Source organism: Tildeniella sp. (genome assembly GCF_059505325.1).
This window is the reverse complement of sequence record NZ_JCACKI010000031.1, coordinates 1-56,844: the sequence shown is the minus strand read 5'-3', so window position 1 is coordinate 56,844 and position 56,844 is coordinate 1. Positions and strand designations below refer to the sequence as shown.

Annotated in this window: 56 protein-coding genes and 1 pseudogene (1 of these 57 only partly in view); 27 read left to right on the top strand and 30 right to left on the bottom strand. The window is 50.9% G+C overall.

Annotated features, from left to right (window positions below; genetic code table 11):
* Window positions 1-171, top strand: the end of a protein-coding gene (locus AC5JO6_RS12670; protein ID WP_496081424.1) for a phosphoketolase family protein. Its footprint begins 2,046 nt before the window's first position; the window shows 171 of its 2,217 coding nt (coding positions 2,047-2,217); its start codon lies beyond the left edge, outside the window; its stop codon occupies window positions 169-171.
* A 250-nt stretch (window positions 172-421) separates the two neighbouring features.
* Window positions 422-820 (top strand): hypothetical protein, encoded by a 399-nt coding sequence (locus AC5JO6_RS12665; RefSeq protein WP_496081423.1) that lies wholly within the window; start codon window positions 422-424, stop codon window positions 818-820.
* A 190-nt stretch (window positions 821-1,010) separates the two neighbouring features.
* Here the strand turns inward: AC5JO6_RS12665 and AC5JO6_RS12660 are convergent, their stop codons facing one another.
* The 4 genes from AC5JO6_RS12660 to AC5JO6_RS12645 form a co-directional block, all read right to left on the bottom strand.
* On the bottom strand, window positions 1,011-1,454 hold the full coding sequence (locus AC5JO6_RS12660) for a toll/interleukin-1 receptor domain-containing protein (RefSeq protein WP_496081422.1): 444 nt from the start codon (window positions 1,452-1,454) through the stop codon (window positions 1,011-1,013).
* Window positions 1,455-1,709: 255 nt separating this feature from the next.
* Window positions 1,710-1,958, bottom strand: coding sequence for a hypothetical protein (locus AC5JO6_RS12655; protein ID WP_496081421.1), 249 nt, complete (start codon window positions 1,956-1,958; stop codon window positions 1,710-1,712).
* A 227-nt stretch (window positions 1,959-2,185) separates the two neighbouring features.
* Entirely contained in the window at window positions 2,186-3,454 is a 1,269-nt protein-coding gene (locus tag AC5JO6_RS12650) for a glycosyltransferase (protein WP_496081432.1), read from the bottom strand.
* 12 nt (window positions 3,455-3,466) lie between these two features.
* Window positions 3,467-3,631: a hypothetical protein gene (locus AC5JO6_RS12645; protein ID WP_496081420.1), complete on the bottom strand. Its 165-nt coding sequence runs from the start codon at window positions 3,629-3,631 to the stop codon at window positions 3,467-3,469.
* A 334-nt stretch (window positions 3,632-3,965) separates the two neighbouring features.
* On the opposite strand from AC5JO6_RS12645, the gene AC5JO6_RS12640 reads away from it, so the two are divergent.
* Window positions 3,966-5,606 carry a mucoidy inhibitor MuiA family protein gene (locus AC5JO6_RS12640; protein WP_496081419.1) on the top strand — a complete coding sequence of 547 codons (1,641 nt, stop codon included), beginning with the start codon at window positions 3,966-3,968 and terminating at the stop codon, window positions 5,604-5,606.
* Between the two features lie 344 nt (window positions 5,607-5,950).
* Entirely contained in the window at window positions 5,951-6,856 is a 906-nt protein-coding gene (locus AC5JO6_RS12635) for a tetratricopeptide repeat protein (protein WP_496081418.1), read from the top strand.
* 202 nt (window positions 6,857-7,058) lie between these two features.
* Here the strand turns inward: AC5JO6_RS12635 and AC5JO6_RS12630 are convergent, their stop codons facing one another.
* The gene (locus tag AC5JO6_RS12630; protein ID WP_496081417.1) at window positions 7,059-10,565 is read right to left on the bottom strand and encodes a response regulator; all 3,507 of its coding nucleotides are present in this window, start codon (window positions 10,563-10,565) and stop codon (window positions 7,059-7,061) included.
* Window positions 10,566-11,714: 1,149 nt separating this feature from the next.
* Between AC5JO6_RS12630 and nrdR the strand changes: the two genes are divergently transcribed.
* The 5 genes from nrdR (at window position 11,715) to AC5JO6_RS12605 (ending at window position 17,710) form a co-directional block, all read left to right on the top strand.
* The gene (nrdR, locus tag AC5JO6_RS12625; protein ID WP_496081416.1) at window positions 11,715-12,236 is read left to right on the top strand and encodes a transcriptional regulator NrdR; all 522 of its coding nucleotides are present in this window, start codon (window positions 11,715-11,717) and stop codon (window positions 12,234-12,236) included.
* A 468-nt stretch (window positions 12,237-12,704) separates the two neighbouring features.
* The gene (locus AC5JO6_RS12620) at window positions 12,705-13,673 is read left to right on the top strand and encodes a 30S ribosomal protein S1 (protein WP_496081431.1); all 969 of its coding nucleotides are present in this window, start codon (window positions 12,705-12,707) and stop codon (window positions 13,671-13,673) included.
* A gap of 125 nt (window positions 13,674-13,798) precedes the next feature.
* Window positions 13,799-14,542: an HAD family hydrolase gene (locus AC5JO6_RS12615; RefSeq protein WP_496081415.1), complete on the top strand. Its 744-nt coding sequence runs from the start codon at window positions 13,799-13,801 to the stop codon at window positions 14,540-14,542.
* 262 nt (window positions 14,543-14,804) lie between these two features.
* The gene (gene metK / locus AC5JO6_RS12610; protein WP_496081414.1) at window positions 14,805-16,064 is read left to right on the top strand and encodes a methionine adenosyltransferase; all 1,260 of its coding nucleotides are present in this window, start codon (window positions 14,805-14,807) and stop codon (window positions 16,062-16,064) included.
* A gap of 410 nt (window positions 16,065-16,474) precedes the next feature.
* On the top strand, window positions 16,475-17,710 hold the full coding sequence (locus tag AC5JO6_RS12605) for a BaiN/RdsA family NAD(P)/FAD-dependent oxidoreductase (protein ID WP_496081413.1): 1,236 nt from the start codon (window positions 16,475-16,477) through the stop codon (window positions 17,708-17,710).
* An 11-nt stretch (window positions 17,711-17,721) separates the two neighbouring features.
* Here AC5JO6_RS12605 and AC5JO6_RS12600 read toward each other — a convergent pair whose 3' ends face one another.
* The 4 genes from AC5JO6_RS12600 to AC5JO6_RS12585 form a co-directional block, all read right to left on the bottom strand.
* Window positions 17,722-17,865: a DUF3096 domain-containing protein gene (locus tag AC5JO6_RS12600; protein WP_496081430.1), complete on the bottom strand. Its 144-nt coding sequence runs from the start codon at window positions 17,863-17,865 to the stop codon at window positions 17,722-17,724.
* A 169-nt stretch (window positions 17,866-18,034) separates the two neighbouring features.
* Window positions 18,035-18,793, bottom strand: coding sequence for a HEAT repeat domain-containing protein (locus AC5JO6_RS12595; RefSeq protein ID WP_496081412.1), 759 nt, complete (start codon window positions 18,791-18,793; stop codon window positions 18,035-18,037).
* Between the two features lie 207 nt (window positions 18,794-19,000).
* Window positions 19,001-21,448 carry a phosphoenolpyruvate synthase gene (ppsA, locus tag AC5JO6_RS12590; RefSeq protein WP_496081411.1) on the bottom strand — a complete coding sequence of 816 codons (2,448 nt, stop codon included), beginning with the start codon at window positions 21,446-21,448 and terminating at the stop codon, window positions 19,001-19,003.
* 279 nt (window positions 21,449-21,727) lie between these two features.
* On the bottom strand, window positions 21,728-23,449 hold the full coding sequence (locus AC5JO6_RS12585) for a putative bifunctional diguanylate cyclase/phosphodiesterase (RefSeq protein WP_496081410.1): 1,722 nt from the start codon (window positions 23,447-23,449) through the stop codon (window positions 21,728-21,730).
* A 57-nt stretch (window positions 23,450-23,506) separates the two neighbouring features.
* Here AC5JO6_RS12585 and AC5JO6_RS12580 point away from each other — a divergent pair, with 57 nt between their 5' ends.
* Window positions 23,507-23,662, top strand: coding sequence for a hypothetical protein (locus AC5JO6_RS12580; protein ID WP_496081409.1), 156 nt, complete (start codon window positions 23,507-23,509; stop codon window positions 23,660-23,662).
* Between the two features lie 630 nt (window positions 23,663-24,292).
* Window positions 24,293-24,760, top strand: coding sequence for a CAAD domain-containing protein (locus tag AC5JO6_RS12575; RefSeq protein WP_496081408.1), 468 nt, complete (start codon window positions 24,293-24,295; stop codon window positions 24,758-24,760).
* Between the two features lie 296 nt (window positions 24,761-25,056).
* On the opposite strand, the gene AC5JO6_RS12570 is transcribed toward AC5JO6_RS12575, so the two are convergent.
* The gene (locus AC5JO6_RS12570; RefSeq protein WP_496081407.1) at window positions 25,057-25,617 is read right to left on the bottom strand and encodes a (2Fe-2S) ferredoxin domain-containing protein; all 561 of its coding nucleotides are present in this window, start codon (window positions 25,615-25,617) and stop codon (window positions 25,057-25,059) included.
* A gap of 189 nt (window positions 25,618-25,806) precedes the next feature.
* Between AC5JO6_RS12570 and AC5JO6_RS12565 the strand changes: the two genes are divergently transcribed.
* Complete coding sequence (locus AC5JO6_RS12565; protein ID WP_496081406.1) at window positions 25,807-26,223, top strand: DUF1824 family protein; 417 nt, start codon at window positions 25,807-25,809, stop codon at window positions 26,221-26,223.
* Between the two features lie 114 nt (window positions 26,224-26,337).
* Window positions 26,338-26,646 (top strand): hypothetical protein, encoded by a 309-nt coding sequence (locus AC5JO6_RS12560; protein WP_496081405.1) that lies wholly within the window; start codon window positions 26,338-26,340, stop codon window positions 26,644-26,646.
* A gap of 18 nt (window positions 26,647-26,664) precedes the next feature.
* Here the strand turns inward: AC5JO6_RS12560 and AC5JO6_RS12555 are convergent, their stop codons facing one another.
* Together AC5JO6_RS12555 and psaK are read right to left on the bottom strand one after the other, a co-directional pair.
* Complete coding sequence (locus tag AC5JO6_RS12555; RefSeq protein ID WP_496081404.1) at window positions 26,665-29,742, bottom strand: hypothetical protein; 3,078 nt, start codon at window positions 29,740-29,742, stop codon at window positions 26,665-26,667.
* Window positions 29,743-29,911: 169 nt separating this feature from the next.
* Window positions 29,912-30,172 (bottom strand): photosystem I reaction center subunit PsaK, encoded by a 261-nt coding sequence (gene psaK, locus AC5JO6_RS12550; protein ID WP_496081403.1) that lies wholly within the window; start codon window positions 30,170-30,172, stop codon window positions 29,912-29,914.
* 135 nt (window positions 30,173-30,307) lie between these two features.
* Here psaK and AC5JO6_RS12545 point away from each other — a divergent pair, with 135 nt between their 5' ends.
* On the top strand, window positions 30,308-31,000 hold the full coding sequence (locus AC5JO6_RS12545; protein ID WP_496081429.1) for a phosphoribosylanthranilate isomerase: 693 nt from the start codon (window positions 30,308-30,310) through the stop codon (window positions 30,998-31,000).
* A 192-nt stretch (window positions 31,001-31,192) separates the two neighbouring features.
* Here the strand turns inward: AC5JO6_RS12545 and AC5JO6_RS12540 are convergent, their stop codons facing one another.
* From AC5JO6_RS12540 to AC5JO6_RS12520, 5 genes are all read right to left on the bottom strand, one after another.
* Complete coding sequence (locus tag AC5JO6_RS12540; protein WP_496081402.1) at window positions 31,193-32,260, bottom strand: glycosyltransferase family 4 protein; 1,068 nt, start codon at window positions 32,258-32,260, stop codon at window positions 31,193-31,195.
* A gap of 17 nt (window positions 32,261-32,277) precedes the next feature.
* Entirely contained in the window at window positions 32,278-32,892 is a 615-nt protein-coding gene (locus AC5JO6_RS12535) for a hypothetical protein (protein ID WP_496081401.1), read from the bottom strand.
* A gap of 51 nt (window positions 32,893-32,943) precedes the next feature.
* Window positions 32,944-33,894, bottom strand: coding sequence for a glycosyltransferase family 2 protein (locus tag AC5JO6_RS12530; protein ID WP_496081400.1), 951 nt, complete (start codon window positions 33,892-33,894; stop codon window positions 32,944-32,946).
* Between the two features lie 4 nt (window positions 33,895-33,898).
* The gene (locus AC5JO6_RS12525) at window positions 33,899-34,840 is read right to left on the bottom strand and encodes a glycosyltransferase family 2 protein (RefSeq protein WP_496081399.1); all 942 of its coding nucleotides are present in this window, start codon (window positions 34,838-34,840) and stop codon (window positions 33,899-33,901) included.
* Window positions 34,841-34,992: 152 nt separating this feature from the next.
* Window positions 34,993-35,271: a DUF2442 domain-containing protein gene (locus AC5JO6_RS12520; RefSeq protein WP_496081398.1), complete on the bottom strand. Its 279-nt coding sequence runs from the start codon at window positions 35,269-35,271 to the stop codon at window positions 34,993-34,995.
* 156 nt (window positions 35,272-35,427) lie between these two features.
* Here AC5JO6_RS12520 and AC5JO6_RS12515 point away from each other — a divergent pair, with 156 nt between their 5' ends.
* A complete protein-coding gene (locus AC5JO6_RS12515; RefSeq protein WP_496081397.1) occupies window positions 35,428-35,709 on the top strand; it encodes a type II toxin-antitoxin system Phd/YefM family antitoxin in 282 nt (93 codons plus the stop codon).
* Window positions 35,710-35,979 (top strand): type II toxin-antitoxin system RelE family toxin, encoded by a 270-nt coding sequence (locus AC5JO6_RS12510; protein WP_496081396.1) that lies wholly within the window; start codon window positions 35,710-35,712, stop codon window positions 35,977-35,979. It abuts the gene before it with no gap.
* A 34-nt stretch (window positions 35,980-36,013) separates the two neighbouring features.
* On the opposite strand, the gene AC5JO6_RS12505 is transcribed toward AC5JO6_RS12510, so the two are convergent.
* From AC5JO6_RS12505 to AC5JO6_RS12465, 9 genes are all read right to left on the bottom strand, one after another.
* Window positions 36,014-38,059 carry a tetratricopeptide repeat protein gene (locus AC5JO6_RS12505; protein ID WP_496081395.1) on the bottom strand — a complete coding sequence of 682 codons (2,046 nt, stop codon included), beginning with the start codon at window positions 38,057-38,059 and terminating at the stop codon, window positions 36,014-36,016.
* Window positions 38,060-38,113: 54 nt separating this feature from the next.
* Window positions 38,114-38,650 carry a TIR domain-containing protein gene (locus tag AC5JO6_RS12500; RefSeq protein WP_496081394.1) on the bottom strand — a complete coding sequence of 179 codons (537 nt, stop codon included), beginning with the start codon at window positions 38,648-38,650 and terminating at the stop codon, window positions 38,114-38,116.
* Between the two features lie 182 nt (window positions 38,651-38,832).
* Window positions 38,833-39,015, bottom strand: a complete 183-nt coding sequence (locus tag AC5JO6_RS12495; RefSeq protein ID WP_496081393.1) for a hypothetical protein — start codon at window positions 39,013-39,015, stop codon at window positions 38,833-38,835.
* 81 nt (window positions 39,016-39,096) lie between these two features.
* Window positions 39,097-39,438 (bottom strand): type II toxin-antitoxin system PemK/MazF family toxin, encoded by a 342-nt coding sequence (locus AC5JO6_RS12490; protein ID WP_496081392.1) that lies wholly within the window; start codon window positions 39,436-39,438, stop codon window positions 39,097-39,099.
* Window positions 39,439-39,675, bottom strand: coding sequence for an Arc family DNA-binding protein (locus tag AC5JO6_RS12485; protein WP_496081391.1), 237 nt, complete (start codon window positions 39,673-39,675; stop codon window positions 39,439-39,441).
* Window positions 39,676-39,740: 65 nt separating this feature from the next.
* A complete protein-coding gene (locus tag AC5JO6_RS12480) occupies window positions 39,741-40,139 on the bottom strand; it encodes a DUF2281 domain-containing protein (RefSeq protein WP_496081390.1) in 399 nt (132 codons plus the stop codon).
* Between the two features lie 2 nt (window positions 40,140-40,141).
* Window positions 40,142-40,477, bottom strand: coding sequence for a DUF6883 domain-containing protein (locus AC5JO6_RS12475; protein ID WP_496081389.1), 336 nt, complete (start codon window positions 40,475-40,477; stop codon window positions 40,142-40,144).
* Window positions 40,474-43,026: an ATP-dependent DNA helicase RecG gene (recG, locus tag AC5JO6_RS12470; RefSeq protein ID WP_496081388.1), complete on the bottom strand. Its 2,553-nt coding sequence runs from the start codon at window positions 43,024-43,026 to the stop codon at window positions 40,474-40,476. The genes AC5JO6_RS12475 and recG overlap by 4 nt, the downstream gene beginning before the upstream one ends.
* Before the next feature lie 65 nt (window positions 43,027-43,091).
* Window positions 43,092-43,967 (bottom strand): hypothetical protein, encoded by an 876-nt coding sequence (locus AC5JO6_RS12465; RefSeq protein WP_496081387.1) that lies wholly within the window; start codon window positions 43,965-43,967, stop codon window positions 43,092-43,094.
* 184 nt (window positions 43,968-44,151) lie between these two features.
* Here AC5JO6_RS12465 and AC5JO6_RS12460 point away from each other — a divergent pair, with 184 nt between their 5' ends.
* The 3 genes from AC5JO6_RS12460 to AC5JO6_RS12450 all read left to right on the top strand — a co-directional run bounded on the left by AC5JO6_RS12460 (window position 44,152) and on the right by AC5JO6_RS12450 (window position 47,328).
* A complete protein-coding gene (locus tag AC5JO6_RS12460; protein ID WP_496081386.1) occupies window positions 44,152-45,387 on the top strand; it encodes an LL-diaminopimelate aminotransferase in 1,236 nt (411 codons plus the stop codon).
* Window positions 45,388-45,482: 95 nt separating this feature from the next.
* Window positions 45,483-46,526 carry a DGQHR domain-containing protein gene (locus AC5JO6_RS12455; protein WP_496081385.1) on the top strand — a complete coding sequence of 348 codons (1,044 nt, stop codon included), beginning with the start codon at window positions 45,483-45,485 and terminating at the stop codon, window positions 46,524-46,526.
* Window positions 46,516-47,328: a hypothetical protein gene (locus tag AC5JO6_RS12450; RefSeq protein WP_496081384.1), complete on the top strand. Its 813-nt coding sequence runs from the start codon at window positions 46,516-46,518 to the stop codon at window positions 47,326-47,328. Before AC5JO6_RS12455 ends, AC5JO6_RS12450 begins: the two co-directional genes overlap by 11 nt.
* Window positions 47,329-47,443: 115 nt before the next feature.
* On the opposite strand, the gene AC5JO6_RS12445 is transcribed toward AC5JO6_RS12450, so the two are convergent.
* Window positions 47,444-47,779, bottom strand: coding sequence for a DUF433 domain-containing protein (locus AC5JO6_RS12445; RefSeq protein ID WP_496081383.1), 336 nt, complete (start codon window positions 47,777-47,779; stop codon window positions 47,444-47,446).
* Window positions 47,780-47,842: 63 nt separating this feature from the next.
* On the opposite strand from AC5JO6_RS12445, the gene AC5JO6_RS12440 reads away from it, so the two are divergent.
* Window positions 47,843-48,187 (top strand): DUF5615 family PIN-like protein, encoded by a 345-nt coding sequence (locus AC5JO6_RS12440; protein ID WP_496081382.1) that lies wholly within the window; start codon window positions 47,843-47,845, stop codon window positions 48,185-48,187.
* Between the two features lie 127 nt (window positions 48,188-48,314).
* Here AC5JO6_RS12440 and AC5JO6_RS12435 read toward each other — a convergent pair whose 3' ends face one another.
* Window positions 48,315-48,995, bottom strand: a complete 681-nt coding sequence (locus AC5JO6_RS12435; protein ID WP_496081381.1) for a GUN4 domain-containing protein — start codon at window positions 48,993-48,995, stop codon at window positions 48,315-48,317.
* A gap of 561 nt (window positions 48,996-49,556) precedes the next feature.
* Here AC5JO6_RS12435 and kdpA point away from each other — a divergent pair.
* The 7 genes from kdpA (at window position 49,557) to AC5JO6_RS12400 (ending at window position 55,374) form a co-directional block, all read left to right on the top strand.
* On the top strand, window positions 49,557-51,305 hold the full coding sequence (gene kdpA / locus AC5JO6_RS12430; RefSeq protein WP_496081380.1) for a potassium-transporting ATPase subunit KdpA: 1,749 nt from the start codon (window positions 49,557-49,559) through the stop codon (window positions 51,303-51,305).
* 107 nt (window positions 51,306-51,412) lie between these two features.
* Entirely contained in the window at window positions 51,413-53,542 is a 2,130-nt protein-coding gene (kdpB, locus tag AC5JO6_RS12425; RefSeq protein ID WP_496081379.1) for a potassium-transporting ATPase subunit KdpB, read from the top strand.
* Window positions 53,543-53,649: 107 nt separating this feature from the next.
* The gene (locus AC5JO6_RS12420; RefSeq protein WP_496081378.1) at window positions 53,650-53,931 is read left to right on the top strand and encodes a potassium-transporting ATPase subunit F; all 282 of its coding nucleotides are present in this window, start codon (window positions 53,650-53,652) and stop codon (window positions 53,929-53,931) included.
* Complete coding sequence (kdpC, locus tag AC5JO6_RS12415; protein ID WP_496081377.1) at window positions 53,931-54,593, top strand: K(+)-transporting ATPase subunit C; 663 nt, start codon at window positions 53,931-53,933, stop codon at window positions 54,591-54,593. The genes AC5JO6_RS12420 and kdpC overlap by 1 nt, the downstream gene beginning before the upstream one ends.
* Window positions 54,594-54,651: 58 nt before the next feature.
* Window positions 54,652-54,900, top strand: a complete 249-nt coding sequence (locus tag AC5JO6_RS12410) for a hypothetical protein (RefSeq protein ID WP_496081376.1) — start codon at window positions 54,652-54,654, stop codon at window positions 54,898-54,900.
* The gene (locus tag AC5JO6_RS12405) at window positions 54,825-55,142 is read left to right on the top strand and encodes a protein kinase domain-containing protein (RefSeq protein ID WP_496081428.1); all 318 of its coding nucleotides are present in this window, start codon (window positions 54,825-54,827) and stop codon (window positions 55,140-55,142) included. The genes AC5JO6_RS12410 and AC5JO6_RS12405 overlap by 76 nt, the downstream gene beginning before the upstream one ends.
* Window positions 55,123-55,374, top strand: coding sequence for a hypothetical protein (locus AC5JO6_RS12400; protein WP_496081375.1), 252 nt, complete (start codon window positions 55,123-55,125; stop codon window positions 55,372-55,374). Before AC5JO6_RS12405 ends, AC5JO6_RS12400 begins: the two co-directional genes overlap by 20 nt.
* A 163-nt stretch (window positions 55,375-55,537) precedes the next feature.
* Here AC5JO6_RS12400 and AC5JO6_RS12395 read toward each other — a convergent pair whose 3' ends face one another.
* Entirely contained in the window at window positions 55,538-56,485 is a 948-nt protein-coding gene (locus AC5JO6_RS12395; protein WP_496081374.1) for a GDP-L-fucose synthase family protein, read from the bottom strand.
* A gap of 208 nt (window positions 56,486-56,693) precedes the next feature.
* Window positions 56,694-56,844, bottom strand: a pseudogene (locus tag AC5JO6_RS12390) (GDP-mannose 4,6-dehydratase); the annotation flags it as partial.

Sequence of the window (56,844 nt, the reverse complement as noted above, 5' to 3'; positions counted from 1 at the left end):
ACAGGCGGTGCCAGCGGGATGTTAGAACCCATCATGCTGCGGAGTAACGCAAAACGAGATACGTTCGCCTGGAAGCGGGGCGAGACGACTGCCAGCCCTAGCGAACTCATGGCAGTGAACGGCATCACTGCCGCGACACTGGTGGAACGTGCCGTCTCGTTGATCCATTAAGTGATAACCGCTTTGAATGCACGATCGCGCTTACCGTGTTCGCCTACGTACCATTGTGGTGGTTGGAACCCTTAAGCTATGGTAATGTGCATAGGGTTTACCTACCACATGAGCAATCTTTTAAGCTTTATCCCGTTGGAGGGATGAACAACGATGAGTCAGTAGCTGTATAAGTTACAGAGATGTCAACTTGATTGTTGATTGCTCAGAAGAAGTCAACCATCACAAACTCACTGAGGAGAAGTCCGCTATGTTGAAACGATTTGCTGCCGCTGCCATTATTACGCTTTCGATGGGTCATGCTGTGGTTGCATCAGCAGCGCCATTGGCAGTCACTAACTCTCCAGATAAGGAGACCATTGTGGGTGGTCGATCGGTCGATCTGCCAACACCACCTGTTACACCTATTTACTTCACTCTACCAATTGAATTGGCGATCGTGAAAGATCCCGCAGTCTCTACAAACACGCCTATTACTGATAGCCTAACCAGTGACTACGCAGCCTGGGGCGCTAAGATCAAAGAGTGCTCGCTTCAGAAGCCAATCTTCGTCAGAAAAGTTGGCGATGAGCAGGTGCCTTTCATCGTTGGCGGCTCAGAAGGTACGATCAAGCTCAACGCAAACGACAAGCCTGTTTGTAGCCTCTAAGCCTCTAGTTCCTGATACTCTAAAGCGAGCGTAGTAAAGCAAGCAGCAGTGGCTATATTCTGGTTCAACTGGCTTTACTACGCTTATGCTTTGACACTTCAAAAACGCCTAAGGCGCGTCATCATCGCCAAACGGTTGCTTGCATTGCATCAAAGTGGAAATCATACGCCCAAATGGCAAGTTTTAATCGTTAAGTTATTGCAGTTGTTGTTGCATCGAAGAAAGTAATTGCCTGGTCTGAATAGTGCTGAATCAGTTGGGTAGCATCTTGATCGTCGGCGATCGTCGGTTGAAGGAAAGTTGCACCAGCAGCGATCGCTTGAGTGTACCGAAAGCTGATCAAGGTTCCCAACCGTACCGGAATCAGCGTTCGATGCTTCCCGGTTGGGTCTTGGGCAAAGGCTGCTGCCCATTCCGGTGCTGTAAATTCAGACTTCAAGTAGGTGTCTGATAAAACTGCGATCGTGCGTTTTGCCTCACTTGCCGCCTTTTGCCTCTCCAGCACAAAATTTTCACCCGCCCGGAAGCCCCATGCCTGAATGACCACCGTAGATCCCGCTGCTTCCAGCGTCCAGGCGATCCATTCTGCCCAAGCGCGATCGTGGCGGTTGTAGCTCACAAAAAAATCATTCATGATGCAGGGCTGCAACGCTTAAGGTCTGGGATGGAACGGGATCTGAGTCTCTGGTTGTACAACGATCACACGGTAAGCTCCGCCCTAAATCCCCCTGCCTGCGGCTTCCCCCTTCTAAAGGGGGACTGAGGGGGATCACAATCTATACCGTCTGCAAAAGTGTCTTGTCTGAGTGATCTCAACCATCAAGCGGCTGCCGCAAAATTTCGGGGTTCCGGCAAAAATCAGCAGACATGAAGGTTAGGGCAAGACCATTCACCGTTTAGACACCACCATTTTTACTTCAAATGAGAGCAATGTCATTTGAAACGGGAGTGTTTCTATTTGAGACAGGAACGATCGCACTTCAAACAGGAATGTTGCTACTTGAAACAAGACCATTGCTGTTTTGACCTGCATTGTTCTCACTTCAAACAGGAACGATCGCACTTCAAACAGGAACGATCGCACTTTAAACAAGAATGTTTCTACTTGAAACAAGACCATTGCTGTTTCGACCTGCATTGTTCCTATTTCAAACAAGAATCGTCCTACTTGAAACAGGAGTCATCCTACTTGAAACAGAAACGTTCTCATTTCACGCTAAAAGTGCCCCGTTGAAGCTTACGCTGCTGATGGCGGCGGCTTGATCGTTTTCGGTTGTGGTCAGATCGATCGCGCCCCGATTAATCACAACGTCACTCAGGCATTGCCCGATCGCTGCTAAGAATCAACCAGCCTGCTGATTAGCGTCATTTCACCTGCGTCACGCGCCAGCTTAGCTTCAAATTAATCCAGAAGTTCCAGAGCGTCACTGCGACGATCGCCAAAAAGTTCGCCAGATACGCGTTGAGATGCAGCCCGTTGAAGAGCACATTTAAGATCAGAATGTTGAGAATCAGCCCCATCAGGCAAATCAGGTTGAACTTGGCAAACCGCCTGATGACTTGATGCCGCGCTTGCTGTCGTTGCGACAGATCGCCAAACGTCCAGCGATCGTTCCACAAAAAGTTATTGATGATTGCCAGTTCTCCAGCCACGATCGCGCTACGGGTCAGCCCTAAGCCCAACGTGCCGTGCAGGAGATAGAGCAACCCCATATTCACGACCAGTCCACTTAACCCCACGAAGGCAAAGCGGACAAACCGCCCCAATAGGAAGTTAAACCGCTGGCTGATACGACCCAGCCGCCCTAACGACACTCGCAAGCGCACCAGATGATGGATGTAGTCGCGGTACTGCTTCCAGGTGACCTTGCTCTCGCCAGCCTCACGCTCCTGAAACACATAGCCCACTTCCGCAATCTGATCAATCTCGCCCCGTCCCAGCACTTCCAGCAAGATCTTGTAACCGAGTGGATGGAGTGATCGTCCCGCGATCGCACAACGGCGTACCAAAAAATAGCCGCTCATTGGATCAGACACCCGACTCACGACACCCGGCAGCAAAACAAGCCCCAGCAGTTGAGCACCCCGCGACAAAAAGCGTCGCATCGCACTCCAGGTACTGACACCACCGCCATCCGCATTACGACTGGCAACCGCTAAATCGGCACCCTGCGCGATCGCCAGAAGTAGTTGCTGCAACACTTCCGGTGGATGCTGCAAATCACCGTCAATCACTCCCAAAAGCTCGCCTCGCGCCACCTGCCAGCCGCGAATGACCGCTGTTGAAAGCCCCCGCTCCTGCTGACGGCGCATCACACGCAGGCAAGGATAGCTCGGCATCAGCGCCTGCGCCAATTGCCAGGTGCCGTCTGGACTATCGTCGTCAACCACAATAATTTCGTAGTTGTGAGGCAGCACGGCATCCAACTGCTGGCTCAAGAGCGCCACAATACGCTCAATGTTACGGCTCTCGTTGTAGGTTGGCACCACCAGAGAGAAGCGTACTGCCACAATCGAGCCTGCCTGCTCCTCTGGGGTACCGTCAAATGCCTGCACCAATGATAGCGATCGCGGCGGCACCTGCAAGAGACCTGAAAATTCAGGCAGAAGCTGATTGTAGCCAGTCGTCACCATAGACATTTGGGGTTAGGGAGTCGATGCCAGCACTAAAGCCGCGATCGTGTTAGGAACTGCCGTCATTACGAAGACAAACACAAAACAGCCGCAGCGAGCGGTTGCCCAGCAAACCATCTTGCTTAGAGAAAATTGCTGCCGTTCTTGCCTTTCATCAGGTTTACACAGAGAGACCATTGTGTAAATCGTTCCTAACGCTGGCACCGTTGTCCCTAAACGCAAAACGGTTGGGAATGTGCCTGATGGCGATCGTGTGACTGCAAAACTTGGCGGAGCTTTCAGCGTTCAGCGTTCAGCTTTTAGCGTTCAGCGTTGAGCTTTTAGCGTTCAGACCAAGGTTGGCTGCTGATGGCTGACCGCTGATGGCTGATGGCTGACCGCTGTTTAAAAGTGCTATTCAGACCCGTTTCCAGCACGATAGCGTAGGTCTAAAAACGGTTGGTGCATGTGCTAGCGTTGGCGTACTAACCCGCCTTAAACGTGCAACCTCGTGGCAATGGAGACACTCGCAATGTCCGATGCAACCGTGCCTGACGCAACTGTCATTTCTTTAGAAACTCGCATTGTCGCTGTGACGGTCTACACCGATCAGGCGCTTATTACACGGCGCGGGAACGTCACGCTGACCGGGCAAGAGCAAGCGCTAACGCTAACCCATCTGCCCCTGACACTCAAACCTGAATCGGTGCGCGCTGGTGGAGTCGGCAATGTTGCTGTGCAGCTACGGGATGTGCAGGCAGAACGGGTGTTTGCGACCGAGCCTGTCGTCGATCGTATCGCTCAACTAACCGCACAACTTGAGCAACTGACCAACGAGCAGCAAGCCATCGACGACAGCATTGCTGCCGATACAATTCAACGCAAATTTATCGAGAGCTTGAGTGAAAAAGCGGTCGATCGCTTCTCGCGCAGTCTCGCCCAACAACAGGTGAGTCTTGCCGAAACCCGCAATCTGCTGAACTTTGTGGGACAGCGCTATAGCGACTTATCAGCTGCGATCGCCCAGCATAAGCGTGAACAGACGCAGCTTCAAAAACAGATGCAGGCGCTCCGCCAACAGTTGCAGCAAGTTCAAACACCACGTCCGAAGGAGAGCTACAGTTTAACCGTTGGCATTGTGCCCGCAGGCGCTGGAAACTTTGAACTGGAGGTGTCCTATGTGTGCGATCGAGCCAGTTGGAAACCCCTCTACGATTTGCGAGTCAACAGCACGGACAACCGCGTTCATCTGACCTATCTCGCAGACGTAACCCAAACCACTGGCGAAGACTGGAGCGCTGTTGCCCTGACGCTCTCAACTGCCAAACCAGGACTGGGCACTCTACCTCCCAAACTAACTCCGTGGTACGTAGACATCTTTCATCCCTTACCCTACACACCAGCACCGATGATGGCTCGCAAGCGGTCTGCCTCAGCCGTGCCCGAAGACGATGACGATGACAACGACTCAATACTGCTAGCAGGCAGTGATGCGTTTGAGTCAACGCAGCCAATGGTAATGGCTGAAGCACCAGCCGCGCAGATCACAAATGAAGGTGGCGTTGTCACGTTTGCGATCGACGGCAACAACCACATTCCTGGCGATGGTGCCTTTCATAAAATTACGATCTTCAACGACGATTACCCATCGCACTTGGAATATCTCTCTATTCCTAAGCTCGTCAGTTTCGCTTATTTACAGGCTGTCATTACAAATCCCACAGACGGTGCAACGCTGTTACCAGGGCAGGCAAATATCTTTCGTGACAACCGCTTTGTTGGCACCACGCCCCTAGAAAACGTCGCTCCTGGTCAAGAATTCAAGCTCAACCTGGGTATTGATGAAGGCTTGAAACTGACCCGCGATTTGGTTGAACGCAAAGTGGATAAGCAACTCATTGGTGGTCAGCGACGCATCACCTACGCCTACCGCTTGAGCGTGACCAATCTGCGCGATCGGGAAGCCACACTAAACCTGACTGAACAACTGCCAGTCAGCCGCAACGAGAAAATCAAAGTGCGTCTGAACCGCACGAGTCCACAAATTCTGCCCAGCGACATGGGGCTTTTAGAATGGTCGCTCTACCTAAAACCGAAAGAGCAGCAGGACATTTCGTATCAATTCACTGTGGAACATGCGCCCACGCTGAACGTCACAGGTTTAGATATTTGAGCTTTTAGCAGTCAGCTTTCAGCGGTCAGCAGTCAGCAGTCAGCAGTCAGCTTTCAGCGGTCAGCTTTCAGCGGTCAGCAGTCAGCGGTCAGCAGTCAGCAGTCAGCAGTCAGCTCAAAATTTCTAGCTGATAGCTGATAGCTGATAGCTGATAGCTGATAGCTTCTTAGGACTGCTATATCTAGTGGTATCGTTTGAACGCGATCGCGCTTAAACATGAAGTTCATCTGGCTTGGGGGTTGGTTTTGTGCTCCTTCCTGTAGAATAGCGTCAACCTTTGCCTACTCCACATTTGTTGGGTAACACAGGCAAAGGGCAATCAGCAGACATTGGGCAATGAATCGATGCAAACACAGCGGCAGTGGTACATGAATGGGTTTGTTGGGTTGATGGTTTGCGGCAGTAGTTTGCTGCTAGCTCCAGCGATCGTCATAGCGCTACCAGCCATTCAGGTGGCTCAGGCTGCTCAAACTGCGGAAAGCGCTATCAATCAAGGGATTCAGTACATCCAGCAAGGTAAGCTAAGTGATGCGATCGCCGCCTTTCGCCGTGCCACTCAGCTCGATCCCCGTCTGCCTGCCGCTCATTACAACCTGGGTCTCGCGCTGCGTCAGCAAGGACAATTGCAGCCCGCTGCTACTGCTTTCTACCAGGCGACACAAACCGATCCCACCTTTGCCCTTGCCTACGCCAACCTCGGAGCGGCGCTACTTGAGGGAAACAACTTGCCCCAAGCAAAAGATTATCTGCAACGTGCCGTTGAACTTAATCCCAAGCTAGGGCTGGCTCACTACAACTTAGGGCTAGTGCTAGAACGGCAGGGTAGCTTTGATCCAGCGATCGGTGCTTACAGAAGGGCGATCGCACTCAGTCCCACTGCTCCCGAACCTGCTTATCATCTGGGGCTAGTTTATACTCAGCAGCGCAAAGCGAAAGAAGCCCGCACTGCCTTTGAGCAAGCGATCAAAATCGATCCCAATTATGCCGAAGCTCACTATAACCTTGGGTCGCTGCTTTTTGCTCAGGGTGATTTAACCGGAGCTTTAAATGCTTTTCGGCGATCGGCGCAGGCAAACTCCAACTACGCCAACGCCTATTATGCTGCTGGATTAGTCTTCATCCGTCAGAACAAATTTACCGACGCGCAAAAAGTCTTAACCTACGCCAAAGATTTATACGCCAAACAAGGCAATAGCCCTTGGGCAACGAAGGCAGAGCAGCAGTTGCAGAAGGCTAAGTTGGGGAGGTGAGATGTGGGGAGGGGAAGGAGTATGGGAGCGGAGGGGAAGGAAACGCAGAGGAAGTAAGGGAGAAGGTTTGCGGTTTGGGTTCATGCTGATGGCTGCAAGCTGACCGCTGAAGGCTAAAAGCGGAGGTTTTGAGTCTAGGTTTTTAGCTGCTTCCCCTGCTCCACATGCTTCCTCTGCTTCCCATTCCCCCACTCCCCACTCCCTACTCCCTCCCCCCTTTCCGACTATGCAAACTCGGCTCTGGGGTAACAGAAAAGGTCAGAACGGTTTCGTCTATCCCTCTCAGTTGCAGGGGGCTGAACTTGGTGATTTCATCCTGCTCTAGATAGTCAGCGACAGCGGCTGACACAAGGATGCAGTCAGGTTCGGCGGCTTCTTGAATGCGAGAGGCAATGTTGACGCTGGGACCGATCGCCGTGTAGTCCGATCGCTCGGCACCGCCAAACATCCCCACCACAGCCGTACCTTGATGAATGCCACAGCGAAACTGCACCTGACTGATGCCTTGCGCTTGCCAGCGTTCGTTGAGTCGGTGGAGCGATCGTTGCATCTGTCGGGCAGCGGCGATCGCGCGTCGTACCTGTTCGTTCGGTGTCATCTCTTCGGGTGAGCCAAACAGCGCCAGAATCGCATCACCCATAAATTTATCCACCGTGCCGCCATTGTCGAAAACAGCGCGGGTCATTTCTGCCAAATATTCGTTCAAAAGCTCGGCGACACGGCGCGATCGCAGCGTGTTAGACAGTTGTGTAAAGCCGATAATATCGCTAAACAACACGGTCACCAGACGTGGCTCAGGACGCAGATCGAGAATCAGATCACCGCGTGCAGCACGTTGTACCAGCGACGGGGGCAAAAAGCGTTTGAGCACCGATTCAGTTAAGTAGGTGTTGAGTTCTGCAACCCGCTGTTCGTTTGCTTTCAGTGCCAGTAGGTTGCGGACTTCTGCCAGCAGTTCGCGATCGCTAAACGGTTTGGATAGGTAGGCATCGGCTCCCCGCTCAACGCCTTCAATGCGCGTATCCTCGTCGGCTTTTGCCGTTAGAAGAATAATGGGAATGCCCTTGAGATCGTCATCCTCTCGAATCATCCGAATCATATCCAGTCCCGATACCAGCGGCATCATCAAATCGCTCACAATGAGCTGTGGACGATTCGTTTGTGCGCTCTGAAAGCCTTCAGCCCCATTACGAGCCGTCCAAATCCGATAGCCTTGTTCACGCAAAATGGTTGAGACGTAGGTGCGTAAATCAGGATTGTCATCCACGATGAGGATGCGTGCAGCACCCGACTGCGTGGGAATGCCAGCCAACAGCTCATTCTCGCCACTCTGATCTTCGTGCAGCTCCATTTCTACGTCGGCTAACTCTACAGAAGCACGACTAGGCTGGGCTTCTGCTTGCACTTCGATCAGTTGCTGAGGCGGCAAGTGCGTCATCCCCGTTTGCAGCCAAACCGTAAAGGTGGTACCTGAGCCATAGACAGACTCAACTGAAATCTGCCCACCGTGCAGATCGACCAGTTCTTTCACCAGTGCCAACCCCAGTCCACTACCCTCATAGCTCCGGTTGGCTGATCCCTCTGCCTGTCGAAACCGCTCAAACAGGTGAGGCATTTGGTCAGGACGAATGCCGATGCCTGTGTCGGTCACTTTGAGCAGGCAGTGATCGCCAGCGGGCTGAAGCGTCACGGTAATTGTGCCACCCTCCGGTGTGAACTTCATGGCGTTTGACAAGAGGTTGTATAGCACTTTGTCAAACTTTTCCAGATCCAGGTAAACCTGTGGGCAGGAGGTGAGGCGCGTAGTGAGCGCAATGCCCTTTTTCTCGCAGTAGGGGCGGAAGGAGTCAACCGTCTGACTGACAAAATCGACCAGATCGCACGGACGAAAACTGGGCTGCATCCGTCCAGCGTCCAGCCGCTGAAGGTCAAGGAGTTGGTTGACTAACCGCAGCAAGCGGCGAGAGTTTCGTAGCGCCACGGTTGCCTGATCGTGAGACAAGCCCTGATGTTGAGCGATCGCCGACTCCAGCGGACCAATCATCAGCGTGAGCGGCGTGCGAAATTCGTGCGAGATATTTTGAAAGAACTCCGTTTTTTGCTGGTCTAGCTCTAAAAGCTGCTCTGCTTGCTGACGGGTTTTCTGATACAGGCGAGACTGATGCACCGCGATCGCCGCCTGCACCGCCACTGCCTGCGCCAGCTCAATCTCTGAAGGCTGCCAGCGACGCGATTGGCGGTTCTGCCGCAGCGAAATGCTGCCAATGATCTGACCGTCTAGAATCAACGGCACCACCAGCAACGCCCGCGCTGGATTGCGAAACGGCTGTTCGGAAACCGTCATCATTGGATCTTGTTCTAAATCACTAATGACGACAGGCTGTTGGGTTAGCAGGAGTTGCTTCAGTACCGGGTTGCCCTCGATCGGCACCGTCGATTGAGGTAACGGGCGTGGTATCCCATCTCCTTCTGTCGGCGGCGTAGTGGCAGGCAAGGCTTCTGTGGCAACGTTGATGTCTCTGAGACCATGAGAGTCGTGAGACACCGTGGTTGTTGACCAGCCGCTATGAGCCGCATCATGCAATCCAACCAGCTGCACAAACTCATCTTCCTGCGTCCACAGGGACAAGGCACACCCATCGGCATGGAGTGCTTGCCCAAGCTGCTGCGTAATTGCCGCAAAAATTTCCTGGGGATCAAGGCTAGAACGAATGGCTGTGGTAATCGTGTTAATTAATGCTTCTCGTTTCGCCAGTGCACGTATCTGTTCGTAAGTACGTGCCTGAAAGAGTGCTAACGCTGCCTGATCGGCTACCAGCGTCAGCAGTTGCACTTCGTCTTCCTGCCAGAGGCGCACTTCTCCGCACTGATGGAGCGCCAGTACTGCCATCAACTCCTGCTGACACACCAGCGGCACAATGAGGCTAGAGCGAATCCCTGCGCTTGCATAGGCTTTCCATCGTTGTTGGAGTGCGGGAGTATCGTCTCGCCACCGATCGTCCGTCTCAACGTCCTGAATCATCTCAATGTGATGTGTTTCCCACACGGTTTGTGCCAGCGTTGCTTTGAGTTTGGCTAACGCACACGTATCAGTTGCTGCTGCCTGTTCGTTAACATAAACAAACCAATCATCACTCAGCCGTCCATCCTGTAAAGGGCGCACAACACAGCTACTGACTTCGAGAATGTGACCCACGGTTTCGCCGATCGTGTGCAGGATTTGCCGATAACTGAGATCGCTCCGAATCGTGCTGGTGACTGCATTGAGAAGCGACTCTTGACGCAGCGATCGCCGCAGCTCCCGCGTCCGTGTTTTGAGGACGCTATGCGTGTCTGCCGCCTGCCGTACGACCCCTTTCAGCTCATCGTCATCCCAGGGTTTGGTGACGTATTTGAAGACTTTACCGGAGTTAATGGCTTCTACCAGATCCTCAACGTCGGTATACCCCGTGAGGATGATCCGCATAATGTCGGGATACTGCGTCGCCGTCAGGCTCAGAAACTCGGTTCCGCTCATGAGCGGCATCCGCTGATCCGAAATAATCACCGCAATATCACCCTCCTTCGCCAGCAGATCGAGGGCGATCGGCCCGTTCTCGGCTCTCAGAACTTTGAACTCGCGGTGGAATGTGCGATAGAGCAGATCCAGATTGTCTGGTTCGTCATCGACAACGAGCAGTTTTGGCTTGTGATCGGAAGGAGTTTTCATACGCCGCTCTCCAAAGGCGAGGGCAGTTGGACGCACCGCCGTTGGTTAACACAAACGTTTGTCAACGTGGGCGCTGGGCACTCCTGATCAACGCGATCGTCTCGCTGTACTGTCTGCCGTCTCGCTGTTGCCTGCATGTGATTACTACATTCAAAGAGCTGCACGCAAAGCCCCTTACGTACACAGTGGTTTCCAGGGCTTAAAATTTGAGTGCCAAATTTGCTCAACCAACGTTTCAACGTGATGGAAGTATGCCGAAAACCACACAGTCTGAGGCAAAAAGCGCTCAAAATCATCCTCTGAAAACGGTAGCAGTACAAAGGCAACCAATTACTCCGATGGGATTCGAACTCAAAGTCAGCAAAATCCATTAACGAATCCTCACTCAGGTTGCCCCAGGAGACACGTTCTCTAACGTCCGATCGCAAACCTAGCCGCCAGCAACCTGCACACGCCGAAGGAACGTTGAAGAAATACTATTAGCACGAAGCAATGGCGTAAATCTTAACTCAGCACCTAAACTTAAACGGCAGTAACGCTTGCAACCCCTAAGAGCTGGGGCGTGCTGAAAGGCAACTGTCCTACCTTCCGCTGACTGCCTCTTAGAGGATGTTTTAAAAGTCCTTCTGTTAGTAGCGAAAAGCTAGATCCCCCTCAATCCCCCTTCAAAAGGGGGACGACCAAAGCTTTCCCCCCCCTTTTGAAGGGGGGCTAGGGGGGATTGCTGAGTGCTTAACGTTACAGACCATACCTTTTCAAACACCCTCTTAAGGTCATCCGTCACCCGTTGCATGGTTCAGATTAATTGAATCAATCCTGCTGTGATACAGCGAACTCCTGTTCTGACGCGTAGATGCACTTCCCACATGCTAGTTTCTCTAGCAATCTTTTTGTATGCCCTGGTAGTGATTTCTGGTTAAGCCGCCCTTGTCACCCCGTACGATTCTCATGTCTCTGTCAAATGCAGGCATAATAGTGTAGTCGCATACTCTTTAAAGTAGCCCAACTGCATCTAATACTGACTCGCCAAACACTCTGGTTAAATTTTAGCCTGTTAGATTTGTGTCATTTCAGCGGTTGGCGTTTATAACGGTATCGCATACGCTTACAGCAAAGCACTATTCTTTCCGCTTGGAGTTTCCCCTAGTCATGCGGTGTCCCTTCTGCCAATATACTGATAACCGTGTTCTTGAATCGCGCTCAGCAGAAGCGGGTCAGAGTGTGCGGCGGCGGCGGGAGTGTCTTCGCTGTGAACGTCGCTTCACGACGTATGAGCGCATCGAATATGTCCCCATCACCGTCATCAAGCGGGATGGCGATCGTGAATCCTTCGATCGCTTCAAGCTTTTGCGCGGCATCGTACGAGCGTGTGAAAAGACGGGCATCTCTTCTGTACAGCTCGAAAATTTAGTGGATGAAATCGAGGCAGAATTGCAGCAGCGGGCAGTCCGCGAAGTCAACAGCTACGAGATCGGTGAATTGGTGCTCCAAAGTTTGCGAAACCTGAATGAAGTTGCTTACATTCGGTTCGCCTCGGTCTATCGCAAATTCCAGGGTATCCGTGATTTTGTTGACACCCTTAATCATCTCCGTAGCGACACAAGTCCGATGTTGGCAGACGCGAACCCGCTTGAAAGCACTGATGATGCGTCCGTGCTCGCTTCGTCATAAACATTTACACTATGCCGCCCGATCGCTGACGACCGCAGGCTATGCCATTTCTGTTTGCTGTGGAAAGCTATGGACAGTCGGTTGAAACGTGCTTGCTGCTCATGCAACCCTTGCTCTGATTCGCTATGCTTAAGACGATTAACTAAACACTATCGACTTTTTTTAGTTGGGTTACGCTTGGCACAGTCAAGCGATGCAACGCATCTAGTCCACGACCCTATGAAGCGGATGCTGTTCGGCGCTCCATCTTTTTGCCCCGCATCTGCAGCAAGGTTGCATCAATTAGCAAAGAGTACGTGAAGTAACCTGACATGAGTTATTATGGTTCTTCTGAGCTACTAATTTGTCCAAATTTAGCTCTCCTACCATTTACTGGAGGAGACGTGGGTGTAGGCAGCACAATCCAATGTGCGTATACATCGACAGGAGGCAAAATTTTACGGAGATAACTACCAGGAAACGATTCGCATGGTCAATCAGGAAACGACAGAAATAGATGTTGGCTTTACCCACGAGGATTTTGCTGCCCTACTCGATAAGTACGACTATCACTTCAGCCCAGGTGATGTGGTCGCTGGCACGGTGTTTAGTCTTGAGCCAAGGGGCGCACTGATTGACATTGGCGCAAAAACGGCTGCCTATATCCCCATTCAGGAGATGTCAATCAATCGAATTGATGGTCCTGAAGAGGTATTACAGTCCAACGAAACGCGCGAGTTTTTCATCCTTGCTGACGAGAACGAGGATGGACAGCTTACTCTATCGATCCGACGCATTGAGTACATGCGTGCTTGGGAGCGGGTACGCCAGCTTCAGGCAGAAGATGCGACGGTTCGCTCTGGTGTCTTTGCTACCAATCGTGGTGGTGCATTGGTGCGGATTGAGGGCTTGCGTGGCTTTATTCCTGGCTCCCACATTAGCACCCGCAAACCGAAGGAAGATTTGGTTGGCGAAGATCTGCCACTGAAGTTTCTGGAAGTCGATGAAGAACGGAATCGACTGGTACTGAGCCACCGTCGAGCGCTGGTTGAGCGTAAGATGAACCGCCTGGAAGTCGGCGAAGTGGTGATTGGTACTGTTCGCGGGATCAAGCCTTATGGTGCCTTTATCGATATTGGGGGAGTCAGTGGTCTGCTTCACATCTCTGAAATTTCTCACGATCACATTGATACGCCTCACAGCGTGTTCAACGTGAATGATGAGGTAAAAGTGATGATCATTGATTTGGACGCAGAACGTGGTCGAATTTCACTGTCTACCAAGCAACTGGAACCCGAACCTGGTGACATGGTGAAGAATCCTCAGGTTGTCTATGACAAGGCAGAGGAGATGGCGGCTAAATACCGCGAGCAGGTGCTTGCAGCTCAACAGCAGCAGGCGATCGCTGTGACGATTCCAGAAGCCGAATTAGAGGAATTGCCGTCTGCTGCTGAATGATTCAGAGTGCGGCGTTCCAGGTAAATTGCAGGTGACAGGCAGCGGTGCCTGTCACTACCAGAGAGGAGGGTAACCCCCTCTTTTTTTGTACCCCTCTTCTTTGTTCTCTTACATGGAGTATTCCTTTGGCGACCATTCAGTGCGGCAAAATTCAATTCCAGTTAATTCAGGGAGTACTGTTCGACAAAGACGGTACACTGGCAGATTCTCAGGCATTCTTGCGGCACCTGGGGCAGAGACGATCGCGCTTGATTGATGCCCAAGTTCCCGGAGTGCAAGAGCCACTGCTGATGGCATTTGGGCTGGATGGGGATCAACTGAATCCAGCAGGGCTATTGGCACTGGGAACTCGGTATGAAAACGAAATCGCAGCGGCAGCGTATGTGGCAGAGACAGGGCGCGATTGGGTCACGTCGCTGAGCCTGGTGCGATCGTCCTTTGCAGAAGCAGACAAAGTGTTTCAGCGCAAAGCAGACAACACACCGTTGTTTGAGGGCGCACGCGAAGTCCTACAATCGCTTGTAGCGGCTGGCATTAAAGTGGGCATTGTGTCTGCTGATACAACCGCCAATGTCGAGGATTTTGTGGCACGCTATGAGCTTGAAGCGTGTATTCAGGTCGCCCTGGGGATCGATCGTGGACCTGGCAAACCCGACCCAACGATCTTTCAGCAGGCTTGCGTAGCCTTGGGGGTTGCACCCGAACGGGTGCTGGCGATCGGTGATTCTGTAGCTGATATTGAAATGGCAAAAGCGGCAAACGCAGCAGGCTGCGTAGCGGTTACATGGGGATGGACACAGCCTCCGCAGCTCGCTCAAGCAGATGCCTTAATCGCACACTTTGCAGAAATGCAGATCCTCGATCGCTAGGTTCAATCACGATAGAACTTGCGTAGAAGCGATCCCCAACTCCGGTTGACGCACCCCTTCTCTAAAAAAGGGAGCTTTAAACGCACTTTCACTCGTTGTTACAATTCCTACTTGACTGTGCGAGTTTTCCCCGTCAAGGACAGATGCTATAATCTGCTGAACTTACTGCAAACTTCACACGACTTAGCACAACTTCTACAAGTTGACTATCTATGGTCAGCTTATAGTCATCTTATAGTCGTTCGCCAGAGAGGATTGACGCTTGTCCCGACGCTATCTTTTTACTTCTGAGTCCGTTACCGAAGGACACCCCGACAAGATTTGCGACCAGATTTCAGACACAATCTTAGATGCTCTTTTGGCACAAGACCCTAAAAGTCGGGTTGCGGCTGAAGTCGTTGTCAATACAGGTCTCGTGTTGATTACTGGCGAAATCAGCTCTAACGCTAAGGTAAATTACATTGACTTAGCTCGGCAAAAGATCGCTGAGATTGGCTATTCTGGCACTGATAGCGGCTTCTCAGCCAATAGCTGTGCTGTCTTGATCGCACTGGATGCCCAATCGCCCGATATTGCTCAAGGTGTTGATGCTGCTCACGAAACCCGCGAACAGGCAAGCGACGAAGATCTTGACCTGATTGGCGCTGGCGATCAGGGGATCATGTTTGGGTTTGCCTGCAACGAAACACCTGAGTTGATGCCGTTGCCGATTTCTTTAGCGCACCGGGTTTCACGTCGGTTGGCAACCGTTCGCAAAACGGGGCAACTTCCTTACCTCCGTCCTGATGGTAAAACTCAGGTAACCGTTTTATACGAAGACAACCAACCGATCGGCATTGATACGATTCTTGTCTCGACTCAGCACACAGCAACGATCGGCGACCTTACAGATGAAGCAGCCGTCCAAGCGAAGATTAAAGAGGATTTGTGGTCGTTGGTCGTGCAGCCTGTCTTTAGGGATATCGACTTGAAGCCCGATAGCAGCACTCGCTTTCTTGTCAATCCAACGGGTAAATTTGTCGTTGGCGGTCCTCAGGGTGATTCGGGGCTAACAGGACGAAAGATCATCGTCGATACGTACGGTGGGTATTCCCGACACGGTGGCGGTGCTTTTTCAGGCAAAGATCCGACAAAGGTCGATCGCAGCGCTGCCTATGCTAGCCGCTATGTCGCCAAAAATGTTGTCGCCGCTGGCTTGGCTGATCGCTGTGAAGTGCAGCTTAGCTATGCGATCGGGGTCGCACGTCCAGTCAGTATCATGATTGACACCTTTGGGACAGGTAGAATCAGCGACGATCGCTTGCTAGAGCTGGTCAAAGAGCATTTTGAGCTTCGCCCCGCTGGTATCATTCAAGCCTTCAATCTGTGCCATCTTCCAGGAGAACGCAATGGTCGCTTCTACCAGGACGTTGCAGCCTATGGTCACATGGGTCGCACCGACCTGGATCTGCCCTGGGAACAGCTTGATAAAGCACCACTGTTGCAAGCCGCTCTATCAGAGTCACTGTCGCTGAAGCATTAAGCGTCATCGCTATGACGCGGTTGATTGTGAATAGGACTTTTTCTAGCGGCTGGCGGGATCAGCCGCTTTTTTGATGAACTGCCTTTGAGCTGAAGAGTGTTAGACAGAGGCATCAACTATTGGCGCATACAGTCTCGGCTGACTGAGAGCCGATCGTTGCGTCAGTAGCGGAAATACGTATACGCTTTATTTATAAGGTTTTCTTGGCACTGTGTACTACATTTGCAATGCACACCAGAGACTTTTTAAGCTGATCGGCATTCAAATCTGCATCATCCTTTTGCCTTCTGCCCTCTGCCCTCTGCCTTCTGCCTTAGAGCAATCGACTTAACTTAGAGGCTCATTAGCTTACTGCCTAATGGCTTTTCAGGTAGCCTTTCAGCACTGACCTTTTTTCTCTAACCGTTCTTATGCCGTCTGATCCGTTATCTATTGTTGTGATTGGCGGTGGGGCTGCTGGCTTTTTTGGAGCGATCGCCTGTGCCAGTCGGTATCCTGACAGTCGGGTGACGCTGCTCGAAGCTGCCCGTCAGCCCCTTGCTAAAGTGCGTGTTTCGGGGGGTGGACGCTGCAATGTTACTCATGCCTGTTTTGATCCAGCGCTTTTGGTGCAGCATTACCCTAGAGGTGGCAAGGCGTTGCGGAGCGCCTTCAGTCGGTTTCAACCACGCGATACAGTGGGGTGGTTTGAGTCTTGCGGTGTCAAGCTCAAAACCGAGGCAGACGGGCGCATGTTTCCGGTCACTGATGACTCGGCAACGATCGTTGATTGTTTGATGCAGACCGCGAAAGCTATGGGTGTCAAGCTTTGGCAGGGCGCGGCTGTGAAAGCAGTGTCCCGCAAGGAGGATCGCTTTTGTGTAGAGGTCAAAGCCTCAGATGTATTGACGTGCGATCGCCTCCTCCTTGCGACTGGCAGCAGCCCCCAGGGCTATGCGATCGCCCGCAGCTTCGGGCACACGATCGAACCACCCGTGCCGTCTCTCTTTACCTTTAACATCAGTGATGAGCGCTTGCGGGATTTGGCGGGAGTCTCTGTGACGAGCGCCCATCTGCGCCTGCAAACAGGTGAAAAAAGTTACTTAGAGCAAACAGGTCCACTTTTAGTCACGCATTGGGGCATGAGCGGTCCATCTGTCCTCAAGCTTTCTGCCTGGGGAGCCAGAGCGTTGCATGACAGCCACTATCAAGCAACATTGATGGTTAACTGGTTGCCACAGTCCAATCCAGAAGCACTCCGCCAGCAGCTTTTAGCAGTGAAGTCGCAACTGCCCAGACGAGCGATCGCTACGAGTTGTCCGGTGCTCATCCCGCGTCGCCTTTGGGAGCACCTCACACGTTACGCTGGTATCGCTGCGGAAACCCGTTGGGCAGAACTTTCCAACAAGACGCTGAACCAACTGATCCAGGAATTGACGCGTGGAGAGTACACCATCAGCGGCAAAAGTGCGTTTAAGGAAGAGTTTGTCACCTGTGGCGGGGTGAACCTCAAGGAAATAGACTTCAAAACGATGGAGAGCCGCTGCTGCACCGGACTACACCTTGCAGGCGAAATTCTGGATATCGACGGCGTGACGGGCGGCTTCAACTTCCAAAGCGCCTGGACAACGGGTTGGATCGCTGGGCAGGCGATGGGATCGCTTTAAGTGGGATCACATTAAATCCTCAGATTGAACACTTGTACTAAACCAGTCAGGATGAGGTAGATCGCCACGATAAGGTTGAGCAGACGGGGAATTGCCAGGATCAGAATGCCTGCAATGAGCGCAACGATACCACTGAGCCGAAAATTGATCTGCACATCAGCAGCTTGTTGAGCCAGAAAAAGGTGTTGATCTAAGAAGTGTTGCGCCAGAAAGAGGTAGTTGAACACGACAGTTTCCTTGCTGTAAGGGGGTTAGAGGCGAGCGTTGCACTTACAATACTGCGATGACAGCATGACAGGATGTATCCAAAGAAGGAAAGCGGTTTCAAAGAAACCATTCTCGTTCTAGTGCCTCAATGACTTGTAAACCGCGTGGGTCACCAACTTTGAGCAGAGCGGCTTTGGCATCTTCTCGCACACCCAGTTCGCCATCTTCAGCAAACACTTCTAAGAGTGCGTCGATCGTCGTGCCATACACAACATTGGACGGCAACTCACGGCAAAGTTGTCCCAGTGCCCAGGCGCAATTGCTTCGCACAGCAGCAACCGGATCTTGCCGGACTGAACCAATCAACGGCGGAATGGCTGCAACGACCGCTTCGTAGCTCACAGATGCCATTTGTGCAAGGGAACTCGCTGCCCACAGCCGCACTGCCGAAATATCCGTTTTGAGTGCCTCAATCAAGGTTGGCAAGGCACGTCGATCGCGACAATTGCCCAATGCCCACACAACGCCCTTACGAACATAGCCATTCCAGTCGTCGTTGAAGCGGGTGACTAATGGCTCGACGGCATCCCGACTCGGATTACGTCCCAGAGCGTAGGCAGCACTCACGCGCACCAGCGGACAGGGATCAGTCAAAAGTTGAATCAGGCGGGGCACCGCACGATCATCCTGAAGCTCACAAAATGCCCGTGTTGCCAGCATCCGCTGATTAGTATCGGTTGCCTCTAACAGCCGCAACATTTCGTCCGGATCAGGCTTTGGCTCTTCTGACCCAGCATCAACAGGTTCCATATGATCCAGAGGACTCTCCAGATCACCCTCAAAGTCAAGGACACTCAGGTCATCGTCATCATACATATCTGTAACTTTACCCTACCAAGCGCACCTCGCTAAGGCACGATCGCTGACTTTTCCTGTCATGCCACAGCAGCAGCCACAAGCACCCCCATGCATAGCTGTCCCACGGAACTGAGGATATTAGGTCAAAGCAAGTATGCGTATAGTACCTCTACTCCCCACTCCCCACTCCCGACTCCCTACTCCCGACTCCCTACTCTCCACTCCCTACTCTCCACTCCCCATACCCCTCTCCGCCTCCGCGATCGCCAGTATTGTCTTCAGCACCGAATCGGGATTGAGGCTAATCGAGTCGATGCCCTGCTCGACCAGAAAGCTTGCGAAGTCGGGGTAATCGCTGGGTGCTTGTCCGCAAATGCCGATTTTACGATCGCGTTTTTTGGCGATCGCAATGACATGCTCGATCATGCGTTTCACAGCGAGATTGCGTTCATCAAACAGGTGGGCAACGAGGGCAGAATCGCGGTCTAAACCGAGTGTCAGTTGGGTCAGATCATTGGAGCCGATCGAAAAGCCGTCAAACACATCACAAAACTCATCGGCGAGCCACACATTGCTGGGCAGTTCGCACATCACGTAGACCTGCAAGCCGTTTTCGCCCTGCACCAAGCCATGTTGCGCCATTTCAGCCAGCACCTTACGTCCTTCATCCGGTGTGCGGCAGAAGGGCACCATGAGAATCACGTTGGTCAAACCCATCTCATCACGGACGCGCTTCATTGCCTGACACTCAAGGGCAAACGCAGCCCGGTAGCGATCGTCGTAGTAGCGAGAGGCACCGCGCCAGCCCAGCATCGGATTGTCTTCTTTGGGTTCAAATTGACTACCACCCAAAAGATCGCTGTATTCGTTGGTCTTGAAATCTGACAGGCGAATGGTGACAGGTTTGGGATAAAAGGCAGCGGCGATCGCGCCAACACCCTGAGCCAACTGATCGACAAAATACTCTGGTTTGCTACTGTAGAGCCGAGTTAACTGCTCTAACTCTGCTTTGACGGCTGCGTCTAACGTGTCGAAATGAAGCAACGCCAGCGGATGTGCTTGAATCTGGTTAGCAATGATGAACTCTTGACGTGCCAGCCCCACTCCATCATTGGGAATTGCCGCCAGTCGGAAGGCTTCCTCTGGATTGCCCACATTCATCATGACTTGTGTGCGGGTACGAGGGAGCGTATCAAGCGCCAGTTCGTTGACTTCGTAGGGCAGCAATCCGGCATAGACACGTCCTTCTTCGCCTTCGCAGCAGGAAACCGTGATCGCCTGCCCTGGTTTCAGCACGTCGGTTGCGTTAGTACAACCCACGATCGCCGGAATGCCCAACTCTCTAGCAATGATGGCAGCGTGACAGGTACGACCACCCTGATTGGTGACGATCGCGCTGGCTCGTTTCATAATCGGCTCCCAGTCGGGATCGGTGCGGCTGGTGACAAGCACTTCGCCTGCCTGAAACTCGTTGATGTCCTCTGGTTCCCAAATGACTCTGGCGCTACCCTGCCCGATCGCCTCACCCACACTGCGACCCGTGATCAAAACCTCGCTGTGCTCTTGAAGATGATAGGTGCGAAGAATATTGCGCGTTTTCTGCGAATGAACGGTTTCAGGACGTGCCTGCACAATAAAGAGCTGATTGGTGAGACCATCCTTCGCCCACTCAATATCCATCGGTGTGTCTGTGCCGTGAAGCTGGGAGTAGTGATCTTCAATCAGGCACGCCCATTGTGCCAGTTGCAGCACCTCGGTATCCGTAATGGCAAACCGCTGGCGATCGCTGGCTTTGACGGGCACGTTTTTGGTAAGTTTCGTACCGCCTTCGTCGTAAACCATCTTGATTTCTTTTGTGCCCACTCGCTTTTTCACGATCGGGCGAAAGCCTTGCTTCAACGTGGGCTTAAACACCAGAAACTCATCAGGATTGACCGCTCCCTGCACCACCGTTTCGCCCAATCCATAAGCAGCCGTAACCAACGCCACATCTTTGAAACCTGTTTCGGTGTCGATCGAAAACATCACACCCGATGCTGCCAGATCCGATCGCACCATTTTCTGGACACCAACTGACAACGCCACTTCAAAGTGATCAAAGCCTTTGGTTTGACGGTAAGAAATCGCGCGATCGGTGAAAACAGAGGCAAAGCACTTGTGGCACGACTCAATGACACCCCGTAACCCGTGAACATTGAGATAGGTTTCTTGCTGTCCGGCAAAGCTGGCATCGGGAAGATCTTCGGCTGTAGCGCTGGAACGCACGGCAACATCGGTATCCGCACCGTATTCCTGGCAGAGGGTTGCGTAGGCTGTGGCGATCGCATCTTGAAAAGCTTGAGGAAATGGCGTTTGCAGGATCAAACGGCGAGCTTGCTTGCCCACTTTCTGCAAGCTGTCCATGTCATCTACGTCTAGCGTTGCGAACAGCGATCGTAACTGTGCTTCCAATCCTGCTGCGGCAATAAAGTGACGGTAAGCAAAAGCAGTCGTCGCAAAGCCATTCGGCACGTGAATACCCTGCCTGACAAGCTGTTGTAGCATTTCGCCCAGAGAGGCATTCTTACCACCCACTACCGACACGTCACCCATGCCCACCTGATCCAAGCGACACACGAACGCATGGTCATTTTTCGGCTGCTGACTTCTTTCGAGATGAATCGTGGTGCTCATGATAGAGATTCCCTTTAAGAATTGAGCGGTCAGCGGTCAGCGGTCAGCGGTCAGCGGTCAGCGGTGAGAGAAAAGCTGATAGCCCATACCAGGATGTTTCTCATAATGCAACGATCGTTGCCCTCTCTCTGTTGTAGACACACGATCGAGAAATGTGTGCTCAGAACAACATTTTGTAAGATTGGATACTTTTTGCCATCACCCTTCAGTTGTGACCAGGTAATGTTCTAACGCTGTTGTGTCTTCTCGTAGAAGCGTCACCTGTAGTGCTTCTACAGGTCAACTCATACCGTTAACCTCAAAGTGCCGATCGGTCAGCAGGAGCGCTTGAAGGTCAGTTGCTGACAGCGGGGCACCAAATAAAGCGCCTTGAGTAGCGTAGCAGCCACTTTGGCGCAGAAAGTTAACTTGTGCGGCTGTTGCCACACCCTCAGCCATCACTTTGAGCTGTAAGCTTTGCCCAATTGCGATAATTGTTTTTACGATCGCGGCATCGTTGGTGTCGGTGAGCATACTTTGAATCAGCGACGGGTCGATTTTGAGCAGACTGAGCGGAAAGCGCTTGAGATAGTTCAGCGATGAGAAGCCTGTGCCAAATTCAGCGATCGCAAGCTGCACCCCGATCGCTTTTAGTGCCGTTAATTTCACAACTGCCGTATCCACTGCTGCCATCGCGCACGTTTCAGTCAGCTCCAGCATGAGGATCTCTGGATCAAGCTCTGCCTGTTGCAAAATGTGCGCTACCGTTGCGACCACATTTTCCTGTTGGAACTGACGTGCAAACACGGGCACTGCCAACCGAATCGGTAGAGACGCTACAGACTGCCAGACTTTTGCTTGCTTGCAGGCAGTTTCTAACGTCCACTGATTGATCGTGCACACAAGTTCGTCGTCTGCAACGGCAATCAAAGCACGGGGATTGACCAAGCCACGATCGGCATGGTGCCAAAGCAGCACGGCTTCAGCACCAATCATTCGCCCCGTGATCAAATTAACCTGAGGCTGATACTGGATTTGCAATTCGCCGCGACTGATTGCAACGCTCAATTGACATTGCATGAGCTGACGTTCTGTTGCTAAGGCAGCCATAGCAGGCGTATAAAGCTGATACTGAGTGCCATGTGCAGCATCGTGCAGGGCAGTTTCGGTGCGGCTGAGGAGTTCTCCAGGACTGGTACCGTGATCTGGATAGAACGCTACACCCACTCTTAACGGTAGCTGAACGCTTTGTCCATCAATCAAATAAGGTGCTGCTAAAGTTGCTAGAACGCGTTGCGTAACGTCAACGATCGCCTGTTCGCTAGTAATGTCATCGAGCAACATGCCAAAATCGTTGGCAGCCAACCGTGCGATCGGATAGTTTGCAGCAGCTTGTTTGAGGCGTTCTGCTACTGCCTGTAAAAGGCGATCGTCATCGAAACCCGATGTCATACTGATTGTTCCGATCGCTTGAAAATTGAAGCGCAAAACAGCAACTAATTGCTGCGCTTGCTGTGCCTGCCTGATCGCTTTTTGGCACTGGGCATGAAACGAAATGCGATTGGGGAGATTGGTCAGGGGATCGACGTATGCCATTTGCCCCAACGTTTGGGCTGCCCGCTTCATTTCGTCGATGTAAGGCTGAGTGAGAGCGGCGCGTTTAGCTAAACGGGCAGCAATGGCAGCTAACAGTTCTGCTCGTTTCACTGGCTTCGTCAGGTAGTCGTCGGCACCCAACTCCATACCCTGGCGTAAATCTATGTGATCGGCTTTGGCACTTAAGAAAATGAACGGAATTGCTGCCGTTGCGGGATGGTTACGAAGCGCCTGCAAGACCTCGTAACCATCAAACTCAGGCATCATGATGTCGCAGATGATTAAGTCAGGTTCATAGATCTGTGCTAGCTGCACACCCGTCGAACCGTCATTGGCAATCAACACGTCAAACGCTTCCGCTCTCAGCAGCTTCAGCATCGGAGTGCAAACAACAACATCATCCTCAATCACCAATATCTGGGTCATTTTCCTTGCTCTTCGTGGACAGGCACGGTTGGGAGATCGTGGATGTTGGCTTAGATTGTGCCTCTGGCGAAACAATACTGCTGTAGAACGTTCAAACAGCAACAGGCGATCGCTGGACAAACAAAGAGCCATCGATCGAAGCAAGCCATTGGTGGCAGAACTTACGGCAATCGCTCAGCCGATAAGCGTATACAGCGGTTTGCAGCTAGATGAAGTACACCATCTCAGCCTGAAAGCCAGATGCGAGGCTCTGTTCACTGCTGACTTCTGGCTTCTGACTCCTGGGCGTTGCTGAAAAGCAGTATGAATCGAAACGAAGTTTCGAGCATACAGCACTTATTTCATACCCAAGATCAGCACCGCCGACTCCTGAATTCTGCTGTAAGTTCTTCATGAAATGGCACCGCGATGTTGAGCACGAGCTATAGCAATGCCAAACCTGAACCTTAGCGTTCCCGCATTGAAAAGTAAATTAACTTGCGGCTGACACATTGACGTGGGTTCTCTAACGTGAGTAGCGCCAAAGAAAACGGTCAGTTCTGAACTTTAGCGATATAAATGACAGATATATGCCAGCGTTTCTAGCAAGCTCCCATATCTGAGAGCAGTCATTGCAGATAAATTGCGATCGCTTGCGGCTAAAATCAGCAGCAGTTGGCTGGCTATACCGTTGGCTAACTTGCTGGAGTTAAAGACACTCTTGCTTAATCTGTCTTACTAATGATAAAACCTGACTTTAAGGTTGTTAGTGTAGAAAAGCTGTCAGACTAGATCTGTGATTTTGTTGCTGGGCTGCTCTGTTGACCCAGCATTGCCCAGGTAGTTAATTCCAGGTTGTTGAGTATGAGCCCCGACGTTAGAGAATCCGAGTTTCCCGATACAAGCGCTTCAGGCTTTGTGCCTGAGACCGATTTGCCAATCACAGATTTGCCCCCAGAGGATCCGCTCTTACTGCCGCCCGCCTCTGAATCAGAAACGAGCCAGCAATTGAAGCAAGTCGGCGATCGCATTTATGCCTTTTTGGCTGGTTTGCCCGACTACTTATCAGACTTTTTTGGCGAGTATAAGCGCCCTATTGTGACGCTTGGTCTCATTTTTGGGTCGATCGTGTCTGTGAAGCTGACGCTTGCGCTGTTGGATGCTATTAATGACATCCCGCTGCTTGCACCAACCTTTGAACTCATTGGCTTTTCCTACACTGCTTGGTTTATCTACCGCTATTTGTGGAGAGCCTCTAATCGAGAAGAGTTGTCTGGAAGCTTTAATGCTCTGAAAGATCAGGTTTTAGGCAGAGGCACACCCAAAGTCTAGGGGCTGTCATCAATGATAACTACACATGACTCGCAGCAAGGGTGCCAGCCCCCAGCCTGGTGTGTTGGGGCGGGCGCGATCAGGCTGATACCGCAAGGTTTTGGAGCTAATTGACGACGCGCCCTAGCGATCGCTTCAAGCAAGCGTTGAACGATTTGCCCTCACTCCGCCTGCACTTTTTACGCGGCTATGCAGGCTGATGGCATGAGGGTAAGGGCGTATTGTGTTGCTTTAAGTGAAGACGGATAAGTCGACGAGACTGGCACTTTGCGTAATGGCAAGTCGCCTCGGTTGCTTCAATCTTGTGTCCCCTGTGGAAACTGTTCGTCAACGAGTACGGCAACATCACGGGCAGACACACGCCTGTAGTGAGCTTTTTCAGGCATAAAAACAATGTTAGGTCCTGCTTTGCACTGCTTCATGCAGCCTGTGCCGCGAATGGTCACTTGATCGGTGAGGTCGCGATCGCTCAAAGCCGCTTCTAACGCCTGACAAACGGCTTTGCCGCCCCGCTTCATGCAGTCCGACTTTTGACAGACCAAAATGGTGGCACTCGCTGGACGCTTCGTTGCTGGCAGCATCTCTGTTTGTCCAGGTGGCGCGGTGCTGATCCTATACGCTTTCAATTTTGCTGCGTCGGCTTTATGGCTCATTTTCTTTTCGCCCCAAAGCTGAACCCAGGTGCCAGGAAGTAGGTTGGCATCAACTGAAGTGCGCAATTCTTTCGCCAGCTTGACATGGTACTCGCCATCAGCTGTCATTAGCCTCACGCGCTTAAGCTTGCCTTCTTCCAAGACAAAGCCTAAAAAACGCCCTTCAAGATGCCACGCTGATGCTTGTTGTGCTGTTTTACTCATGATGTCTTCGTCATAAATGCCACGACAGACTCTATTGATAAAAATATTCAATAAGTCTTGACTTCTAGACTACAACAAAAAGCCGCCCTTGCCAGCCGTTCCAGTAAGCTTTTCAAGCCAAAGTTTCTACTCAACCCGATCGCGCGAACCATGAATGCTAGGCTGATGGAGTGAACGCTGCTTTAACTTATGCCATCGCTCGACTCTGAAAATCTCACCCTGGACTCAGCGCAAGCTGTTCTAAAGCAGTTCATTTGTGTTGAGCGATCGACGGCGGCAGTACCCGAAGCGGCGTTAGTGCGTCAGGCGCTTCTGCTCGTCGCCGCTCATTCTGATTACCAAATCTTGGGTATCTGCGCTGATACGATCGCCGAAGCAACCGCTGCTCTCACTGCCTATTTGTTAGCGCTGGGCTACGAAGCAAAGCCGGATGTGCCAACGTTGGAGGGTTCTGTCTACGTTAAGTTCAATCCCAAGAGCGATCGCTGTCACGTTGCTCCCTACAATGGCACCCATCGCGGCGTTCTCGTTTCTTGCCAATCTGCCTATGATAGCGACGTGAACGAAACGTTTGGGCATTTGCCGCTAGAGTTATTTAGTTCTTAGTGTTCATTATTGGCGTTGCTGGGTACAACCACTTATACAGCGCATGGAAGCTGCCGTAGATGTTTGAGAGCAGAAGACGCTGGGCACATTAGGCTAACTTCACTGAAGGTTTCTATGCGCCCTCAATTTTTACAAGGACAGCTTCGTCCCCAGATCAGCACAATGCCTCGCAAAAACACTGAGGCAGCCGCTTATCTAGAAATTTACAAGCTGGTGAATGAGCGTACGCGCTTGCAAAAGGAATTGGATTCACTTGATGAGCGGCGCGATCGGCTTGAAAAGCGCCTGGAAGTAATCAATGGCGATGTGGCAAAGCTGGAAGTATCTGCTCATCAGCTACGCGTTGTTCCGTTGGACAAAGCGATCGCTCAGCCACAAGCCGCAAAAGCAAATGACTTCAATACCTTTCAGTTTGAGTACTAAAGCAATAGACTGACAGCGCTATACCACCAAAGAGACGAACCATTGCTCAAACCACTGGATGCCTCCAACCGCTAGAGTCCCTGCGATCGCAGAGGTTAGCGCTGAAGAAAAGGCAGTGATAAACAGCCACCAGGCAGCGATCGCTACTGCTTTGCGCGTGTCTTCGGCTTGCTGTTGGGTTTGTTGTTTCAGGTCTTCAAACCGACGCTGTGCCCCCTGCTGGAGAGTGTCGATTTGGGCAAGTGCTGCCAGACGTACTGTGTCGATGCGATCGGTGACTTGCTCGGTAAAAACGGTAGAAAGATCATCACGGGTATTGATGAGTGCAGCAAGCGAATCACGGTTTAACGTACTCAACTGATCACGCAGTGTGTCTCCCAGCGAAGTGCTAAGACTTTCTAGCCCGGCACGAGGATCGACGAACACCTGCTGAAGATCATCTTTAAGGCGATCGTAGTCCAGTTCCGGTAGCGGCAGCGATGTCACCACATGACGCAGTTTGTCCAAGGTGGTAGTCAGTGTCTCCTGCACTTGCTGTTGCAGCACTTGGGCTTGCGCGATCGCCTGTTGTAGAGCCGTTTCCACCTGTTCCACAATCTGGTCGATATCGGCTGTAGTCATGTCGCCCCGCTCAGAAAGTAGCGCCACCAAACTGTCTCGGCTCAGCGTTGGCATGTGCTGCAACGTCTCCAACCATTGAGCGCCTGACATTGTTTGAGCGTTGGTCAAAAGGTGTTGAACCGACTGTAGAAGCCGATCAGGGCTGAGATCGTCTCGGTCAGCATGGCGCAGATAGTCGCTCAACCGATCTTGCCATTTCTGCACCTGCCGTTTGCTGCGGAGTGCTAGACGACGTGGAAACTTGCCCAACGTGTAGAGCGATCGCTGCACGTGCTGCTGTAGCTGCTGCTGTTGCTCTGCGGTCAAATCCTGGCGTTGCTTTACCTGCTCCATAATGGGTCTCCAGTCAGTTTGAGTCAGTTCACCCAACAGATCTATACCTACATTCTGCTGCTGGAGGCGGTGGAGTAAAGCCTGCGGTAGGTCAGCCACATTAAAGGTTGCAGGATCAAGGTGCTGCACGTAGTCCGTGAGCAACGTTAAAACCTGGTTGCTGCCTGATTTGTCGGCAGTTTGCGAGTCCTTACAAAGGCTATTCCAGGCTTTTTCTAGCTGAGAGAGGATGCGCTGCCGTTGCTTCTCGGTCAAATCTTGATGTGCGCTTAACCACTGCTCAGCCGTCGCACGATCGAACGACGGTAAGTACTTGCACAAGCTATTAAGGTCAGTTTTGGCAGCTTTGGTGAGAGTTTTGAGCTGCCGTTGCATAGTACGCGCAGTCAACTTTTGGTCACGATCGCCCACATACTTACCGAACGACTGCCAGAGCGATATCGCCTCCGCTTTAGCGTCTTCTTGGCGCTGTTGCACGTCTGTCAGCAGGCGATCGCGCGCCGTTTCAAGTTGGGTCGTCACCGTTTCTACTTCTTTGTGACTCAGATCGTGTCGATCGCTCAGCATCGCTGCAAGTCTGGTGTGGTTGAGATAGTGCAAGCGATCGCTCCACTGCTCAACGCTTACGTCTTTGAGGTGAGTTTGCCACTGTTGCTGGAAGTTTTGTCGCTGCAACTCTGCTTTTGGGGCTGCTTGTAACGCAGCGGCAACCTTCTGGCTAAAGGCGTGTGAAGGTGCATCAGCAATGAGTGTATCCAACGTTTGCAGTACGTCTTGTCGCACACTTTCCAGGCGATCGGCGATTTTGTCCACTTTATCGGGTGACAGATCGCCCCGTTGCTCAAGGAGTGTGACAAATGTGTCTCGATCGAGGGGCAAAAGCTGGTTTTTTACAGCGACTGGGTTTGCATCTGGGTCATAAATCACATCGTTGAATTCTGCCTGCACCGTTTTGCGCGTCAGATTCCAGGAATAGGCGTTCAGCAAATAGGCTTCGACATCGGCTTTGATGGTGGCGTTGAGTGGATCAATGCGATCGTCCTCCGATGAATCAGATGAGGACATCAACGCCTGAAGTTGCTGCAAAATACTGCCAACATCCAGATCAGAGAGGTCTACGCGATCGCGCACTGTTTGCATCAGTTGCTTGAGCAATTGCTTTGGTTCTAGCGGTGAAACGCTTGCCTGGGTGCTTTCCTCACTCGCTGGTTGGGATCGGGCAGTCGCAAGAAGTTGCTGAAGGCGATCGTTCGCTGTGGTCGATGTGAGCGTCTCCGGGCTGGCGGTCTGGAAGAAGGTGGTGGCATCGACGATCGGGTCTGGTGTCTGTACAACCTCCTGCCATGCGCTTTCAAGCTGATCCACAATTTCAGCAACATCATGTTTGGAAAAATCTGTGCGGTGGCTGACCAGATCGACAAATGCCTGACGATCAATGTGACTCAATCTCGCCTTCGCCACGGCTGGCACTGCACTAGCCAGCACAGCCGACACTTCCTGCCGTATGCCTTGAAGATCGGGTTTTGGCGGTTGCAGTGTCTGCACGTATTCTCGGAGAGTGGCTTCAATGTTTCGATGATTCGCGTCTAGCTGCTCTTGCAGGTTAACTTCCGTCGTTGCCATACGTTTTTGTAGCGCTTCTGGCAACGCCGCATCTGTAGTGCTCTCTGATCCTTTATTGCGCCCTAATGCTGCCGTTACGGTAGTCATCAATCCCCGTGCACCAGCGTTGAAGGCACCGAGCAGCACCCCAAGCACCGATCCTGCTGCCTTCGAGCTGAGCCACGTAAGCACCAGAAAATAGCCTGACCAGATGACGATTCCTAGCACCGCGCCTAGAGTCACACTGCTGACGACGCTAAGTTTCACAGCGAGAAAGCAAGCGGTGAACAACACTGCGTTCACAGTTAGAAGTGTGCCAGCCCCGATCGCAAAGCCGATTTTGCCTGCCGTACCAGAGCTTGTGGCAGCGGATGATTCTTCTGCTGCTTGAGCACCGGGCAAATAGCCGAGAGCCGTAATGCCAGCAGCGACACCAAATGTCGTCATTAAAAGCTGCACCGCAAAAGCAATTAGCAGTCCAGTAAACAGCGTCACAAGAACAGGAGGGCTAACCACTGCGGGAAGAAGTTCAGATGGCATCGTCATTGTGGCTGCACAGCGCTAAAGCACGACAGCCTGGACAGCACTCGATCGCATACCTGGCGATCGCGAACAATTCAGGCTGTCGTAGATGCTCTCAAATTAGCAACTGCGTGCCGCTCAGCGCGCCTTTCTAAGGTGGGACATTACCCAGGCGCAGCGATAACCGCTAGAGGATGCCTGCGTTGCTCAAACCCAGGATGATACCAGCGCCGATAATGTGCCCAAAGCTGGTGGTTGCCAGCAGTTCAGGAACGCCGAACCCTTCAAACAGCCCAGGCACCTGTACGGGAAGCGCAGGACCCACTCCGCGCCGTTGAATGGCGTAGCGACCGATCGCGATCGCGACCAGGTTTGCGGCGATCATGATGATAGCAATATTGGGCGACCACTCATTGGTTCGTGCAACCGCTAGAGATGTGTAAAGCATTTTTCCGCCTCCTAAACATTGGTAAACTTATAAACAAGAAGGATTATAAAAATACATCGGGAGCGAACCTGTAAAAAGGCTGAATTTGTTTTAAGAGTTAACGAAAATCGTCATCTTTCGATACATGCAATGGAACTGCGAGTCAAAATTTGTGGGATTACAAAACCTGAGCAGGGACGCTCGATCGTCCAACTAGGCGCAACTGCACTAGGGTTTATTTGCGCTCCAGCCTCACCGCGCTATGTCTCTCCAGAACAAATTGCGACGATCGTGTCCGCTTTACCGCTTGCAGTCACCGGGGAACCAATAAGCGATCGTATCGGTGTCTTTGTCAACGCCAATTTGGAAGATATTTGCCAAACGGTCGCGATCGGTCAACTCAATGGAGTGCAACTCCACGGAGAAGAATCAACTGAATTTTGCGCTCGGTTGCGTCAAAGGCTGCCTGCGATCGAAATTATCAAAGCGCTGCGAATCCGTTCCGAATCCGATCTCAGTCAGGTTGATGCCTATACAGAATGGGTTGATGCACTGCTGTTGGATGCTTACGATCCTAAATTGGCTGGCGGAACCGGAAAGACGCTCGATTGGCGATCGCTCCAGAAGTTTCAGCCAGGTTGCCCCTGGTTTCTGGCAGGCGGACTCACGCCCGCTAATGTTCTAACCGCATTGCGTCAAACCAAGCCCCACGGTATCGACCTTTCCAGCGGAGTAGAACACGCACCTGGAGATAAGGATTTGCAGCAGGTGGCGCAACTGTTTAAGCAACTTCAAACGCGTCACATAGACAGCGGCGGTCAGCGGTCAACGGTCGGCAGTCAGCCATGAAGAAGGCTTAAACGATCGCGCGATCGCATCGCCCTCTTAACCTTCATCGATGCTACTCTCCAACACATTCTGCACCGTCTCCGGTATGGCTGATAAAAGTCACAGCCTGTCAGTGTTCGATCGCCTTCAATAGAAACGCACTCCGTGTAGCTATTGAAGGTTCATACAACGTGCGATCAGCCGCTTCAGATCCTAGCTAAAGCGCTGCAACACCTCAGCCGTCGCTTGCCCAGTCTTTGCCCAACTAAACTGGCTTGCTCTAGCAAGGCTGGCAATGCGGAGTTGAGCGCGCAAACCCGCATCTGTTGCCAGGTTGTGCATGGCATGGGCGATCGCACCCACGTCATACGGGTCAACTAACAGCGCCGCATCATCCGTTACTTCTGGCAAGGATGACAGGTTAGAAGTGATGACAGGCGTTCCACACGCCATTGCTTCCAGCGCGGGCAAGCCAAAGCCTTCCCACAAGCTAGGAAAAATTAGCCCGATCGCCTGATTGATCAGCCTTGGCAATTCATCATAACCAACGTAGTTCAAAAACTTGACCTGTTTAGTTAATTGTAAGTCTTCAATTTGCGCTTTTAAAAGTGGCAGTTGACGCGGATCGGGTGGTCCCGCCAGCCAAAATTCATAGTTTGAATGATTTGGTAAAGTAGCAAACGCAGCGATCGCACGTTGGACATTTTTATATGGTGCAAAACGACCGAGATAGAGAAAATAGTTTTGCATTGGTAAATCTAAAAACCGAAAATTTTTAGCATCATAGGCAAGGGGAATCGGCGTAATTTGACTGGCTGAAACGCCACAAAACTGCACAATATCCTGAGCCGTTGCGTTGGAGTTACAGATAATATGATTCGCCTGTTTCAATACTTGAGGAATGTAATGTTGATTGTAGAGAGTTGCTGGAGAAAAGCGCTTGGGAAAGTGGAGTGGAATGAGATCATGCACCATCACAATGAAGCGACAAGTTGACACCAATGGCGCTTCTGTCAACACTGAAAAGAGCAGCGTTGAGCCTAATTTCTGATAAAGCTTAGGAAGCTCAAACTGTGTCCAGATTAATCGCTTTAAGTGACCTTTCAAACCATGTGCAGCCGTCAAATTAGTGGGCGATCGATGCCATGTATAGCCCTCAATTTCAAACGAACTGACAACTTTGGGCTTGAGCGATCGCAACTCCTGAATAATGTTGAGACTATAAGTAGAAATGCCTGTTGGCTGAGACAAAACAGGAGATAAATTCACTAAAATTGTCATAACGGATGAACCATGCGTCACTTTACCGCTGTGTTGAGTGGTGCCGTCATCATCATCAATATACCTAACAGGCGCTCTACAGGCACGATATCGTATTCGGTCACGTCAATGGTCAGTTGCTGCGCTTGGAGTTTGACAAATTTCCACTTGCTCCCATCCGTGACACTGCCATAAACCAGTGGAATTTCAAGCTTGTGCTTTTGGTTAAACTGTTGAGCAGCAACCATACCTGCAACACACTGCCCCAAGCCATTTTCCAGGATGCCCCGTTTGGCTTCCGCCACGATCGCTACAGGTGCCTGTATGACTGACTGCACTGGACTAAGGCTCACCAGAAAGTCACAGTAACCATTCAGTTTTTGTACTGGGTTAACGTTAAATTCTTTCCCAGCAAACACACTAATTTGCTGCTGTCTCAGGGCACGAACTTCTAAGAGCACCTGGGCAATGATGCCGCTATACCGAGCAATTTCAGAACCCACAGCGATCGCCCACGGCAGTTCTCGCTCCAGGATCTGCACCAAAAGTGCGCTGGGAGTGACAGGTTGGCTCTCAATAATGGGTTGCTGTTCCTGCACGTCTAACTCAAACTGTTCAATTACTTGCTCGATTGTAAAGTCACTGTAAGCCATAGTTTTATTTCTACTGTAATGCTTAGGTTTGGTGTTGTGATATCTGATCAATTACATTAAAGAATTTTCACCCGTAGCAACGCTGGGATGTGCCCGATTCAATGTAAGGGGATAATGGTAAAGGTTTAGAAGTAAGTGGAGTATTTTAAGATTGGTTGAGTTAAACGACTTTAAAGTGGCGATCGTAAACTTAGTCAGTAGATAGAATCGGAGAATAACTTGTTCCCAAAACGGACGATGCTTTTGATAATAGTAAAGCTGACTTCGACGATACTCTAATTGCATCCGATCCGAAACTTTGTCAACGGAATAACCGCCCAGGTGAATGATTTCCACTTCTGGTGTGTAAAGGATTCGCCAACCTCGATCGCGCGATCGTTGACACAGATCAGATTCTTCAAAGTACATAAAAAAGGTTTCATCGAACCCACCTAATGTTTCAAAGAGCGATCGACGCATAAAAAAAGCAGCACCAATAACGATAGCAACTGTTTGAACCTGTGTAAATTTTTGTTCAATGGCTGCTCGCTGATTAGAAGCGGTATATCGCTTCAATTGTTTGAGCGTTTGATACTCTCCAGCGATGCTAATTTCTGCCGCGATCGAAAGCTGAAGAGTACCATCAGCATTTAATAGTTTTGTACCAATAATACCGACTTCAGGGTGAGTTTCCATCAACATCACCAAATGAGATAACACATTACTAACGAGTAATGTGTCTGTATTCAAGAAAAAAAGAAATTCTCCCTTTGCTTGTTTTGCACCAACATTATTACCAGCACCAAAGCCATAATTTTGATCTTGCTGAAGCAACTGTACGGTTGGAAACGTTTCGGCAATGAAAGCAGCGCTACCATCTGTAGAGGCATTATCAACAACGATAATTTCGTAGGGAATCGAGTGGAGAAATTGAAAGAGCGATCGCAAACAATCCAGCACAACCTCTGCACCGTTGTAGTTGACTAGAATGATTGAAACTAAAAGAGCGCGATCGTCGTTCATTTTCCTACCAGGTTTTGCCCAGTTTGCCTAAAAAGCCATGATAGGTGCCGACGACACACGCGATCGCTTTCTGAGGCTTTGAGCCATTATCAAACGCTAAAATTTTGAGTACGGTCAACAGCAAGAATTTCATGCGTCTCAAGCAACAGGTGAACCGATACCATCCTTCTGAGTGGCGTAATTCAAGGTAGGTATGATTGCGACAAATATAGTAATAGCGCAATGGCGAATAAAGCTGAAACACTTTTTTTCGACCCAAAACCTCAGCCTGAAACGGGACTCCGAAACGATGATACATGGCTGCACCAGGAACCACCAAATTGTGAAAGCCTGCCTGCCGCAACCGTAGCCCATAGTCCAAATCAATGCCATCAATGAACAGTCCCACGTCTGGAGGCTCTACGCGATCGACCGTCTTCAGCCACACCAATGCACCGGACGTAATGGGCGCATCACATTCGTAAGGTGTGATGACATTGGCTGGCTCAAAGCCACGAAACCGATCGCCCAAAAACAGACTCGGCTTCACGGTTTGCCCTGTTCGAGCATCGATCGCCGTTGGAGCCATCATGCCGATCGCATAAGTGTCCGTAGCACACTTTGTATAAGCTGCTAATAACGTCTCCAGGCAATGAGAAGCCGGAGCGCTGTCCTGATCAAACGTCCACAAAAAATCATACTCGTGCTGCACAGCCCACTGAATCGCCAGCGCTAGACCTCCGGCAATACCCATGTTTTCGGGATGATGCCAGGTGATGATGCGTTCGTCAGCACGATGCTCTTCTGTAAGGTGAAGCGATCGCGGCGAGTTGTCAACAATAAGAATTTGTTCGATGGGGTAGGACTGCGATCGTAGTGCTGTAACGCACTCATTGAGAGCGATCGCGTCTTCATAGGCAGTAATATAGGCAGCGATTTTGTAAGTCGTTTGGCGATCGCAACCCATATCGTTAGTCTCCGCTGATTTCTACTGCTCTCCCCTCTTACCCAATCGTCCCCTATTTATCCTTCATCCTTCATCCTTTCTCCCCACTCCCGTAACACCAATCGCGTCACCGAATCATCCGAGCGTTCATCCGTGCGCTGCGCTTACCGCTCTTACTGTATGACGATTCTAGAATACGTTGGGATAGGAGTTCCAGAAACAACGGCGTACAGTACATCGGGGTCAAGGTCAGTGCTATTTTGCCAAATCAGCGTGCCTATCTCTGGGTGAATCTGGACTTGGGCAAAGGCTGCCTTATTTTGCAGGGGCGCAAAGATGTCGGAAAACTCAATCAACTGGCTGATGTCAACAATCTCCTCGATGCCATCTTCAAAGGTTAACCAGAGTTGATAGTCTGTTAAGGGCTTGACTGCCACGATGTCTTTGAGCATGACGTTACTCTAGGGGTTGAACGGATGCGAGTGGCTCCTGCTGTCTGGCTAGCTCCCAGTTTTGCAGCAGTTCGGCTTCATGGAACGGTATAACATCGCTATGACACTGGTTATGATGATGTTGGGGACTGGATTAATGTTCTGGAGTGATGCGAGATGACGAAGGTCGAGGCGAACCAGGTTCAGGCGCAATTTGTAGAGTTGCTTAGTCGAGTGGAAGATCATCAAGAGCGGATTGTGATTGAGCAGGCGGGGCAAGCAGTTGCCGCTGTCATTAGCTATGCCGATTTGCAGCGGTTTGAGGCGCTAGAAGATGCATTGGATGCTGAATTTGTGCGGCGGGCTAAGGCTGAAAATCCAGAGTTTGTTAATTTGGAGACGGTTGTTAAGGGCTACAACCAGCGACATGGAACGAACCTCACGCTTGAGAGTTTGTGAATGGCTAATCGCTATGCGCTGCGGTTGACGAAGGCGGCGGAGAAGGAACTGTACGGACTACAGTTGAAGCAGTTCAGGCAGATTGTGAGAAAGATTTTTTCGCTTCAAGCTGAACCCAGACCGCAGGACTGTAAGGAATTGAAAGGTAATCCAGGCATTTATCGGGTTGATCAAGGGGAGTATCGCATTCTTTATACGATCGAGCACGATGCGGTGAACGTCTTTCGGGTGGGGAAACGAAACGATGATGAAGTCTACGAGAATCTCTAGCAATCATCATCCTTCATCCCCCACACCCCACACCCTACCCTCCACACCCCTCCTGCAACTCCCGCAACAGGTCTTGCGTCGCCGGATCATCCGAAAGTTCGTCAAGCCGCTGCGCCCGCACCACCGCTTGCAGGAACAGTCGAAAATTTTGCCCAACGGTCTTTGTGTTGGGATGGTTTGCTCCCAGTTTTTCAAACAGAATTGGCAATGCTTGCAGGTAAAACCGTTCTGCCTCCCCGTAGCGTCCCTGCTCATAGTAGAGGTTTGCCAGATTGTTGAGCCAGATTGCCACAGCCGGGTGGTCGCTGCCTAACTGCTGTGCCCCGATCGCTAGCGCTCTTTGGTACAGCGGCTCTGCCTCCCCGTAGCGTCCCTGCGCCTGGTAGAGGCTTGCCAGATTGTTGAGCCTGGTTGCCACAGCCGGGTGGTCGCTGCCTAACTGCCGTTCCCCGATTGCCAGCGCTCGTTGGTACAGCGGCTCTGCCTCCTCGTAGCGTCCCTGTGCACGGTAGAGGCTTGCCAGATTGTTGAGCCTGGTTGCCACAGCCGGGTGGTCGCTGCCTAACTGCCGTTCCCCGATTGCCAGCGCTCGTTGGTACAGCGGCTCTGCCTCCCCGTAGCGTCCCTGCGCCTGGTAGAGTAATGCCAGATTGTTGAGCCAGGTTGCCACAACTGGGTGGTCGCTGCCTAACTGCTGCTCCCCGATTACCAGCGCTCGTTGGAACAGCGGCTCTGCCTCCCCGTAGCGTCCCTGCGCACGGTAGAAGTCTGCCAGGTTGTTCAGCGTGGTTGCCACGTCCGGGTGGTCTGCGCCGAGGCGTTGGGTGGCGATCGCTCGACATTGCTTCTTCCACTCCTCCGCTTCGGCATACGCCGCCTGTCCTTCGTAGAACCAACCGATATGAGTTGAAGGCATAATCAAAGCTGCATCGGTCAACCAGGGTGCGAACGTTGTGGCTGCTTCTTTGAGGTGCGGGATGGCAGGCGTGATCTGCTCAATCAACGACAGGGTTGGCGTTTGTGGAATGTGTTCTGCCACTGCCACCATTGCCTGACAGAATGTCTGCTTCACCTCGTCCACGTCTGCCCGTTGCTCTCGCTTTGCCGCAAAAAACGATCGCAGCAGGGGATGCAGTTGATACAGTGCTTGCTCCGTGCGCTGGAGTAGATGCAAACCCAACAGGCGATCGTCCCGCACATCTTCTAAGTCTTCTTCATCCCAGTCGGGCAAGCACGCTTTGACCAACTCCCAGGGGATCGGCGCTGCCGCGAACAGGCTTAGCAGTCCCGCTAGTTGTTGCGCTGGCTCATTCAGGTCTTGCCAACTCAACTCAAAGGCAGCAGCAACGCCCAACGGTGCCGTCATACCCGGTTCAGTTTGCTGAAATGCCCTCGCCTCTAGCTGCTGTGCCTGCAACCGTTCCCACAAAACAGGCAACGAGACATCCTGCTTTTTCGCTAAATACCGCGCGACCAGTTCCAGTCCCAGGGGCAAATAGCCTAGCCACTGGCAAAGCTGCTTTTCCAGATCTCCGACTTCTTCAAGAAGTCGGGGATCTCTAGACTCTCTACCCTGATTCACGATCGACCGCAGCAGATCCAACGCCGCTGCCTCTGACAGCACCTCCAGATGCAGTTCTCGGAAGGAGCGTCCTAACCGTAAGCGCGTGGTCAGCAACACTTTAAAGCGCGATCGCCCAGGCGGCAGCGAATCTCTAATCTCGTCGTACTGCTGCACGTCATCAAAAATAATCAGCGTCTCACCCTCTCGCCAGTCTTGCCAGCATTGCCGCACCTTTGCATCCAGCTCCAGGTCGAGCGGCAGATCTAATCCCAGGCGCGATCGGGCAAACTCCACCAGTTGCGTTTTAATCTCCTGTCGTGCGCGCAGCCAGCAGATACCACCGGGATAGGTGCCCAGGTCTCGATGCTTCAGCGCATATTGCAGCGCCAGTTCCGTCTTGCCAATGCCGCCCATCCCCGACACGGCACAAATTGCCACGGGCGTTTCCTGCTGTAACAGGTCGTGCAGGCGATCGAGTGCGGCATCTCGCCCCACAAAAGCGATCGCGCCGTGCAAATCCAGGTTATTTGGGGTGCTTTGCGTTGACGGTGCCCATCCCGGCGGCTTCAGTCAGGTATCGGGCGGGTGACTGTCCTCCGACTGCACCAGGTGCCAGAGATAATCCGCCACTCGTCTGAAAATTTTATCCTGCTCGTGTTCCGTCAAACTGTTCAACGGCTTGCTGGGCGGGTTTGCTGTCTGAAAAACACTCAGCGATAGTGCCTCTGGTCCCGTTTGTGGGTCAGGATACTTGAACCGAATCGTATCAATCTGGCAGTCTCGCACGACGATCGACACAATCCGCACGCCGTCATCCTGCGCCCGCTTCAGCAGTACGGGCAGTTCAGTATTTTTGACGTATTTTGACCCCAGCAACGCCTGACTGACCAACAGCACCGCTGCTTTCACGTGATGCAGTTGATCTTTAATTTCTCGATCCCAGGTATCGCCAATCTCTAGCTGTTGATCCGACCAAAGTTGGAGTTCACCCTGTTGCTCCAGCGGTCTTAAGTAAACCAGAAGGCGATCGAGCCACCGTTTATCTGGATCAGTGCTTTCATTATCCTGATGGGCATAACAAATAAAGATTTGAGGGACGTTTGCCATTGCTCTGATGTGCCTACCGTTCCTCTTTGTTCTACACCGAGTGGCTCGCTTTCACGGAAAAATTTAATGGTTTATAGCGAAAGCCTGACCGTTCACACAAAAAGCACGATCGTTCCGATCTCAAACAGAATTATTGCTGTTCAGAACACGATCGTTCCGATCTCAAACAGAATTATTGCTGTTCAGAACACGATCGTTCCGATCTCAAACAGGATTGTTTCTATTTCAAGTGCGATCGTTCCGATCTCAAACAGGATCATTGCCGTTTCAAGTGCGATCGTTTTGATGTCAAACAGGATCATTGCCGTTTCAAGTGCGATCGTTCTAACTTGAAACAGAAAATACCTCACTTGAAACAAAACCATTGTCGTTTCAAACTACATCGACGTTGCTTTGACGATCGCTCAAATCGATGAATATGAGGGTCGCAAAGTCGTTGAAGAAAGCTATGAATCCTGGGGCTTGAGCATTCGCCAAATTTCGGCATCAATTTGAGCAAGATACTCCATCTCTAGCTCACCAAGCTTGCGGATAATGCGCTTTTTATCAATTGCTCGTAACTGAAAAACCATCGCTACTGAAGACAGGGTTAAGCCATTGGTGGCTGAGGGTTCAATCTGCACTGTAAAGGGAAATCGTAACGCTCGCAACGAAGACGTAACAGGTACAACCATCAACATAGGAGAATTAGCGACATCAGCTTGAACCGCGATCGCAGGGCGGTTTCCTTTTTCTTCCCGTTTGTCTGACTCTGGCAAGCCCACCACCAAAATGTCGCCTCTTGCCACTTAAGATTTCTCCGTTGCCAGCACAGTCTCCATTTGGAGCCAATCCTCATCACTGGCAGCTTCCCAGGCATCAATTTCGTGCTTCAGTGCATCTGCTTCGTCGGTCAACAAGGTCTTTAACAACGCAACAATTTCGTCATTCACCGAGCAGCCACGTACTCTAGCACGCTCCTTGATCGCGTGATACGTTTCTTCAGGCAGCACAATCTGCGTTCCAATTGTTTTGCTTGCATCCATTTGAATCGTTGAAGTGACTGCTAATCCTCATTGTACCGAACGTCATTTGGAGCGCGATCGCCCATTTACGAAACAACCTTCTTTTGCTGCTTCTGTCGCAGAAATTCAGCGAAGTCACGGACTTCTGCTACTAGATCGTCTGGAAGCTCATTCAGAGCAGCGGTTAATTGTCCTCGTATCCCCGTCGTTTCTTGTGCTGCTTTTACTAACTGCAACTGTTGAGGATATGCCAGTTCTACGCCCAGCGTTTCTACAAAAGCGTCTGGTTCGTCTGGGGTCGCCGGGATGAAATTTCCCTCTTCATTGCTTTTCACCCAGCCACCAAAAAGCTCTACTAAGTAGGCTTCGCCATCTTTTAGCACCTCAACAATGGCTCCTGGTGAACCTTTGGGTAAAAGCTCTCCGTCAGCCAGCGCGATCGCTTCCGTTAATTTCACGGAATCAAAGAGTTGAAACTGAGCCATCCCTACCTCCCTAATCGCTCTGGAACGGCGGTAACGAACCTTGCTACATTTTCGCCAGTAAGCACAATCCAACCTGTGCGAATACGTCGCAATACACCTGATGAGTCTGTGATTGTGACCGTCATTTGATAGCGATCGCCATATTCATTCTGTCCTTGCAACTGTAACAAGTCTACTGAAACCGCTGCCAGAATTGTGGCTCGAATCTGTTCGGGTGACTCAAACCCCATGATCGCTCGCCAGAACTTCTGTTTGTCACCGCCAGTACCTGCTTCTGTGGCATAGCTAAAAAGGTACTCGGCTTTTCGCAGCGGAAATTCTAGCTGAGTCGGTGTCATGTCAAAATCGCACCACCCATCAGGCGACGATAGCGGTAGTCTAGCTCTTGCTGCATGAGTGTCCAGCGGCTCAGGGTTTCGTCTTTTGCCATCACTTTTTCGGCTGCCTGTCGTGCCAATTCCAGCACGTCTTGATCTTCTACCAGACTTGCCAACGCAAAATCGGGTAAGCCCGACTGACGGGTACCCAGTACTGCACCAGGACCGCGAAAGCGCATATCCATCTCAGAGATAAAGAAGCCATCCTGCGACTGTTCCAGCACTTTAAGGCGCTGTCGTGCCGTCTCAGCTTTGGAGCTGCTCATCAGCAGACAGAATGATTGCGAACCACCGCGTCCAACCCGTCCTCGTAGTTGGTGGAGTTGGGAGAGTCCAAAGCGATCGGCGTGTTCAATCAGCATTACCGTTGCGTTGGGGACATCAACACCGACTTCTACTACTGTTGTCGAGACGAGAATTTGCGTTTCGTTGTCGCGGAACCGGGTGATGGCATCATCCTTCTCTGACGAGGTCATGCGTCCGTGCAGCAGCCCCACCGTAAATTCGGGGAAAACGCTTTCTTGCAGGGCGTGGTGTTCATCGATCGCCGACTTCAAATCCAGCTTTTCCGATTCTTCCACCAGCGGCAGCACCACATACACCTGCCGACCCTGAGCAATCTCGCGGCGAATCAGGTCATATGCCTGCATCCGCTCTTTGCCTGTCAGAACAGTCGTTTGAATTGCCTTGCGTCCGGGCGGTAGCTCATCAATTTGGCTGACATCTAAATCACCGTGCAGGGTCAGCGCTAGAGTGCGAGGAATGGGAGTCGCCGTCATCGTCAGCACATGAGGATGTTCGCCTTTTTGCTGGAGTTGTGCCCGTTGTTGGACACCAAAGCGGTGCTGTTCGTCGATCGCCACCAGTCCCAACCGCTGGAAGTTCACCGTACCTTGAATCAGTGCGTGAGTACCGACTAACAGCGGCAATGCTCCCGTTTCAAGCTGGGCATGAATTTCGCGCCGTTTTGCCGCTTTTGTGGAACCCGTCAGCAGTTCGACAGGCAAATGCAACAGGTTAAACCAGCCGACGAACTTGCGATAGTGTTGCTCTGCCAGCACTTCTGTAGGAGCCATCATCGCGGCTTGGTAGCCCGCTTGAATAGCTGCAAGTAGGGCAACGACAGCAACCACTGTTTTACCAGAGCCAACATCGCCCTGCACGAGACGATTCATGGGCGATGGCTTTTGCAAATCGTTGAGAATGTCGTTGATAACCCGTTGCTGAGCGTTGGTCATGGCAAACGGCAACATTTCGTAGAACTGGTCGATGAGTTGTCCGGTGGGAGCCATGATTGCGCTTGCCTGAATCTGGCGCTGTGCCTGACGACGTTTGAGCAAGCCCAGTTGCAGGTAAAAGAATTCATCAAACACCAGACGACGACGAGCGGTGTCCAAAGCCGCACCATCGGGTGGAAAGTGGATGTGGGCGATCGCGTCCTGAATCCCTACCAGTCCATACTGCTCCCGTAGATTCTCCGGTAATGCCTCTTGGATTTGCTTTACAGCCGGAAGTGCGGCAATTACGGCTCGTCTTACCAGGGCTGCATCTACGCCTTCGGTGAGTGGGTAAATGGGCACAACGCGTCCTACCGTGAGGGAGTCGATCGCATCACCAGAATGCTGTAACACCTCGATATCGGGATTATCCAGCGTCATGCCAAATTTGCTCTTTTTGACCAGACCAGAGGCAGCGATCGTGGCTCCTGGTGGATATTGGCGCTTCTGCTGCTCTTGCCAACCCCGATTGCTATAGCGACTGCCCGCAAAAAAGCGACCGAGCTTGATCTGTCCGGTACGATCGCTGACAAGCAGTTCTAAAATCGTTAGCTTGGTATTGCGTGGGCTTGAGAAGCACGTACAGCGTTTGACTGTACCCACTAACGTAACGGTTTCACCCTCCGTCAAATCACGAATTTTGACCTGACGCGCATAGTCAATGTGGTCACGCGGATAGTAAAAAAGCACATCCCGCACCGTAATCAGCCCCAACTTGGCTAACTTCTCAGCATTCTTAGGACCAATCCCTGTTAGATACGTCACCGCTTGATCAAGAGTAACGGCACGATTTGCCTCAACTAACGAAGTCGTTTTCGGAGCCTTCGCAGGCACCTTAGCGGCTTCTTCACCCCTACTCCCCACTCCCGACTCCCCACTCCCCTTCTCCTCCCACGTTTGCCGCACCTGGTGCAAAAACCGCCGTGTATCAGCCACGAGATGCTGACGCTGCGAGAACGTTAGCTCCGAGTAGGTGGTGAACTGGTTGCCAAGTTCCTGCCAGCGATGTTGATCGATCGCAGGCAAGCCAGCAGGCGGTTCACTCAATGTCTGGCTGATAAAGGCGCTGAAGCGGTGCTTTTTGCCTTCTACATCATCAAAACCACTTTGAGCTTCAAACGAAAGCGCTTTTTGTAGACGAATCCAGTCGGGGAGTGGGGTGTGGGGTGTGGGGTGTGGGGTGTGGGGTGTCGCTGGTTCTGAAGGCACTGGCTCTTGTTCTGAATGACTCATTTCCCTACTCCCTACTCCCCACTCCCTACTCCCTACTCCTACTCCCTACTCCTACTCCCTACTCCCTACTCCTCTGTCCAACTCGATCGCCATGCTGCCTGTGCCTCCGCGATCGACTGCTCATGCTGCTTTTTATGATAGTCACGTCCCAGTGCTTTAAGTTGCGCGAACAAACTGCGAAGCTTGCTGCGTGAGGCTGCGACTGTAGGGTCAGCAAATTCGATTTCAGAGCGGCGCAGGCAAATTGCAACGATCGGCATCATAGAGCGCTCATTTGATTCATCCGATGGATCGGTGCCAGTCGAGTCATCGCCTGTTTCAACCAATAGATTCAGCACGTTGGGGGTGCCTGCTCTTGGGTCTGACATTTCGGCATCGGTGGCTGCCTCTAGAACAGGCTCAGGTAGGGTTCGGGGCAGCATCTGAGCGTGTTGCAGCAGACGATTAGCCGCGTGAGAAGCCGTTCTCAGTTCAGCCACGATCGCCTGTTCCAATTCTTCGCGCCAGTGGGCAAGATCGGTTGGCGTGAGCGATCGAGGTTGCGTCTGGGTCGCCGCTACTGCAAGCGGTTCAGCGGGCGACCACGCTAAAGATGACTGCTCACTGTCAGCGGTGGGTTCTAACGCCAACCGATCGACATCGGCATTGTCCAGCAAGACGGGTTTGTGGAGTTGGGCTAAAATCTCTTCCTGCACGTGTTGTGCCAGAGTGCGCAACTGTTGCTGTAACTGCTGTCGTTGGCTGAAAGACAAACGCAAAAAAGCCCCTGGATAACCCTGCGTGCAGACGTGATAGCTGGCAAGAATCAACTGCTGGCGTACGGCTTGCCCCAGAAGCGTGAGATACGTTGAGTAAGCGTCGTAAAACTCTTCAGCGATCGCGCTGGTTGCCTTGTCTAAGGCTGCAATTTCCTGCACAATCCGCTCAACCGCTCCGACCATTGCCGTTTCACCTTACTCTAAACCTGACACTATACCCCAGCATAGCGAGTCAATTTAAACATCTGTACTCTCCAATTGAGACACGATCACCAAAGGCTTGAACTTCCAGCGCTCTCTGCCTTACTGTTTGAAAGCGGCTTTACTGTTTTAAGGCGTTCATATTTAGCGTTCAGAGCGATCGAACATGGCAACCATCAACGACAACTACCTCAAACTCAAAGCGGGCTATCTGTTCCCTGAAATTGCGCGACGGGTAACCGCCTTTGCAGAAGCGAATCCTGGCGCGAAGGTGATTCGGCTAGGCATCGGCGATGTGACGGAACCGCTACCAGAAGCCTGTCGCACTGCCATGATTCGCGCTGTAGAAGACATGGGCGATCGCGCTAATTTCAAAGGCTACGGTCCAGAGCAGGGTTATGTATGGCTGCGGGAGAAAATTGCCCAGCACGATTTTCAATCACGCGGTTGCAACATTGATGCATCCGAAATCTTTGTCTCCGATGGCTCCAAGTGCGACTGCGGCAACATTCTCGATATTTTTGGCAACAACAACAGCATTGCGGTTACCGATCCGGTCTATCCCGTCTATGTCGATACCAACGTCATGGCAGGCAATACAGGTGATGCCAATGAGAAGGGCGAATACGGTGGCTTAGTCTATCTGCCAATTACCGCCGATAATCAGTTCACTGCTGCCATTCCGACTCAAAAAGTCGATTTAATTTATTTGTGCTTCCCTAACAATCCTACAGGCGCAACTGCCAGTAAAGAACATCTGCAAGCCTGGGTGGATTACGCCCGATCGCACGGCTCCATCATTTTCTTTGATGCTGCCTACGAAGCATTCATCACCGATCCAGCGATTCCCCATTCGATCTATGAAATTGAAGGGGCGAGGGAGTGCGCGATCGAATTCCGCTCCTTTTCCAAAAACGCAGGCTTTACGGGCACCCGTTGCGCGTTAACAGTCGTGCCCAAAACCCTCACTGCCAAAGCCGCTGACGGCTCTAATGTCGAGCTTTGGAAACTGTGGAATCGTCGTCAATCCACCAAATTTAATGGCGTTTCGTACATCGTGCAGCGCGGAGCCGAAGCGGTGTATACACCAGAAGGACAGGCGCAAATCAAAGCGCTGGTCAGCTTCTACATGGAGAATGCCAAAATTATTCGTGAACAATTGACCGCTGCTGGAATCGCTGTCTACGGCGGTGTGAACGCACCCTATGTGTGGGTACAAACGCCCAACGGACTCTCCAGTTGGGATTTCTTCGATAAGCTGCTGCAAACTTGCAATGTCGTCGGCACACCCGGTTCTGGTTTTGGCGCAGCGGGTGAAGGCTACTTCCGCATTTCAGCATTCAACAGCCGTGCCAATGTGGAAGAGGCAATGAAGCGAATTACGGAGACGTTTAAGATGTAAGTAGTCATAATGATTAGAGGTGTTGATTACCTTTCAACGCTTCTAATTATTATCTAAATGAACATTTTGTGGAGAAGATTATGCTAAGTAGCACTTTGAATATAATTGAAGCAAAAAAAGTCACCACAACTTTTGGTGATATACCTGTTCATACTTTTCAAATTAAAGTTAAAGATGCTGTTTTTATTCAGTATGTTGCAGCAAGAGGTCGGGATGATGAGGAAGGTGCTGTTCAAAGATTATTGAGTAAGAGGAGAATCTCTTCAATAAGAGATTATATTTTAGAGGGAAATAATTTTTTCAATACGTTTATCCTAAACTGGACGGACAAAAACCATACACCTAGAATAGGAGATGATCTAATTGAGCTACCGATCATCTCTGCTGCTGCTCAAGTTATAGACGGTCAACATAGACTTGCAGGGTTTGAGGCGGCTATGCGTGATGATTCATCTGTAGGTGAACGGCACATACTGGCATCGCTTTGCATGAAGTTGACAACTAAAGAAGCCGCTAGAATATTTTTAAACATAAATTCTGAGCAGAAGCCTGCTCCCAAGAGCTTAATCTATGATCTCTTTGGCGAAGTTATCGAAGATAAGCAGTATGCGATTAATAGAGCGAATGATATTGCAGAAAGCTTAAACACAAATCCTGACTCACCATACTATAGCTCAATCAGATATCCCGGAAAACCAATCAATAGAGGGAGCCTTGAATTATCGACTATTGTATCAGCCCTAAAGCCACATTTAGAAGCTGAGGGAGTATTCAACAAGCTAAATCTAAAACACTTAGACTACCAGAAAAGTACTGTCACCAATTATTTTGCAGCAATAAAGTATTTCTATGATCGGGAAAAGCTCTGGACGGTTAAGACTAAAAATCCTTTCTTAAAGAGTTCGGGATTTAATGGAGCGATTGACCACTTAACAGAAAAACTCTTGTATAAGTGTGCCGAAAGAAGATCGTTCAGTGTTGACACAATGATACAGTTTCTTGCCTTGGATAAAGATCAGCTGTTAATTCTAGATATGATAAAATCTCTTGATGGTAAAACTGCAAGGAAGAAAGTAAAAGAATATTTTGATAATCACCTGATGGGTGAACTGCCAGGACAAGACGATTATGAGTTTTAACCGTTCACAAGCTCAAATAGCATGTGAGTTAATATTTTCTTGCTCAAACAATGAGCAATTCATCTCTAAAAAAGACACATTTGAAGCCCACGTCTTTAGCGAAAAAGAGATCGAAAATATTTTGAGCGGTCTGAAGATTGATGTATTCCATTTGTATGTAAAAGGCATACATAGCCTTTTTGAAGCAATTTTGTCTATTAAAAACAAGTATTATTCGTGGGCAGTAATAAAGCTTTACTATTCTAACTATTATTTTCTAAAGAGTAGTTTGGGAATCAACGGACACACTGTTTTAAGGTGCAAAACTCTATATCTACTGAAGATCTTGAAAGGAGAATCTGCTGTAAAGAAGAGTGGGCAAAGATACAAGGGCGATCATAAATTTGTAATTAGTATTTACGAAGATATTTTCAGTCAGACAGATATTTTGCAATCTAACCAAATTGATGAACGGAATCCATCCACCTGGTTGATGGACAAAAGAGAGCAAATAAATTACAAAGAGCTTGAATTTCACGACCCAGTATGCACTGAGATTATGCAAGTAGTGGACGACTATGTAAATAGAAAAAAATTACATGAATTGCTTAGACTGTATTTTGATGACGAGAGCTATCTATACTGTTTTCAGCCTGATCACGCCTGTTTAGCGTTACCTCTCAAGAGAGCATCTTTAACATATGAAGAACTAAGCCGTGCTGGACTCGGCACGGAATTAGCAAAAGAAAAACGAGATTTATTGCTCAGCATAGTTCGGAGAATTGATAAATCAAAATATCTCTTTACACAGCTATTAGCGTAGCGGGAAAGCTTCCATTGACTTATAGGGAAGAGGTTATGTATTAAGCTACCAGCGATTACGTTCAGAACAACTTTTGTGAAATTCTTGATCGCGCTAAATAGGCGCTATAAGTGAGTTATTTGTTTCGCAATTGACGTTGAGCGAGAAGACGATCGCGTAATCCTTTAGACGGAAACCGACGCTCATTTTCAGCACGAACTTCTTGAGCCAATTCTTGACGCTGCTGTAAATAAACCTCGACATCACTTTGGTGCCGTAAGTAATAGCTAATAACAGCATAGACATCCGCCAAATCAAGTGAGGAATATTGTTCTACAATACCCTCGGCTGTCGCTCCTTGCTTAAATTCAAACACAATTGTATCCAGAGGTACCCGCGTACCACGGACAAGGATGACGTTATCGGGGTTGACTATAAGCGGTGTTGGTTCGGTAGTGATTGTTAAATTCATAGTCCTAGATGGTGCTCTTTAAAGCTTAGTTTATGTTCGCCAATCAGCAAGGAGCTTTGTGCGGTGCCCGTTAAATTTCTGATTGACGAAAACTTTAAGAGCGCTATTGTGCGAGGGTTGCTTCAGCAACCAGGACTTGATCTTATCCGGGTGCAAGATGTCGGTTTGCTTGGAGCGAGCGATGCAATTATTCTAGAGTGGGCAGCAAAAGAAGGACGAGTTCTACTTACTCACGACGTTAACACGATTACCAAATATGCGTATGAGCGCTTGGTTGGAGGGCTAGTGATGCCCGGTGTGATTGAGGTTAAACAAGATGCATCAGTTGGTCGAATAATCCACGACATCTTACTCTTAGCGGAATTTGAAGAAGACTGTCAAGGGCAGGTTCTTTACTTACCGTTATGATCCAGCAGTTGATCCCAATCGGTGGAGCAGACACTCTTAATTGCAGGAACGTGAGTTAACGTTCAATTTATTGGTATGGCACATTCGGGATGATGGCTTAAGCGGTACAGCAAAGTGTTAAGACAATTTAGAAACCGCAGCGCTTGAGCGCACCGTCGAGCGACACGTCAAAATTGTAGCCGCGTTCGACCGTGGGAAAATGCCCTGGCGGTGGATCGGCAAAATTGGGTGATTTTCCAGGCTTGTAGTCCATACGTTTGGTCTGGGGATTGTACGTCCATTCGATCAACCATTCGCCAGACAGCTTTTGCCATCCTACCTGGTCATACAGTTTGCGATAATCGCCCAACGCTCTCAAGATGCCCTGCTGAGCCGCGAAGCCAAACTTGCCGTCGCTTGCCACGCTCCAAAGTGCATCCACTGTTTTTAGATCGGTACAGGGGAAGTTATTCATCTCGTCTTGTGGCGTAAAGCCTAGTGCTTGTGCTTTCGGTCCGGCAGCATCCAGGAGGCGAAGGTAAGTTTCTCGATCGGCGGCTTTCCAGTCCTTCTTCTGGAGGTCAGCCTTCAACTGGCTGTAGTTTACGTTGCGATCGCTGGCAAGAGCAGGTTGCTTGCTCCCCTCCAGCGTCACAGACGCTGGAGGGGAGGTGGAAGGGTTCCCTGGTGTACCAGAGCTGGTTGGCTTTGCATCACTGAGTTGGCTGCCCGTTCCATTTTGGCGGAACCACCAAACGCCACTACCGATTAAACCTGCCGTAATTAAAAAGGTGATGACGAGAGCCGGAGTTTCACTTTTTTGAGGCATACGATCGACTGATCTGTGACATGACTACCATCAAAAGTTTTGCTATCGAGTGCAGAATGCATCTATTCATAAAAAACTGTCTCATTCAATTAAGACAGTCTTTGAGTTGTTTAGATGACATTTATATATTGAGATATAGATGTCTTCAAATGAACTAAACACTTCTAGTCATACAGAGATAAGGCAAGAAGCATAGAGGCTCAAAGGACATAAAATATACTTGTAGTTTTTTGAAAGATCTTCGATGATTGAGATCGAAACTTTCTCCAGGCACCTATTTGTGGTCAGTAGAAACCGCCTATGCAGTCACAGATTTCAAGCAACTGAGGAAGCCTTGGCAGACTCAAGGGCAAGACTCAGAGTTTCTGACGTTGTTCTCTGCTGAAATGACTGAGTACCAGTGGATGAGATTTCAGCTACTTGATGCCGTTGGTCTTTAGATTTTTTTCTCACACAGACCGACCTTCAGGAGCTGGTATGTCTCTATACACACCACTAAATTAGCGATCGAACCTTGGTTAAAAGTTTACATTCAACGTTCAATTGGAGTTCAGCGAACCCATGCTTCAAGGGTGGATTCAAATTGCCTTAACGCTACTCATTATTGTGGCGATCACTCCCTTCTTTGGGAGGTATATTGCTCGTGTCTTTCAGGAGCAGCGCACTCTGCTCGACCCCCTTCTCAACCCGGTAGAGCGGTTGCTCTATGGCTTAGTGGGTGTGCGAGGCAAAGAAGACATGACAGGCTGGCAATATGCGCGATCGATCCTGTACAGCAACATCGTAATGGGGCTGTTGATTTTTGGTATCATTGCGAGTCAGGGTTGGCTACCGCTAAATCCCACAGGCGTAGCGGCTCCCACCTGGGATACAACGCTGCATACGACAATTTCATTTATTACTAACACCAACCAGCAGCACTATTCGGGTGAAACCTACTTGAGCTATGCCAGTCAGATGCTGGGGTTAGGCTACCACATGTTTACCTCAGCTGCGACCGGATTGGCGGTAGGCATTGTGTTTATCCGAGGCTTGACGGGGCGACCGCTCGGTAATTTTTATGTCGATTTGATTCGAGGGATTACGCGCATTCTGCTACCGATTACTATTGTGGGCGCGATCGTTCTGCTGGCGGCAGGCGTGCCAGAAACGCTAGCAGGTCCAGTTGTCGTTCCCACTCTAGAAGATCCAGCTATCAGTCAGGCGATCGCGCGTGGTCCGGTGGCTCATTTCGAGATCATTAAAGAGTTGGGTGAGAACGGTGGTGGCTTCTTTGCCATCAACTCGGCGCATCCGTTTGAAAACCCGAATGCGTTTGTGAATCTGCTTCAGCTTGTGGCAATTCTGAGTATTCCGTCCTCGCTGATTTATACCTATGGTATTTACGCCAACAACCTCAAGCAGGCGTGGTTGGTGTACTTGATTCCGTTCTCAATTCTGGTCGGTTTTATCGTTATTACAGCGATCGGAGAATATAACGGTAATCCGGCTGTGAATGGGCTGTTAGGAGTTGATCAGGCTCCGAATCTGGAAGGGAAAGAAGTCCGGTTTGGCTGGGCGCAATCTGCCCTGTATGCCGTGATTACAACTGCCAGTATGTGTGGTGCCGTCAATAGCTTTCACGACTCCTTCATGCCCAACGGTGGCTTCTCTACCCTGTCCAATATGTTTTTGCAAATTGTGTTTGGTGGACAGGGAACTGGCACTGCGTATCTGTTTGCCTACCTGCTGCTGACGGTGTTTGTCACCGGGTTGATGGTCGGGCGCACGCCAGAATTTTTGGGGCGCAAGATTGAAAAGCGTGAAGTGGTGCTGGCTAGCTTTTTGATTTTGCTGGTACATCCGATCGCCATTCTGATTCCGGGCGCGATTACCCTTGCCTTCCCCGATCAGCTCGCTGGGATCAGTAACCCTGAGTATCACGGCTTGTCTCAGGTGCTTTACGAGTATGCCTCGGCGGCTGCCAATAATGGCTCTGGCTTTGAGGGCTTAGGCGATTCCCAACCGTCTCCCTTTGCCATCGCGGGTGGCGCGACCACTACGACCAACGCCTTGTGGTGGAACCTGAGTACCTGCTTCAGCCTGCTAGCAGGGCGATACGTGCCGATCGTCGCGCTGCTGCTGCTAGCAGATAGTATGGCGCGGAAGCAACCTGTCCCAGAAACGACAGGCACATTGCGAACGGATACGGGCTTATTTACCGGAGTCACCCTTGGTGTGATCTTGATTATGGGCGCGCTGTCGTTCTTCCCAGTATTGGCACTGGGTCCGATCGCCGAAGCCTTCCAGATTGCTAAAGGCATTGGGTAGCTGCATTCGTTTTGAGTTTTAAGTTCATTCTGACTTCTGACTCCTGACTTCTGACTCCTCCCTCTCCCTCTTCACTCCTCACTCCTTACCTTTCACTTCCGACATCTATGCAAACCCCACAGGATTCTCTTGGTTCCCCTCGTCCTCCTCGTGTTCCTGGTAGTACGCGTGACTCTCGCAAACACACTCCGAAAGTGAATATGAGTGGGTTGTATCAACGGGCTGTACGCGAATCCTTTACCAAGCTCGATCCGCGCATTCAGGTGCGAAACCCAGTGATGTTCGTGGTCTGGGTCAGCACGATTATCACTTTACTGGTGACGATCGACCCGAATCTGTTTGGCACGGTGCAGGCAGATGCAGGGCAACAACGTGTGCTCAATGGATTGATTACAGCCATTTTGTTTTTCACCATCGTATTTGCCAACTTTGCCGAAGCTGTTGCCGAAGGACGCGGTAAGGCGCAGGCAGACGCATTGCGATCAACGCGCTCGGATACAGTCGCGCGTAAGTTGATGGCGGATGGTTCTATTCAAGAGGTCAGTTCAACGGCACTACGGCGGGGCGATCGGGTCAAGGTCATTGCTGGTGACATGATTCCGGCGGATGGCGAAGTCATGGAAGGAGTCGCCTCGGTCGATGAAGCGGCGATTACGGGTGAATCGGCTCCGGTGCTGAAGCAACCTAACAGCGACATTGCGAGTTCTGTCACAGGTGGTACGCGTATCCTTTCGGATGAATTGATCATCAGCGTCACGTCTGATCCTGGTCAGGGCTTTATCGATCGCATGATTGCCCTGGTCGAAGGTGCAGAACGTACCAAAACGCCCAACGAAATCGCTCTAACGGTACTGCTAGCAGTGCTAACGCTAGTGTTTCTGATTGTGGTTTCGACGATTCCACCATTGGCAAACTATGTGCAATCACCGACTACGATCGCCATTCTGATTTCGCTCCTCGTGGCGCTGATTCCCACCACGATCGGCGGTTTGTTGAGCGCGATCGGGATTGCTGGGATGGATCGGGTCGCTCAATTCAACGTTATTGCTACCTCTGGTCGTGCAGTTGAAGCGTGTGGCGATATCAACACACTGGTATTGGACAAAACAGGCACAATCACACTTGGCAATCGGCTGGCGGATGAGTTTATTCCTATCAACGGTCACACGGTTGAAGAAGTCGCTCAGATTGCTTTAGCCGCGAGTGTTTTTGATGAAACGCCAGAAGGTCGATCGATCATCAGCCTTGCAGAAAAGTATCGAGCTACCACCGACTTTAACCCGAAGGATGCAACGGGTGTTGAATTTTCTGCTCGTACCCGCATGAGTGGCACCGACTTGCCGAATGGAAAAGAAGTGCGAAAAGGGGCAGTCGATGCGATTAAAGGTTTCGTGCGTTCACGAAGTGGCTCCGCAGGAGCTTCGCGCAGTGGTTCCGTCCCAACTGACCTGGATGATGCTTATGAACGTGTGTCGCGTCTGGGAGGCACTCCGCTTGCCGTCTGCCAGGATAGCGAAATCTACGGCGTAATTTACCTCAAAGATGTCGTCAAGGCGGGTTTGCGAGAACGGTTTGACCAACTTCGCCGCATGGGTGTCAAAACGATCATGCTCACAGGCGATAACCAGATCACCGCGTCTGTCATTGCTAAAGAAGCAGGCGTAGACGACTTCATCGCCGAAGCCACACCCGAAGACAAGATTGATGTCATTCGCAGAGAGCAATCGGAAGGCAAGCTGGTTGCTATGACCGGAGACGGCACTAACGATGCACCCGCACTGGCTCAAGCAAACGTGGGTGTAGCGATGAACTCTGGCACTCAAGCCGCAAAGGAAGCCGCCAATATGGTGGATTTGGACTCTGATCCCACCAAGCTCATTGACCTGGTGACGATCGGCAAACAGCTTCTCATCACTCGTGGTGCGCTGACGACCTTCTCGATCGCCAACGATATCGCCAAATACTTTGCCATCATTCCCACGATCTTTGCCGCGGCAGGCATCGGCGCACTCAATGTGATGGGCTTAAAAAGTCCCCAATCGGCAATTATTTCAGCGCTCATTTACAATGCACTGATCATTCCTGCCTTGATTCCGCTGGCACTTAAAGGCGTACAGTTTCGTCCCCTGACGGCTGATCAACTCCTGCGCCGCAACATCCTGCTCTACGGTGTGGGCGGTGTGATTGCACCCTTCATCGCCATCAAAATCATCGACGTACTCATTCCCTTTTCGTAGCTCTCCTGCTAGCGGTCAGCGGTCAGCTTTTTTAGCCTTTAGCCTACTGCTTTGCAGAAGCAAGCTACATCGTTCAGCTTTTATCCTTAGCCTCCTGACTCCTAACTATGAAACATCTCCCCGATCGACCCTCCCTTCTGTCCACTCAAAGTATCGCCCCAGCCGCCGAGACCCTGACCGAACTTTGGGCTGAGTGGCGCAGACAGAAACTGCCGCTCTATCTCTTTCTAGGACTGTGCTTCAATCTGGTGCTGGCACCTGCCGTGTTTGCTGCCACGGGTGGCGATTTGTCTCGCACTCAGTCGTACTGGCTAGGGGCACTTGGCTTAGTGACGATCGCCCTGGCGATTTACCTCTTTTTCGTCATGTTCGTACCGGAGAGATTCTAATGAGTTTTGCGCGTGAGGCAGGTAGAGCCGTTCGATCTACCCTGGTGCTATGGGTTCTAACCGCGATCATTTATCCGTTGATCATGATCGGGATTGGGCAGGTGATCTTTCCAGTGCAAGCAAATGGGAGCTTAGTTACCAGGACTGGAGCTTACACCAGTAATCCAAGTGAGGCAGTTGGCTCTGCCCTGATTGGGCAACCGTTTACCTCCGATCGCTACTTCAATAGTCGCCCCAGCACGACGAGCTACAGTACGGCTGATTCAAAAGCCGATGAAGCGGGCGTATTGAAAACAGGTGTTTCTGGTGCTAGTAACTTAGCGCCCAGTAATCCAGCACTGCTCGATCGCATGAAAGGCAAAGCTGATCCTGACCCCGAAAAGGCGATCGAAGGCGACATTCCCCGACTGCAAAAAGCGGGTATCAAGCCAACGGCGGATCTGGTCTATACCTCTGGTTCCAGCCTTGACCCGCACATCACGCCAGGTGGTGCTGCTGCCCAAATTGCACGGGTTGCCAAAACACGAGGACTCCAACCCAATCAGTTGGAAGACTTGATCAAACAAAATACCGATGGTCGCTTCCTGGGCATTTTTGGCGAACCGGGTGTAAACGTGCTGAAGCTCAATCTGGCTTTGGATGCCTTGAAGCCTGCGAGTTAGTGAAGAACCGACCCCCCGACTTTTTCAAGTCGGGGAGCTAACCCCCAGATGTCTTGATATGTATAGCTTTCTTTCGAGCCGCGCCCATTTACCGCGTTCTCTAGCGAATGCTTTGTCCTCTGAGAGTCTGCATCCTCGCCCTTTCAGCCTGTGTGATGGGGTCTTTCACGATCGCTACCGCATTCTCAAACCACTGACGGAGAGGGGGAATTCCTCCACGATCGCCAAAGCATTCATCCTGACATCAAACCCACTAATATCATTCGTCGTAGAAGCAGCGGCTCTCAACCTCAAATGCATCAGTTAATGTTGGTTGATTTTGGTGCGGCAACGCAAGTTGTCTGTGCCAGGACATCGACAGAAACCATGATTGGAAGTGCTGAGTATGCTGCACCAGAGCAGATTCGCGATCGAGCCGTCTTTGCCATTCCTGACTCTCGCTATGCCTTCACAGTCGAATGCTATTCCTTCAAACGTCAACTTCACAGGAGCGATTCGGTAAATTTCAACCGTGAGGATAACTGTTTAAATGATTTTCCACAAAGCTGAAAACCAGATTAACTTGATTCAGAAATTGCGGACTTATTTTCCAGACCTGTTCAAAACTGAGGCGAGAGAAGCGGCTGATGTTGTTTTTAGCGTGATGTTGATTTTCATGCTGACCTGCATTGGCTCAATGCTCCTCATTTGCTTTTTCTTTGAGATGGATCGGCGATCGCCCCCACCACAGCCAGCTATGCAGCAGTCACTGCTGTCCACTGCTAATACACCCATCCAATAAATAGAACTTACGTAAACCTCGGAGGTTTAACCTAGAATCAAGTATTGCAACCAAGTAACTTAAACCTCCGAGGTTTTAGTCAGAATGCGTAAGTTCTGATAGCCAGATGATGGAAAAGATCACCAAATGATGGAAACATGGTCATTCCATCTCATCGATCGCTTTAGGTCGCGTGTTGCCGATACCATGCGATCGTCTGTTCTAACCCTTGCCGAAACTCCACAGCGGCAGTGAAGCCAAACGCTGTTTTAGCACGCTCTGTATCTAAGCAGCGACGCGGTTGACCGTTGGGTTTGTCGGCTTCCCAGACAATTTCGCCCTCGAAATCCATGAGTTCGCAAATAAGTTCAATCAACGTCCGAATGGAAATTTCGTACCCTGTACCCAAATTCACGGGTTCGTGGCTGCTATAGTGCTGTGTTGCCATGACAATGCCCCGTGCAGCATCATCCGAGTAGAGAAACTCGCGGGTCGGACTGCCATCGCCCCACACAGGCAGTTGCATCTCACCACGCAGTTGCGCTTCATGCACTTTGCGAATGAGCGCTGGAATCACATGTGAACTACGCGGATCAAAGTTATCTTCAGGACCGTACAAATTCACGGGCAGTAAGTAAATGCCATCAAAGTTGTACTGCTGCCGATAAGCTTCTAGCTGCACCAGCAGCGCTTTTTTGGCAATGCCATACGGGGCGTTGGTTTCCTCTGGATAACCATTCCACAGGTCATCTTCTTTAAAGGGAACGGGTGTAAATTTGGGATACGCGCAAATGGTGCCGACGCAGGTAAACTTCTCAATGCCTGCTTCATATGCCGCGTGGATGAGTTGGGTACCCATCATCAGATTATCGTAGAAGAGTTCAGCGGGTTTTTCCCGATTCAAGCCGATGCCGCCCACGTGTGCTGCAAGGTGAATCACCAGATCCTGCTGATCCACGATGCGTTTGCAGTGTTCCATTTGGCGCAGGTCACAGTCGTGCGATCGGGGCACCGTAATTTTCTGTGCATCGGCTCCGGCTTGGCACAATTGAGCGATCACCTGCCGTCCCAAGAAACCCGCGCCACCTGTAACAACAATGCGCTTATCTGTCAGATCCAATGCCGTTGTCATGGTTCACCTCATTCCTGTCCAAGCTGTTCATCATGGTATGAAACTCTCGCCTCTAGACTGAGCAGAGTGTTGCGAGCCGATTAGACCATACACTGAGCGAAACTCAAGCGTTGTTCCTTCCGGTCAGCGTGATTATGGCACAGCTAATGCTTTCACCTGCTAGTCTAGAAGCAAAATATCTACAGTCTTGATCCCTCAAGCGATCGCTCTATCGCACTGTCGCCACATCTCGCACGTGGTGAGGCACACTGCCATTGAGCGGCACCAAGCCCAAGGCTTTCAAGTCAGCTTCTACCATCAGGTTAACCAACTGCTCAAACGTCACTGATGGTTCCCAACCGAGCTTAGCCTTCGCTTTA

Excerpts from the sequence above, each read along its gene's own strand:
- AC5JO6_RS12665 (WP_496081423.1), top strand. The coding sequence starts at position 422 with ATGTTGAAACGATTTGCTGCCGCTGCCATTATTACGCTTTCGATGGGT.
- AC5JO6_RS12660 (WP_496081422.1), bottom strand. The coding sequence starts at position 1,454 with ATGAATGATTTTTTTGTGAGCTACAACCGCCACGATCGCGCTTGGGCA.
- AC5JO6_RS12655 (WP_496081421.1), bottom strand. The coding sequence starts at position 1,958 with ATGCAGGTCGAAACAGCAATGGTCTTGTTTCAAGTAGAAACATTCTTG.
- AC5JO6_RS12650 (WP_496081432.1), bottom strand. The coding sequence starts at position 3,454 with ATGGTGACGACTGGCTACAATCAGCTTCTGCCTGAATTTTCAGGTCTC.
- AC5JO6_RS12645 (WP_496081420.1), bottom strand. The coding sequence starts at position 3,631 with ATGGTCTCTCTGTGTAAACCTGATGAAAGGCAAGAACGGCAGCAATTT.
- AC5JO6_RS12640 (WP_496081419.1), top strand. The coding sequence starts at position 3,966 with ATGTCCGATGCAACCGTGCCTGACGCAACTGTCATTTCTTTAGAAACT.
- AC5JO6_RS12635 (WP_496081418.1), top strand. The coding sequence starts at position 5,951 with ATGCAAACACAGCGGCAGTGGTACATGAATGGGTTTGTTGGGTTGATG.
- AC5JO6_RS12630 (WP_496081417.1), bottom strand. The coding sequence starts at position 10,565 with ATGAAAACTCCTTCCGATCACAAGCCAAAACTGCTCGTTGTCGATGAC.
- nrdR (WP_496081416.1), top strand. The coding sequence starts at position 11,715 with ATGCGGTGTCCCTTCTGCCAATATACTGATAACCGTGTTCTTGAATCG.
- AC5JO6_RS12620 (WP_496081431.1), top strand. The coding sequence starts at position 12,705 with ATGGTCAATCAGGAAACGACAGAAATAGATGTTGGCTTTACCCACGAG.
- AC5JO6_RS12605 (WP_496081413.1), top strand. The coding sequence starts at position 16,475 with ATGCCGTCTGATCCGTTATCTATTGTTGTGATTGGCGGTGGGGCTGCT.
- AC5JO6_RS12595 (WP_496081412.1), bottom strand. The coding sequence starts at position 18,793 with ATGTATGATGACGATGACCTGAGTGTCCTTGACTTTGAGGGTGATCTG.
- ppsA (WP_496081411.1), bottom strand. The coding sequence starts at position 21,448 with ATGAGCACCACGATTCATCTCGAAAGAAGTCAGCAGCCGAAAAATGAC.
- AC5JO6_RS12585 (WP_496081410.1), bottom strand. The coding sequence starts at position 23,449 with ATGACCCAGATATTGGTGATTGAGGATGATGTTGTTGTTTGCACTCCG.
- AC5JO6_RS12575 (WP_496081408.1), top strand. The coding sequence starts at position 24,293 with ATGAGCCCCGACGTTAGAGAATCCGAGTTTCCCGATACAAGCGCTTCA.
- AC5JO6_RS12570 (WP_496081407.1), bottom strand. The coding sequence starts at position 25,617 with ATGAGTAAAACAGCACAACAAGCATCAGCGTGGCATCTTGAAGGGCGT.
- AC5JO6_RS12565 (WP_496081406.1), top strand. The coding sequence starts at position 25,807 with ATGCCATCGCTCGACTCTGAAAATCTCACCCTGGACTCAGCGCAAGCT.
- AC5JO6_RS12560 (WP_496081405.1), top strand. The coding sequence starts at position 26,338 with ATGCGCCCTCAATTTTTACAAGGACAGCTTCGTCCCCAGATCAGCACA.
- AC5JO6_RS12555 (WP_496081404.1), bottom strand. The coding sequence starts at position 29,742 with ATGCCATCTGAACTTCTTCCCGCAGTGGTTAGCCCTCCTGTTCTTGTG.
- psaK (WP_496081403.1), bottom strand. The coding sequence starts at position 30,172 with ATGCTTTACACATCTCTAGCGGTTGCACGAACCAATGAGTGGTCGCCC.
- AC5JO6_RS12540 (WP_496081402.1), bottom strand. The coding sequence starts at position 32,260 with ATGACAATTTTAGTGAATTTATCTCCTGTTTTGTCTCAGCCAACAGGC.
- AC5JO6_RS12535 (WP_496081401.1), bottom strand. The coding sequence starts at position 32,892 with ATGGCTTACAGTGACTTTACAATCGAGCAAGTAATTGAACAGTTTGAG.
- AC5JO6_RS12530 (WP_496081400.1), bottom strand. The coding sequence starts at position 33,894 with ATGAACGACGATCGCGCTCTTTTAGTTTCAATCATTCTAGTCAACTAC.
- AC5JO6_RS12525 (WP_496081399.1), bottom strand. The coding sequence starts at position 34,840 with ATGGGTTGCGATCGCCAAACGACTTACAAAATCGCTGCCTATATTACT.
- AC5JO6_RS12520 (WP_496081398.1), bottom strand. The coding sequence starts at position 35,271 with ATGCTCAAAGACATCGTGGCAGTCAAGCCCTTAACAGACTATCAACTC.
- AC5JO6_RS12515 (WP_496081397.1), top strand. The coding sequence starts at position 35,428 with ATGACGAAGGTCGAGGCGAACCAGGTTCAGGCGCAATTTGTAGAGTTG.
- AC5JO6_RS12510 (WP_496081396.1), top strand. The coding sequence starts at position 35,710 with ATGGCTAATCGCTATGCGCTGCGGTTGACGAAGGCGGCGGAGAAGGAA.
- AC5JO6_RS12500 (WP_496081394.1), bottom strand. The coding sequence starts at position 38,650 with ATGGCAAACGTCCCTCAAATCTTTATTTGTTATGCCCATCAGGATAAT.
- AC5JO6_RS12495 (WP_496081393.1), bottom strand. The coding sequence starts at position 39,015 with ATGGTTTTGTTTCAAGTGAGGTATTTTCTGTTTCAAGTTAGAACGATC.
- AC5JO6_RS12485 (WP_496081391.1), bottom strand. The coding sequence starts at position 39,675 with ATGGATGCAAGCAAAACAATTGGAACGCAGATTGTGCTGCCTGAAGAA.
- AC5JO6_RS12480 (WP_496081390.1), bottom strand. The coding sequence starts at position 40,139 with ATGGCTCAGTTTCAACTCTTTGATTCCGTGAAATTAACGGAAGCGATC.
- AC5JO6_RS12475 (WP_496081389.1), bottom strand. The coding sequence starts at position 40,477 with ATGACACCGACTCAGCTAGAATTTCCGCTGCGAAAAGCCGAGTACCTT.
- recG (WP_496081388.1), bottom strand. The coding sequence starts at position 43,026 with ATGAGTCATTCAGAACAAGAGCCAGTGCCTTCAGAACCAGCGACACCC.
- AC5JO6_RS12465 (WP_496081387.1), bottom strand. The coding sequence starts at position 43,967 with ATGGTCGGAGCGGTTGAGCGGATTGTGCAGGAAATTGCAGCCTTAGAC.
- AC5JO6_RS12460 (WP_496081386.1), top strand. The coding sequence starts at position 44,152 with ATGGCAACCATCAACGACAACTACCTCAAACTCAAAGCGGGCTATCTG.
- AC5JO6_RS12450 (WP_496081384.1), top strand. The coding sequence starts at position 46,516 with ATGAGTTTTAACCGTTCACAAGCTCAAATAGCATGTGAGTTAATATTT.
- AC5JO6_RS12445 (WP_496081383.1), bottom strand. The coding sequence starts at position 47,779 with ATGAATTTAACAATCACTACCGAACCAACACCGCTTATAGTCAACCCC.
- AC5JO6_RS12435 (WP_496081381.1), bottom strand. The coding sequence starts at position 48,995 with ATGCCTCAAAAAAGTGAAACTCCGGCTCTCGTCATCACCTTTTTAATT.
- kdpA (WP_496081380.1), top strand. The coding sequence starts at position 49,557 with ATGCTTCAAGGGTGGATTCAAATTGCCTTAACGCTACTCATTATTGTG.
- kdpB (WP_496081379.1), top strand. The coding sequence starts at position 51,413 with ATGCAAACCCCACAGGATTCTCTTGGTTCCCCTCGTCCTCCTCGTGTT.
- AC5JO6_RS12420 (WP_496081378.1), top strand. The coding sequence starts at position 53,650 with ATGAAACATCTCCCCGATCGACCCTCCCTTCTGTCCACTCAAAGTATC.
- kdpC (WP_496081377.1), top strand. The coding sequence starts at position 53,931 with ATGAGTTTTGCGCGTGAGGCAGGTAGAGCCGTTCGATCTACCCTGGTG.
- AC5JO6_RS12410 (WP_496081376.1), top strand. The coding sequence starts at position 54,652 with ATGTATAGCTTTCTTTCGAGCCGCGCCCATTTACCGCGTTCTCTAGCG.
- AC5JO6_RS12400 (WP_496081375.1), top strand. The coding sequence starts at position 55,123 with ATGATTTTCCACAAAGCTGAAAACCAGATTAACTTGATTCAGAAATTG.
- AC5JO6_RS12395 (WP_496081374.1), bottom strand. The coding sequence starts at position 56,485 with ATGACAACGGCATTGGATCTGACAGATAAGCGCATTGTTGTTACAGGT.